This window comes from Oceanicella sp., assembly GCF_056449545.1.
This window is the reverse complement of record NZ_JBWOMN010000150.1, coordinates 1-54,885: the sequence shown is the minus strand read 5'-3', so window position 1 is coordinate 54,885 and position 54,885 is coordinate 1. Positions and strand designations below refer to the sequence as shown.

At 69.0% G+C, this 54,885-nt stretch carries 50 protein-coding genes, 2 pseudogenes and 1 other annotated feature (1 of these 53 only partly in view); of the genes and pseudogenes, 28 read left to right on the top strand and 24 right to left on the bottom strand.

What is annotated here, in order from left to right; translation table 11 throughout:
- The 5 genes from AC1HC7_RS19260 to AC1HC7_RS19240 all read left to right on the top strand — a co-directional run.
- On the top strand, positions 1-505 hold the final stretch of the coding sequence (locus AC1HC7_RS19260; RefSeq protein ID WP_479499326.1) for a FliI/YscN family ATPase. The gene continues 869 nt to the left of window position 1, outside the view; only the last 505 of its 1,374 coding nucleotides appear in the window; its start codon lies beyond the left edge, outside the window; its stop codon occupies positions 503-505.
- Positions 506-781: 276 nt separating this feature from the next.
- Entirely contained in the window at positions 782-2,071 is a 1,290-nt protein-coding gene (locus AC1HC7_RS19255; RefSeq protein WP_479497362.1) for a flagellin N-terminal helical domain-containing protein, read from the top strand.
- A 155-nt stretch (positions 2,072-2,226) separates the two neighbouring features.
- The gene (gene flaF / locus AC1HC7_RS19250) at positions 2,227-2,604 is read left to right on the top strand and encodes a flagellar biosynthesis regulator FlaF (RefSeq protein WP_479497361.1); all 378 of its coding nucleotides are present in this window, start codon (positions 2,227-2,229) and stop codon (positions 2,602-2,604) included.
- Entirely contained in the window at positions 2,604-3,008 is a 405-nt protein-coding gene (gene flbT, locus AC1HC7_RS19245) for a flagellar biosynthesis repressor FlbT (protein WP_479497360.1), read from the top strand. The genes flaF and flbT overlap by 1 nt, the downstream gene beginning before the upstream one ends.
- Positions 3,005-3,871 carry a DUF1217 domain-containing protein gene (locus AC1HC7_RS19240; protein ID WP_479497359.1) on the top strand — a complete coding sequence of 289 codons (867 nt, stop codon included), beginning with the start codon at positions 3,005-3,007 and terminating at the stop codon, positions 3,869-3,871. Before flbT ends, AC1HC7_RS19240 begins: the two co-directional genes overlap by 4 nt.
- A 67-nt stretch (positions 3,872-3,938) precedes the next feature.
- On the opposite strand, the pseudogene AC1HC7_RS19235 reads toward AC1HC7_RS19240, so the two are convergent.
- Positions 3,939-4,220 (bottom strand): annotated as a pseudogene (locus tag AC1HC7_RS19235) (integrase core domain-containing protein); the annotation flags it as partial.
- Positions 4,221-4,302: 82 nt separating this feature from the next.
- Between AC1HC7_RS19235 and AC1HC7_RS19230 the strand changes: the two are divergent.
- A pseudogene (locus tag AC1HC7_RS19230) lies at positions 4,303-5,573 on the top strand (IS3 family transposase).
- Positions 4,551-4,667 (top strand) — a sequence feature (AL1L pseudoknot). It overlaps the preceding pseudogene by 117 nt.
- Positions 5,574-5,655: 82 nt before the next feature.
- On the opposite strand, the gene AC1HC7_RS19225 reads toward AC1HC7_RS19230, so the two are convergent.
- From AC1HC7_RS19225 to AC1HC7_RS19215, 3 genes are all read right to left on the bottom strand, one after another.
- On the bottom strand, positions 5,656-7,209 hold the full coding sequence (locus AC1HC7_RS19225) for a malonate--CoA ligase (RefSeq protein ID WP_479497358.1): 1,554 nt from the start codon (positions 7,207-7,209) through the stop codon (positions 5,656-5,658).
- 63 nt (positions 7,210-7,272) lie between these two features.
- Positions 7,273-8,088, bottom strand: a complete 816-nt coding sequence (locus AC1HC7_RS19220) for an FkbM family methyltransferase (RefSeq protein WP_479497357.1) — start codon at positions 8,086-8,088, stop codon at positions 7,273-7,275.
- Positions 8,085-8,477 carry a 5-carboxymethyl-2-hydroxymuconate Delta-isomerase gene (locus AC1HC7_RS19215; protein ID WP_479497356.1) on the bottom strand — a complete coding sequence of 131 codons (393 nt, stop codon included), beginning with the start codon at positions 8,475-8,477 and terminating at the stop codon, positions 8,085-8,087. Before AC1HC7_RS19215 ends, AC1HC7_RS19220 begins: the two co-directional genes overlap by 4 nt.
- Before the next feature lie 174 nt (positions 8,478-8,651).
- On the opposite strand from AC1HC7_RS19215, the gene AC1HC7_RS19210 reads away from it, so the two are divergent.
- The 3 genes from AC1HC7_RS19210 to AC1HC7_RS19200 all read left to right on the top strand — a co-directional run bounded on the left by AC1HC7_RS19210 (position 8,652) and on the right by AC1HC7_RS19200 (position 12,335).
- The gene (locus AC1HC7_RS19210) at positions 8,652-10,571 is read left to right on the top strand and encodes an OmpA family protein (RefSeq protein WP_479497355.1); all 1,920 of its coding nucleotides are present in this window, start codon (positions 8,652-8,654) and stop codon (positions 10,569-10,571) included.
- The gene (locus AC1HC7_RS19205; RefSeq protein WP_479497354.1) at positions 10,568-10,936 is read left to right on the top strand and encodes a hypothetical protein; all 369 of its coding nucleotides are present in this window, start codon (positions 10,568-10,570) and stop codon (positions 10,934-10,936) included. The genes AC1HC7_RS19210 and AC1HC7_RS19205 overlap by 4 nt, the downstream gene beginning before the upstream one ends.
- An 88-nt stretch (positions 10,937-11,024) precedes the next feature.
- Positions 11,025-12,335, top strand: a complete 1,311-nt coding sequence (locus AC1HC7_RS19200) for a glutamine synthetase family protein (protein ID WP_479497353.1) — start codon at positions 11,025-11,027, stop codon at positions 12,333-12,335.
- Positions 12,336-12,360: 25 nt separating this feature from the next.
- On the opposite strand, the gene mmsB is transcribed toward AC1HC7_RS19200, so the two are convergent.
- The 4 genes from mmsB to AC1HC7_RS19180 form a co-directional block, all read right to left on the bottom strand.
- Positions 12,361-13,236, bottom strand: coding sequence for a 3-hydroxyisobutyrate dehydrogenase (mmsB, locus tag AC1HC7_RS19195; RefSeq protein ID WP_479497352.1), 876 nt, complete (start codon positions 13,234-13,236; stop codon positions 12,361-12,363).
- A gap of 52 nt (positions 13,237-13,288) precedes the next feature.
- The gene (locus AC1HC7_RS19190) at positions 13,289-14,344 is read right to left on the bottom strand and encodes an enoyl-CoA hydratase/isomerase family protein (protein ID WP_479497351.1); all 1,056 of its coding nucleotides are present in this window, start codon (positions 14,342-14,344) and stop codon (positions 13,289-13,291) included.
- Positions 14,344-15,489 carry an acyl-CoA dehydrogenase family protein gene (locus AC1HC7_RS19185; RefSeq protein WP_479497350.1) on the bottom strand — a complete coding sequence of 382 codons (1,146 nt, stop codon included), beginning with the start codon at positions 15,487-15,489 and terminating at the stop codon, positions 14,344-14,346. The genes AC1HC7_RS19190 and AC1HC7_RS19185 overlap by 1 nt, the downstream gene beginning before the upstream one ends.
- 146 nt (positions 15,490-15,635) lie before the next feature.
- Positions 15,636-17,138 (bottom strand): CoA-acylating methylmalonate-semialdehyde dehydrogenase, encoded by a 1,503-nt coding sequence (locus tag AC1HC7_RS19180; protein ID WP_479497349.1) that lies wholly within the window; start codon positions 17,136-17,138, stop codon positions 15,636-15,638.
- 137 nt (positions 17,139-17,275) lie between these two features.
- Between AC1HC7_RS19180 and AC1HC7_RS19175 the strand changes: the two genes are divergently transcribed.
- Entirely contained in the window at positions 17,276-18,154 is an 879-nt protein-coding gene (locus tag AC1HC7_RS19175) for a LysR family transcriptional regulator (RefSeq protein WP_479497348.1), read from the top strand.
- A 272-nt stretch (positions 18,155-18,426) separates the two neighbouring features.
- Here the strand turns inward: AC1HC7_RS19175 and AC1HC7_RS19170 are convergent, their stop codons facing one another.
- The 10 genes from AC1HC7_RS19170 to AC1HC7_RS19125 form a co-directional block, all read right to left on the bottom strand.
- On the bottom strand, positions 18,427-19,035 hold the full coding sequence (locus AC1HC7_RS19170) for a cobalamin biosynthesis protein CobQ (protein WP_479497347.1): 609 nt from the start codon (positions 19,033-19,035) through the stop codon (positions 18,427-18,429).
- Positions 19,036-19,225: 190 nt separating this feature from the next.
- Positions 19,226-20,200: a glutathione S-transferase family protein gene (locus AC1HC7_RS19165; RefSeq protein WP_479497346.1), complete on the bottom strand. Its 975-nt coding sequence runs from the start codon at positions 20,198-20,200 to the stop codon at positions 19,226-19,228.
- A 122-nt stretch (positions 20,201-20,322) separates the two neighbouring features.
- Positions 20,323-21,111, bottom strand: coding sequence for a phosphate/phosphite/phosphonate ABC transporter substrate-binding protein (locus AC1HC7_RS19160; RefSeq protein WP_479497345.1), 789 nt, complete (start codon positions 21,109-21,111; stop codon positions 20,323-20,325).
- Positions 21,108-22,040 carry a fatty acid desaturase gene (locus tag AC1HC7_RS19155; RefSeq protein ID WP_479497344.1) on the bottom strand — a complete coding sequence of 311 codons (933 nt, stop codon included), beginning with the start codon at positions 22,038-22,040 and terminating at the stop codon, positions 21,108-21,110. Before AC1HC7_RS19155 ends, AC1HC7_RS19160 begins: the two co-directional genes overlap by 4 nt.
- Positions 22,041-22,129: 89 nt before the next feature.
- Entirely contained in the window at positions 22,130-23,146 is a 1,017-nt protein-coding gene (locus tag AC1HC7_RS19150) for a ligase-associated DNA damage response exonuclease (RefSeq protein ID WP_479497343.1), read from the bottom strand.
- A 52-nt stretch (positions 23,147-23,198) separates the two neighbouring features.
- Positions 23,199-23,735, bottom strand: coding sequence for a peroxiredoxin-like family protein (locus AC1HC7_RS19145; RefSeq protein WP_479497342.1), 537 nt, complete (start codon positions 23,733-23,735; stop codon positions 23,199-23,201).
- A 567-nt stretch (positions 23,736-24,302) separates the two neighbouring features.
- A complete protein-coding gene (gene folD / locus AC1HC7_RS19140) occupies positions 24,303-25,202 on the bottom strand; it encodes a bifunctional methylenetetrahydrofolate dehydrogenase/methenyltetrahydrofolate cyclohydrolase FolD (protein ID WP_479497341.1) in 900 nt (299 codons plus the stop codon).
- A gap of 53 nt (positions 25,203-25,255) precedes the next feature.
- Positions 25,256-26,191, bottom strand: coding sequence for a bifunctional 5,10-methylenetetrahydrofolate dehydrogenase/5,10-methenyltetrahydrofolate cyclohydrolase (locus AC1HC7_RS19135; RefSeq protein WP_479497370.1), 936 nt, complete (start codon positions 26,189-26,191; stop codon positions 25,256-25,258).
- 53 nt (positions 26,192-26,244) lie between these two features.
- Positions 26,245-26,766: a hypothetical protein gene (locus AC1HC7_RS19130; RefSeq protein ID WP_479497340.1), complete on the bottom strand. Its 522-nt coding sequence runs from the start codon at positions 26,764-26,766 to the stop codon at positions 26,245-26,247.
- A gap of 213 nt (positions 26,767-26,979) precedes the next feature.
- Entirely contained in the window at positions 26,980-28,656 is a 1,677-nt protein-coding gene (locus AC1HC7_RS19125; RefSeq protein ID WP_479497339.1) for a formate--tetrahydrofolate ligase, read from the bottom strand.
- 492 nt (positions 28,657-29,148) lie between these two features.
- Between AC1HC7_RS19125 and AC1HC7_RS19120 the strand changes: the two genes are divergently transcribed.
- A complete protein-coding gene (locus AC1HC7_RS19120; RefSeq protein ID WP_479497338.1) occupies positions 29,149-29,490 on the top strand; it encodes a DUF2853 family protein in 342 nt (113 codons plus the stop codon).
- 364 nt (positions 29,491-29,854) lie between these two features.
- Positions 29,855-30,664 carry a hypothetical protein gene (locus AC1HC7_RS19115; RefSeq protein ID WP_479497337.1) on the top strand — a complete coding sequence of 270 codons (810 nt, stop codon included), beginning with the start codon at positions 29,855-29,857 and terminating at the stop codon, positions 30,662-30,664.
- An 89-nt stretch (positions 30,665-30,753) separates the two neighbouring features.
- Here the strand turns inward: AC1HC7_RS19115 and AC1HC7_RS19110 are convergent, their stop codons facing one another.
- Positions 30,754-31,335, bottom strand: a complete 582-nt coding sequence (locus AC1HC7_RS19110) for an MOSC domain-containing protein (protein WP_479497336.1) — start codon at positions 31,333-31,335, stop codon at positions 30,754-30,756.
- Positions 31,336-31,452: 117 nt separating this feature from the next.
- On the opposite strand from AC1HC7_RS19110, the gene AC1HC7_RS19105 reads away from it, so the two are divergent.
- The 4 genes from AC1HC7_RS19105 (at position 31,453) to AC1HC7_RS19090 (ending at position 36,215) form a co-directional block, all read left to right on the top strand.
- Positions 31,453-32,094 carry a uracil-DNA glycosylase family protein gene (locus AC1HC7_RS19105; protein ID WP_479497335.1) on the top strand — a complete coding sequence of 214 codons (642 nt, stop codon included), beginning with the start codon at positions 31,453-31,455 and terminating at the stop codon, positions 32,092-32,094.
- A complete protein-coding gene (locus AC1HC7_RS19100) occupies positions 32,058-33,116 on the top strand; it encodes an alpha/beta fold hydrolase (RefSeq protein WP_479499325.1) in 1,059 nt (352 codons plus the stop codon). The genes AC1HC7_RS19105 and AC1HC7_RS19100 overlap by 37 nt, the downstream gene beginning before the upstream one ends.
- A complete protein-coding gene (locus AC1HC7_RS19095) occupies positions 33,113-33,991 on the top strand; it encodes a hypothetical protein (protein WP_479499324.1) in 879 nt (292 codons plus the stop codon). The genes AC1HC7_RS19100 and AC1HC7_RS19095 overlap by 4 nt, the downstream gene beginning before the upstream one ends.
- A gap of 259 nt (positions 33,992-34,250) precedes the next feature.
- Positions 34,251-36,215: a bifunctional 2',3'-cyclic-nucleotide 2'-phosphodiesterase/3'-nucleotidase gene (locus AC1HC7_RS19090; protein WP_479497332.1), complete on the top strand. Its 1,965-nt coding sequence runs from the start codon at positions 34,251-34,253 to the stop codon at positions 36,213-36,215.
- Between the two features lie 79 nt (positions 36,216-36,294).
- Here AC1HC7_RS19090 and AC1HC7_RS19085 read toward each other — a convergent pair whose 3' ends face one another.
- Complete coding sequence (locus tag AC1HC7_RS19085; RefSeq protein ID WP_479497331.1) at positions 36,295-36,747, bottom strand: hypothetical protein; 453 nt, start codon at positions 36,745-36,747, stop codon at positions 36,295-36,297.
- Positions 36,666-37,097 (bottom strand): hypothetical protein, encoded by a 432-nt coding sequence (locus tag AC1HC7_RS19080; RefSeq protein ID WP_479499323.1) that lies wholly within the window; start codon positions 37,095-37,097, stop codon positions 36,666-36,668. The genes AC1HC7_RS19085 and AC1HC7_RS19080 overlap by 82 nt, the downstream gene beginning before the upstream one ends.
- A gap of 555 nt (positions 37,098-37,652) precedes the next feature.
- On the opposite strand from AC1HC7_RS19080, the gene AC1HC7_RS19075 reads away from it, so the two are divergent.
- Together AC1HC7_RS19075 and AC1HC7_RS19070 are read left to right on the top strand one after the other, a co-directional pair.
- Positions 37,653-39,962 carry a xanthine dehydrogenase family protein molybdopterin-binding subunit gene (locus AC1HC7_RS19075; RefSeq protein ID WP_479497329.1) on the top strand — a complete coding sequence of 770 codons (2,310 nt, stop codon included), beginning with the start codon at positions 37,653-37,655 and terminating at the stop codon, positions 39,960-39,962.
- Positions 39,963-39,999: 37 nt separating this feature from the next.
- Positions 40,000-40,776 (top strand): metallophosphoesterase, encoded by a 777-nt coding sequence (locus AC1HC7_RS19070; protein ID WP_479497328.1) that lies wholly within the window; start codon positions 40,000-40,002, stop codon positions 40,774-40,776.
- Positions 40,777-40,788: 12 nt separating this feature from the next.
- On the opposite strand, the gene AC1HC7_RS19065 is transcribed toward AC1HC7_RS19070, so the two are convergent.
- Positions 40,789-41,718 carry a substrate-binding domain-containing protein gene (locus AC1HC7_RS19065; RefSeq protein WP_479499322.1) on the bottom strand — a complete coding sequence of 310 codons (930 nt, stop codon included), beginning with the start codon at positions 41,716-41,718 and terminating at the stop codon, positions 40,789-40,791.
- A gap of 39 nt (positions 41,719-41,757) precedes the next feature.
- Complete coding sequence (locus AC1HC7_RS19060; RefSeq protein ID WP_479499321.1) at positions 41,758-42,711, bottom strand: MurR/RpiR family transcriptional regulator; 954 nt, start codon at positions 42,709-42,711, stop codon at positions 41,758-41,760.
- 224 nt (positions 42,712-42,935) lie between these two features.
- On the opposite strand from AC1HC7_RS19060, the gene AC1HC7_RS19055 reads away from it, so the two are divergent.
- From AC1HC7_RS19055 to AC1HC7_RS19015, 9 genes are all read left to right on the top strand, one after another.
- The gene (locus AC1HC7_RS19055; protein WP_479497325.1) at positions 42,936-43,727 is read left to right on the top strand and encodes an N-formylglutamate amidohydrolase; all 792 of its coding nucleotides are present in this window, start codon (positions 42,936-42,938) and stop codon (positions 43,725-43,727) included.
- Between the two features lie 50 nt (positions 43,728-43,777).
- A complete protein-coding gene (locus tag AC1HC7_RS19050) occupies positions 43,778-44,374 on the top strand; it encodes a TRAP transporter small permease subunit (protein ID WP_479497324.1) in 597 nt (198 codons plus the stop codon).
- Complete coding sequence (locus tag AC1HC7_RS19045; protein ID WP_479497323.1) at positions 44,374-45,696, top strand: TRAP transporter large permease; 1,323 nt, start codon at positions 44,374-44,376, stop codon at positions 45,694-45,696. Before AC1HC7_RS19050 ends, AC1HC7_RS19045 begins: the two co-directional genes overlap by 1 nt.
- Before the next feature lie 195 nt (positions 45,697-45,891).
- A complete protein-coding gene (locus AC1HC7_RS19040) occupies positions 45,892-46,941 on the top strand; it encodes a TRAP transporter substrate-binding protein (RefSeq protein WP_479497322.1) in 1,050 nt (349 codons plus the stop codon).
- Between the two features lie 146 nt (positions 46,942-47,087).
- Positions 47,088-48,455 (top strand): glutamine synthetase family protein, encoded by a 1,368-nt coding sequence (locus tag AC1HC7_RS19035; RefSeq protein WP_479499320.1) that lies wholly within the window; start codon positions 47,088-47,090, stop codon positions 48,453-48,455.
- 3 nt (positions 48,456-48,458) lie between these two features.
- The gene (locus AC1HC7_RS19030) at positions 48,459-49,868 is read left to right on the top strand and encodes an aldehyde dehydrogenase family protein (RefSeq protein ID WP_479497320.1); all 1,410 of its coding nucleotides are present in this window, start codon (positions 48,459-48,461) and stop codon (positions 49,866-49,868) included.
- Between the two features lie 18 nt (positions 49,869-49,886).
- Positions 49,887-51,032, top strand: coding sequence for an iron-containing alcohol dehydrogenase (locus AC1HC7_RS19025; protein ID WP_479497369.1), 1,146 nt, complete (start codon positions 49,887-49,889; stop codon positions 51,030-51,032).
- A gap of 112 nt (positions 51,033-51,144) precedes the next feature.
- The gene (locus AC1HC7_RS19020) at positions 51,145-52,233 is read left to right on the top strand and encodes an isocitrate/isopropylmalate dehydrogenase family protein (RefSeq protein ID WP_479499319.1); all 1,089 of its coding nucleotides are present in this window, start codon (positions 51,145-51,147) and stop codon (positions 52,231-52,233) included.
- Entirely contained in the window at positions 52,230-53,255 is a 1,026-nt protein-coding gene (locus AC1HC7_RS19015; protein WP_479497318.1) for a Gfo/Idh/MocA family protein, read from the top strand. The genes AC1HC7_RS19020 and AC1HC7_RS19015 overlap by 4 nt, the downstream gene beginning before the upstream one ends.
- A 6-nt stretch (positions 53,256-53,261) precedes the next feature.
- On the opposite strand, the gene AC1HC7_RS19010 is transcribed toward AC1HC7_RS19015, so the two are convergent.
- Positions 53,262-53,720: an Rrf2 family transcriptional regulator gene (locus AC1HC7_RS19010; protein ID WP_479497317.1), complete on the bottom strand. Its 459-nt coding sequence runs from the start codon at positions 53,718-53,720 to the stop codon at positions 53,262-53,264.
- A 410-nt stretch (positions 53,721-54,130) separates the two neighbouring features.
- Here AC1HC7_RS19010 and AC1HC7_RS19005 point away from each other — a divergent pair, with 410 nt between their 5' ends.
- Positions 54,131-54,787, top strand: a complete 657-nt coding sequence (locus AC1HC7_RS19005; protein ID WP_479497316.1) for a peroxiredoxin — start codon at positions 54,131-54,133, stop codon at positions 54,785-54,787.
- Positions 54,788-54,885 lie beyond the last annotated feature (98 nt).

Genomic DNA, 54,885 nt, shown 5'->3' with positions numbered 1-54,885 from the left:
CACCGCGAACCTGATCGCCGGGTTGGCCGAACGCGCCGGCCCCGGACCCGAGCGCGGCGATCGCGCCGGCGGCGACATCACCGCGGTGTTCAGCGTGCTGGTGGCCGGCGCCGACATGGAGGAACCCGTCGCCGACATCACCCGCGGCATCCTCGACGGGCATGTGATTCTCGACCGCAGCATCGCCGAGCGCGGTCGATTCCCCGCCATCGACATCCGTCGCAGCGTGTCGCGCTGCCTGCCGGGCGCGGCGAACGAATCGGAAAACGCCCTGATCGCGCGCGCGCGTCGGGTTCTGGGCGCCTATGAATCCGCGGCGCCGATGATCCAGGCCGGGCTGTATCGCGCCGGCGCCGACCCGGCGCTCGACGCCGCGATCCGCATTCATCCGGCGCTGGACGAGTTTCTCGCCACGCGCGCGCGCGCGGGCGCCGAAGACAGCTTCAGACGACTCGCGGCCTGCCTCGACGGCGGCGAGCCCCCGGCCGGCCGGCGGGAGGCCTGACGTCGCGGAAAAGCCGGAATGCGGAAAACATTTCTTAAAAAACGCCGATAATTCAATATTTTATATTCATGCAGCGGCGCAAATTATTCTCGGGCCGAGTAACCGTCTCTTATGGTTTTGCCGCAAGTATCGTCATCGCGGCCTTGGAAGGGTCGGCGCGGAGAACCTCGAAGGTCCACTCCGCAACCGTCAGAACGGCGACGAGCGGGTCGGTGAATTCCGGTCCTAAACTGAAACGCGGCGTCAAAGCGCCGCTCGCCTGAGAAAGACAGAAAAATGGGAAGCATTCTGACAAACAACGGCGCGATGGTCGCGCTCCAGACCCTCAAGTCCATCAACAAGGGCCTTGAGCAGGTCCAGAACCAGATTTCCACCGGCAAGAAAGTCGGCAACGCCAAAGACAATTCCGCGATCTACGCGATCTCCAAGGTCATGCAGTCCGACGTGAAGGGATTCAAGGGCATCAGCGAATCGCTGTCGCTGGGCAATTCGACCGTCTCCGTGGCGCGTCAGGCCGCTGAAACCGTCACCGACCTGCTGACCGACATCAAGGGCAAGATCGTCGCCGCCCAGGAAGACAATGTCGATCGCGCCAAGATCCAGACCGACATCTCCGCGCTGCGCTCCCAGATCACCTCGGTGGTCGGCGCCGCTCAGTTCAACGGCCTGAATCTGATCAACGGCTCGGTCACCTCCACCAACGCCAACGGCAACACCGGCGTCGACGTGCTGTCCTCGCTCGACCGCGACTCCTCGGGCGCCGTCACGTCCAGCAGCATCGGCGTGGATCAGCAGAACCTGTCTCTGGGCGCGGGCACCACGCTCAACTCCGCGGCGGTCAGCGTCGGCACCGATGGCGGCACGGCCAACGTGATCGACAAGAACGACGGCGGGACCAACGACTCGATCACCATCGACACCTTCCAGTTCCTTGACAACTCCGGCGGCGACACCGCGACGGAGGCGCTTTCCAACGCCGCCGCAGGCGTGGACAACGCGGTCGGTACGGGCCTGGTCGAAGGCGATCAGATCAGCCTGCAGATCGGCTCCGTGGAAGGCGTCTACACGATCAAGGAAGGCGACACCGCCGAATCCGCGGTGTCCGGCCTGAAAAACGCGCTGCTGGCGGCTGGTCTCGACACCAACAACTTCACCTTCGACCTGTCGACCCCCGATGAGCTGACGATCACCAACAACACCAATGCCGACGCCGCCTTCACCTTCGGTGCGTCGCGCGGTTCGGGCGGCCTTTCGGCTCTGGCGAGCGTGGACGTGTCCACGGCCGCCGGCGCCACCTCCGCCTTGGCGGAGATCGAAGGCCTGATCCAGACTTCGGTCGATGCGGCGTCCGAATTCGGTTCCGTTCAGGGCCGGATCGACATCCAGGCCGACTTCATCTCGAAGCTGACCGACTCGCTGAAATCGGGCATCGGCGCGCTGGTGGACGCGGATCTGGAGGAGGCCTCGGCCCGCCTTCAGTCCCTGCAGGTGCAGCAGCAGCTGGGCGTTCAGGCTCTGTCGATCGCCAACCAGGCGCCGCAGAGCGTGCTGTCGCTCTTCCGCTGACGGAAATAGCCCGGGGCCGGCTTCGGCCGGCCCCGGGTCTTCGTCACCGCGAGCATTTCAGGCGCGCTTGATCCCGTTGAGACAGGGTCTGCCGCGACCGGCGACGCTCCGCGCCCCGCTTGGGTCCGGCTGCGCGCCCGTACCGAGGAACACCGATGAACACCGCCGCACTCGCTTCCACGGCCTACGGCGACTCCCAATCCGCCGTGCGTACGCCCCGGCAGGACGAATACCGCGCCTTCGCGCTGGTAACGCACCGGCTCACGACGGCTTCCGCGGAGGGCCGCGCCGGCTTCCCGCGCCTCGCGGCCGCCATTCACGACAATCTGCGGCTATGGACTGCATTGGCCGCGGATGTGGCGCTCGGCGACAACGCACTTCCTGCGCAACTGCGCGCCCAGATATTCTATCTCTCGGAGTTCACCAGAGCTCACAGCCGGAAAGTGCTGTCCGGCGACGCCGAGGCCGACGCCCTGATCGACATCAACACGGCGATGATGAAGGGGCTGCGAAACGCTCCGGAGCTCGTCTGATGCCTGGCCTGATCCTGAAACTCGGGCCCGGCGAACGCGTCATGGTCAACGGCGTGGTTATGGAAAACGGATCGCGGCGATCTCGCCTCAACATCCTGACGCCTGACGCCAACGTGCTGCGCCTGCGCGACGCGATCCACCCCGAGGAGGCGAACACGCCGGTGCGCAGAGTGTGCTACATCGCGCAACTCGTTCTCGCCGGAGAGGCGGCGGTTGAAAACGCCGGCCCGCAGCTCCTGACCGGCATCGAACAACTGAGCCGCGTGTTCACGGACGCCGACAGCAATCTCCGCTTGACCGAGGCGACCCGCCATGTCCTCGGCGGCAGATACTATCCGGCGCTGAAAGCCTTGCGATCGCTGCTGCCGCGCGAATCTCGCCTGATGGAAACCGCTGGGCAATGAGCTTTCAGCCAGTTGTTCCCCTTTCCGGCCTTGGCGGCTGGCGCTTTCTTGAGCGCACTGAAGCAAGCCAACGCGCCGCATTCGGCGGCGGACCGGCTCTGGCGCGCGACATAGCCTATTTCAAAGAGAACATATCCTCGGCCACGACCGCCGCAGATCTTGTTGCCAATCCACGGTTGCTGAGGGTCGCTCTCGGCGCGTTCGGCCTTGACGACGACGCAAACAAGCAGGCCCTTGTTCGCAGAGTCCTGGAGGAAGGCTCTCAGGATTCGGCAAGCTTTGCAAATCGACTGGTGGACCCGCGGTATAAAAGACTTGCTGAGGCGTTCGGGTATGGCGACGCGGGCGGCGCACGCGTGGGCCTTCCCGGCTTCGCCGACAATCTTTCAGCCGCCTACCAGGACCGGCAGTTCGAGATCGCGGTGGGCGAATCCAATCCCACGCTTCGGCTGGCCCTGAATTTTCGGCGCGAGATCTCCACTTTCGCCAACGCCAGGTACCCGGACGGCGCGGCCTGGTTCTCGGTGATGGGCGACCCGCCCGTGCGCAGCGTCCTGGAAGCGGCATTCAATCTTACGCCTGAACTGGGAAAGCTCGACATTGATTTGCAGAGAGACATTTTCCGCGACAAGATGTCTGCGGAATTCTCTGACAGCTCGCTGGCGGTGTTCAAGGATCCCGGCGCAGTGGACGTGATATTGCGAAAATTCATCGCACGGAGATCTGCCGAAGAAGGCCCAAGCGCATCAACGCCGGGCTCGGCGGCGCTTTCGCTGCTGCAATCGACTGGGGGCATCGGGGGCATCAGCATCGAAAATCTGCTGGCGTCCAATGCGCTGCGAACGCTCGCCCCGATTACTTGAATCCAAGTCGTGCAAAATACAGACCCATTTTAAGATCATAGTAGTTTAAATTTTCTTGTTCGTTCAATCAAAATGTGAAATTCAGGCGCAGATATTCACAGGCAAGAATTTCATGGCTTACTGGCGACACATAGCCCAACGCTGAATGGCGTCGGCCGGGATTGCGCCGGCCCTGGAATGGCTGCAAGGCGGCCATGCGGGTTTCTTCAGCCTTGGTCCGGAACATCCGCCTGTCGGGCAGTTCGCATTCGAGGGTGGCGAAGAAGCTCTCGCACATCGCATTGTCGCAGGAGTCGCCGACCGACCTCTTCGAGGGCCGCAGGCCGACCTCCTTGCAGCGCAGACTGAACCGCGCCGGGTTTGCCGGAGGCTCCAACACCTGATCGGGATGGAGCATCATGAGCAAAACAACGAACAAGTAATCCTCGGAAATGCGCGAACGTGCCGTGCGGATGGTATTCGACAATCAAGGGCGGCATGAGAGCCGCCGGTCTGCGATCCTGTCGATCTATGCGAAGATCGGCTGAGCGCCGCAAACGCTGAATGAGTGGGGCAAGAAAGCCGAGGTCGACAGCGGCCGACGCGGCGGCATCCCGACCGAAACGGTCGAGAAGATGAAGGCCCCTGAGCGCGACAACCGGGAACTGAAACAGGCCAACGAGATCCTTCGCAAGGCATCGGCATATTTTGCGCAGGCGGAGCTCGACCGCCCATTCAAACGATGATCCAGTTCATAGAAGATCACCGCGCTGACCACGGGGTCGAACCAATCTGCCGCGTGCTGCCGATTGCCCCTGCGACGTTCTATGAAAACCTGGTCAAGCGCGCCGATCCATCGCGTCTATCGGATCGGGCGCAGCGCAACGCGGAACTCAAGCCCGAGATCAAGCGGGTCTTTGAGGACAAGGACCAGCGTCTATGGCGTCCGGAATATCTGGCATCAGATGCGGCGGGAAGGATTAGATATTGCGCGCGGCACAATCGCCAGGTTGATGAAAAACATCGGGATTGAAGGCGTCATTCGCGGCAAGAAACCCAAGACGACGATTCCCGACAAGGCGCCGCCTTCCCGCTGGATCGGGTGAACCGCCAGGTCCACGCTCCTGCGCCAAACGTGCTTTGGGTCAGCGACTTCACCTATGTCGCCACGTGGCGGGGCTTTGTCTATGTCGCCTTTGTCATCGACGTATTTGCCCGCCGGATGGTCGCTTGGCGGGCCAGCCGCACGGCCAGTGCGGACTTCGTTCTGGATGCTTTGGAACAAGCCAGTCATCAACGCAGGCCAGCACAGGACAAGCTCGTCCATCATTCGGATCGCGGATCGCAATATCTGTCCATCAAATACACGGAACGGCTGGCCGAAACCAAGATCGCGCCGTCCGTCGGCAGTGTCGGAGAGTCCCATGACAACGGCCCGTTCAAAGCCGAGGTCATTCATCGACGGGGACCCTGGCGCAATTTTGAAGCCGTCGAATGCGCCACACTCGAATGGGTCGACTGGTTCAACAACCGCCGCCTTCTGGAACCCATCAGGAACATCCCGCCGGCAGAAGCCGAGGCAAACTTCTACGCGGCTCTGGAAAGAAAGGACATGGCCGCGCAACTTAGACAAATCAGCATCCGGCAAACCCGGCGCGGTTCACTGCTGCGGCAACGCGGCCGTCGAGACCTTCTTCAAGACAATCAAGGCCGAGCCGCATGAATGAGAAGCCGGAGCGACATCAAGCCGTGGCAGGTCCATCACGGCAACCGTCATGTTGCCGGGTTCTGATCCAGAGCCCAAATCAACCGACCCCGTCGTTTCGATTCCACCCGTCGCGCTTCACGAACGCATCCGCGTATGCGCGACGCAACTCGGCCTTTTGCACCTTGCCCATCGCGTTTCTCGGCAGCGCGTCCAGGAACTCGATCAGCTTGGGTTGCTTGAACTTCGCCAGGCGATCCGCAAGCGCCGAACGGATGTCCGCAGCGGTCAGCGCTGCGCCCCGCGCGCCCGGCGCGCGCACCACCGCCGCGGCGACGCCTTCGCCGAAATCCGGATGCGGCAGGCCGAACACCGCGCTTTCCAGCACGCCGTCGATGGCGTCGATTTCGGATTCGACCTCCCTGGGATAGACGTTGAACCCGCCGGAGATGATCAGATCCTTGCCTCGTCCGACGATCTGCACGTAGCCGCGTTCGTCGATCAGGCCGAGATCGCCGGTGATGAACCAGCCATCGGGGCGCAGTTCCTCGGCGGTCTTTTCCGGCATGCGCCAATAGCCGGAGAAAACATTGGGGCCGCGCACCTCCAGCGTGCCGATCTCGCCGCGCGCAACCGCCGCGCCGCCATCCATGATCCGCACCTCCACGCCCGGCAGCGGAAACCCCACCGTGCCGGCGCGACGATCGCCGTCATAGGGGTTGGAGGTGTTCATGTTGGTTTCGGTCATGCCGTAGCGTTCGAGGATCGCGTGGCCGGTGCGGGCGCGCCACTGATCGTGGGTTTCGGCCAGAAGCGGCGCCGAACCCGACACGAACAGGCGCATGTTGGCGCACAGATCCGGCGTCAGTTCCGGGCGCGCCAGCAGCCGCGTGTAGAAAGTGGGCACGCCCATCATCGCCGTGGCGCGTGGCAGGGCGTCCAGCACCGCCTCTGCGTCGAAACCGGGCTGGAATATCACCGCCCCCCCGGCCATCAACGTCACGTTGGTGGCGACGAACAGCCCGTGCGTATGAAAGATCGGCAAGGCGTGGATCAACACGTCATTGGCGGAAAATCGCCAATAGTCGCGCAAAGTCAGTGAGTTGGATGTCAGCGCCCGGTGACTGAGCATCGCGCCCTTGGATCGTCCCGTTGTGCCCGAGGTATAGAGGATCGCGGCCAGATCCTCGGCGCCCCGCGCCACCGGTTCGATCGGCGCCGCCGCGTCGAGGGCCTCGGAAAGCGCGCCCTCCCCGGCCCCGTCCAGCGTCAGCAGCGGCACGCCTGGCGCGACGATCTCCTGCAGCGCCGCGCGCTTGCCCGGGTCGCAGATGAAAACCGCCGGTTCAGCATCGCCGAGGAAATAGCCAAGCTCGGCGGCGGTGTAGGCGGGGTTGAGCGGCAGGAACGCCGCCCCCGCCATCACGGCGCCCAGATACAGTTCGATCGCGCGCAAAGACTTGTCGACCTGGGCCGCCACCCGATCGCCCGGCGCCACCCCAAGCGCGACCAGCGCCCCGGCGCAGCGCGCGGCGTTGTCGAACAGCGCGCCGTAGCTGCGGGTTCCGCCATCGGGCAAATGCGCGAACACCGCGTCCTCGCGCCCGACCGAGGCCGCGCGCAGGGCGGCGACAAGATGATTCCGATCGTGCATGCGGGGCTCCTGCGGGGGCGGGTTTCAAAGGCCCGATCTGGTTAGGCGGCGCCGCGCGACGGGTCAAGCGCGCGCGATATCCGCGGGGTCGGCGCCCCGCATCGCGCCGGGCAGGGCGTAAAGCTCGTCCTGCCCGCAATACTCGATCAGGTCGTAGCCCGCGGCGCGCATGATCCGGCCGATCTCCGGGCCGCCCGCATTGTTCTCGATGCTCCAGGCGGCGATGTCGTAGCGATCGAAGGGGAATGATTCAAGAATCGCCAGCTCGCCCCCCTCCACGTCCAGCGACACGTAGTCGACGGCGCGCAGCCCGGCCTCGTCGAGAATGTCGGGCAGGGTGCGGGTCTGCACGGCGAAGCGGCGCTCCTCATGCGCCGGGTTGCCGCGCACCGCATCGAGCAGCCCCGGGTCGTAGCTGGCCACCAACCCGCTCATCTGCCGGTAGCCGGAGGTGATCTCCATGAACTCCGCCTCGCCGCGCGCGCCCGCCACCGCCGCACGCAGGCAGGGGCAGCGGCGCAGGGCGCGGGCCTCGGCGATGCGCGCCGGCGAGGGTTCGACCAGCACGCCGCTCCAGTCCCGAAAAAGTTCGAAAAACAGCGTGTTAGACCCCTCCGCCCCGTCGAACCCCCCGAGATCGACGAAAGTCCCGCGCCGCTTGCCGCGAAACACCAGCGCATCCAGCCGCATGTCCTGCCCGGCTTGCGAGAACCCCAGCCGGGCGCGCTCGGGGCGCTGCATCTTCGCGGCGTCCCAGCGGATCTGGTTGAGGGCGCCCCGGGCGCGGCCGCGTTCGCGCCCGAGACCGGCAAGCGCGGCGGATTCAGCCTCGGCCAGCAGGGCGCGGGCCTGTTCGATGAGCGCGCGCGGGTCGCTCATGACGCGCCCCGCGACAGGCGTTCATGGGTCGGGTTGCGCTTGAAGGCGGCGACCGGGTCGATCTCCACCATCTCCAGCGACAGCGCCAGTTCGAAAGCGTCGCTCGCCTCGGCCAGCCCCGCGACCAGCGCCGCGAACACCAGTTCGCCGGCGCGTTGGCGGGTCTCGGGCGCGCGCCCGGCGCCGATGCGCGCCACTGCATGCACGAAGGCGCAGCGCGGATCGCCGTCCGCCATGACGAAATGCGCGCAGCGATGGGCGCGCACGCGAATGCCCGCCAGCGGGAACGCGCCGGTCTCGGCCATGGCGTCGCGCAACCGCGCGCAAAGCCGGTCGACATCGGCGACGGCGTCGAGATTGGGCGAGTATTCGAGGATCAAATGCGGCATGGCGTGACGATCTGCTGGCGCGGCGACGGCGCCCCGATGCAACGAAGGGGTTGCGGCAAGGGCCGCCGGCGCAATATTTCTGTCTGCGCGCGCAGTGTAGCAGCGGCGCGCGGCGGCGCAGCCAAAAACCGCGGCGACGCGGGCCGCGCGATCGGAATCGGGAGGCAGGCGGACATGAACGGCATCCGGGCGCGCATCGGTCTGGGCATGATGGCGCTGATCGCGCTGGCCGGGCCGGGCGCGTGGGCGCTTTCGGGCTGGATCGAGGCGCGGGTCGCCGCCGAGGCGCGGGCGGCGGTCGCGCCTTTCGCCTGGCTGCGACTGGACGTGGACGGCGCGCATCTGACCGCGCGCGGCGCGGCCCCGGACGCGGCGGCGCGGCTGGCGGCGCTCGACGCGCTGGCCGCGCTCGGCGGCGTCACGCGGCTGACCGACCGGCTGGTGATCGCCCTGGCGCCGCCGCCGCCGCAGCCCCCCGATCAGCCGCCGCTGGTGGTGGCGATCCGGGACGCCGACGGCGTCACGCTCGCCGGGCGCAGCCCTGGCGAGGCCGGGGCGATCGAGGCCTGGCGCGCCGCCCTGCCGGCGGATCTGGCGCTGACCGACGCCACCCTGCCCGCCGCCGATGCCGCCGATCCCGCGGCCTGGCGCCTGGCCCGCGACTATGCCGCCGCGCTGCTGACCCGGCTGCCCCAGGGGCGCGTCGAGATCGCCCCGGGCCGCTTGCGGCTGAAAACCCGCGCCGACACTCCGCTGGCCAAGGCGGCGATGGCGCGGCGCATCCGCGACGAAGCCCCCGACGGGCTGGCGCTTGAGATCGAGATCTTCGCGCCACGCCCGGCGCTCAGCCCATTTCGCTTCGCCGCCGCGCGCACCGGCAACGGCGCGACGCTGCTAGCCTGTCATGCGAGCTCCGAGGCCGAGGCCGCGTCCCTGCTCGCCGCCTTCGCCGCCCTGCCCTCGCCCGACGATGCGGCGCAAGGCCAGCGCGCGGCGCTGCCGGCGCCGCGCTGCGAGGTGGGTCTCGGCGCGCCCTCGGGCGCCTGGAACGAGGCGGTGCTGGCCGGGCTGGCGGCGCTGGCCGCCCTGCCCGCCGCGCGTTTCGAACTGATGGACAGCGAGGCGCGGCTGACCGGGCTCGCCCCGACGCCGCTGGAGCGGTTCGAAACCGCGGCGCGCAGGCTGGATCTGGCGCTGGGCGCCGCCTATTCCATGACCGCCATCGCCCCGCCGCCGCCCCCCGCGCCGCCCCCCGCGCCAGCCGGCGCCGATCAGGCGCCGCGCTGGTTCGCCGCCAGCCGCGGCGTGCGGGGCGTGTCGCTCAGCGGCGCCGCGCCCGACGAGACCACGCGGGTGGCGGTGGCGAGCTATGCGCGGGCGCTGTTCGGCGCCGCCTCGGTGCGCGACCGGCTGACGGTGTCGCCGACCCCGCCGCCCATGGGCTGGCGGCGCGCGGCGCTCGCCGGGCTGGAGGCGCTGGCGCGTCTGCAATCGGGCACGGCGGCCTATGACGGCGCGCGGCTGGAACTGGTGGGCGTGGTCGCCGCCCCCGAGGACGTGCCCGCCGCGCGCGCGGCGCTGGCCGAGGCGCCGGGCGGGCTCGACGCCACCGGCAGCCGGCTGCGCGTTGACCTGCCCGCGCTGGCCGCAAGGCTGCCGGTCGGGCCGCGCGACTGCATCGCGCGGCTCGGGGCCGTTGAATCCGCGGCCCCGATCGCCTTCGCCCCGTCCTCGGCGGAAATCCAGCGCAGCAGCGCGCTGACCCTGAACCGGCTGGCGGCGCTGCTGCGCCGTTGCCGGGGCGTCACCGTCGAGATCGGCGGGCACACCGACAGCCAGGGACGCGAAAGCACCAATCTGCGCCTGTCGCGCGCCCGCGCCGACGCGGTGCTTGAAGCGCTGTTCGCGCGCGGCGTGTCGCTGGAGAAAATGCGCGCCGCGGGGTATGGAGAAAGCCGGCCCATCGCCGACAACGCCACCGAGACCGGTCGCGCCCGCAACCGCCGCATCGCCTTCACCGCGCTCGCCCCCGCGCCGGCGGCCCTTGCCGCCGCCGATCCCGCCGCGCCGACCAGCACGGACCCCGCCCAATGACCCGCATCGAACTCACCGCCGCCATCGCCGTCATCCTGCTGCTCGCCGCGGCGATCGGCTGGGCGCTGCACGCGCTCTGGGCGCGGCTGATCCGCGGCGGGGCGCCGGCGCTGGCCGAACATTCGCAGATGGCCGACCTGCTGCTCGCCGCCAATGCGGAGCGCGATGCGGCGCTGACCCGGGAGCGCGAGACCGAGGCCCGGCTCACCGCCGCCCACGCGGCCGAGCGGGCCGAGCTGAGCGCGCGCCTCGCCGAGCGCGAGGCCGAGATCGCCGCCACCATGGAGTCGCTGGGCGATCTGCGCCGCGAGATCGCCGACTGGCGCGCCGCCTACGAGGCCATGAAGCGCCAGCACGACGACTGACCAGCGCCGCGCGCGGGCGTCTTGCTCTCGCCCCGCGCCGGGTCTATTCCTGTTGTGATCACAAATCTCCGAACACCGCAGGACCAGAATGACTCAGGATTTCAACGCGCCGCCGCCGGCGGATCCGCCCGAGGGCGCGCACACCATCATCGTCGGGGTCGGCGACATCAACGGCATCATGCGCGGCAAGCGGGTGGCGGCGGCGCATTGGCCCTCGGTGCGCGCGCGCGGCGTGGCGCTCGACAACACGTTCTTCTCCATGGACGTGACCAGCCGGTTGATGCCGTCGAGCTATTCGGGCAAGGAAACCGGCTATCCCGACCTCCATATCCTGCCGCGCGGCCCGTTTCGCCCGGCGCCCGGCGAAGACGGCGTATGGCTGACGCTGGGCGCGGCGCGGGACCATCACGGCGCCCCGGTCCCGGTCGACCCCCGCCTGCCGCTGCTTGACGCCGTCGCGCGCGCCGCGGCGATGGATTTCGACGTGCAGATCGGCGCGGAGCTGGAATTCTACCTGCTCGACCCCGAAACCGGCCTGCCGCTTGACGACGACATGGAATGCTACGGGCTCGGCCGCGCCGCCGATCTGGAACCGATCCTCGGCCCGATCCGCCGCCATCTGACCGAAATGGGCGTGCCGATCGAGCAATCCAACCCGGAATTCGCCCCCGGTCAGGTGGAGATCAACATCCGCTACGGCCCGGCGCTGGAGGCCGCCGACCACGCCCTGCTGCTGCGCGCCACGGTCAAGCAGATGGCCAGGCGCCACGGGCTGCTGGCGAGCTTCATGGCCAAGCCTTTCATCGACCAGTCGGGATCCGGGTTTCACCTGCACCATTCGCTGTGGCGCGACGGGCGCAACGCCTTCGCCGCGGATGGCCGCATCAACGCGCTGGGGCGCAGCTATCTGGCCGGGATGCAGCGGCGCATGGCCGAGATGTCGCTGCTGGGCTCGACCACGCCCAACGCCTATCGCCGCCGGCGCCCCTACGCCTATTGCCCGACCAATGATTCATGGGCGGTGGACAACCGGTCGGTGGGGCTGCGGGTGATCGAGGGCCATGACAGCGCGGTGCGCATCGAAAAGCGCGACGGGGCGGCGGACGCCAACCCCTATCTGCTGATCGCCGCGGAAATCCACGCCGGGCTCGACGGCATCGAGGACGGGCGCGAGCCCGCCGCGCCCTCGCAGGGCGACGCCTATGACGAGGACTGGCACGCGCCGCTGCCCGCCAGCATGGCCGCCGCGCTGGAGGCGGCGCGGGGCTCCGCGTTTCTCGGACGCATCCTGCACCCGCAGATGCTGGAGCTGGCGCTGACCCAGGGCGCGCGGGAACTGGCGCTGCTGGAGGATCAGGTCACCCCGGTGGAGACCCGGCGCTATCTGCGCGCCATGTGATCGCAGGTTCTGGCGGCGGGCGGGCTCAGTCCTCGCGGGCGGCTTTCATCAGACGCGGCAGCATGGCCGAGAAATCCATGCCCGCGCCGCCGTCGCCGACGAAATCCTCGTAGAGCGCGGCGGCGCGGGCGCCCATGGGGGTGGCGGCGCCCACCGCCTCGGCGGCCTGCTGGCTGAGGCGCAGATCCTTGAGCATCAGCTCGGCCGCGAAACCCGGCTTGTAATCGTTGTCGGCGGGGCTTTGCGGACCGACGCCCGGCGCCGGGCAATAGGCGTTGAGCGACCAGCAATACCCCGAGGACGTGGAGGCCACGTCGAACATCGCCTGCCGGTCCAGCCCCAGCCGATCGGCGAGGTTGAAGGCCTCGCAGACCCCGATCATCGACACGCCGAGGATCATGTTGTTGCAGATCTTGGCCGCCTGCCCGGCCCCCGCCTCGCCGCAATGCACCGCCTTCTGGCCCATGACCTCGAACAGCGGTTCGGCGGCGGCGAAGGCGTCCTTCGCGCCCCCGGCCATGAAGGTGAGCGTGCCCGCCGAGGCCCCGCCGACCCCGCCCGACACCGGCGCGTCCACCGACAGCAGCCCGGCCTTCGCGGCCATTTCATGCGCCGCGCGGGCGCTGTCCACGTCCACCGTCGAACAATCTATGAAACAGGCGCCCGGCTTGCCGTGGGGCGTGATCTGCGCGTAGACGGCTTTCAGGATCGCGCCGTTGGGCAGCATGGCGATCACCGCGTCCTTGTCCGCGGCGGCGGCCTCGGCGCTGTCGGCCTTCTCGACCCCGGCGATTTCGAAAGGCGCAAGGTCGAACCCGGTCACCTCGTAGCCCGCGGCGGCGAGATTGGCGGCCATGGGCGCGCCCATGTTGCCAAGTCCGATGAACCCGATTGTTTTCATTCCCGTTCTCCCGATCAAGCCGGCGATGCGTGCGTTCGGCGTTTCGCGGCGTTCAGAGCGCCAGTTCATTGGCCCCCAGCGGCCCGATCATGGCGTCGATCTTGGCCTGGGGCAGGTCTTCGAGTCGGGCCACCGCCCAATCCGGGCTGCGGTCCTTGTCGATCACCGCGGCGCGGATGCCTTCCAGGAACTCGCCCTGTTCCATGCAGCGCCATGAAAAGCGGTATTCGTGGATCAGCGCGGTTTTCAGGTCCGGCAGGTCGCGGGCGGTGCGGATGGTTTCCAGCGCGCAGGCCACCGACAGCGGGCAGTTGCGGCGCATGGCCTTCGCCGCCCTGGCGGCCCAGTCGCCCGCCGGCAGCGCGGCCAGCGCCTGCAGGGCGGCGATGATCTCCAGCGCGGTCTCGCCGTCGAACCCGGCGTCGATGGCGGGGCGGCGCGCCGCCAGTTCGCCCGCGGGCGGCGCGCAGGCGGCGGCGGCGATCGCCTGATCGACCGCGCCCGCGTCGCCGCAATCTTCAAGCGCGGCGATCAGCCCCGGCAGCGCCCCGGCGCTGACGAAGCTGTCGGCGAAGCCGGTCAGGATGGCGTCGGCGGCGCCGATGCGCGCGCCGGTCAGCCCCAGGTATTCGCCCAGCCGCCCCGGCGCGCGCGCCAGCAGCAGCGAACCGCCCACGTCCGGGATCAGCCCGATGCCGCATTCCGGCATCGCCAGCAGGGCGCGTTCGCTGACCACGCGATGCGAGCCATGGGCCGAGATCCCGACCCCGCCGCCCATGACGATGCCGTCCATCAGCGCCACATAGGGTTTTGGATACCCGCCGATCAGCGCGTTCAGCCGGTATTCGTCGGCCCAGAACCGGCGCCCGTAGTCGAAATCCCCGGCGCGTCCCGAAGCATACAGTTTCTGGATGTCGCCCCCGGCGCAGAACGCCTTGTCGCCCGCGGCGTCGATGACCACCAGCGCCACCGCCGGGTCGTCGCGCCAGGCCAGCAGCGCGCGTTCGATGCGCAGCGCCATGTCGTGGGTGAGCGCGTTCAGCGCCTCGGGGCGGTTCAGCGTGATGCGCCCGGCCTTGCCGGCGATGCGGATGTCGAGATCGGGCATCAGCCGCGCTCCGCCAGCAGGGCGCGCGCCGTGATCAGGCGCATGATTTCATTGGTGCCCTCAAGGATCTGATGCACGCGCAGGTCGCGGACGATCTTTTCTATGCCGTAATCCTCCAGATAGCCGTAACCGCCATGCAGTTGCAGCGCCTCGTTGGCGACCTTGAACGCCGTGTCGGTGACGAAACGCTTGGCCATGGCGCAATGCCTGGCGGCGTCGGGCGCGCCGGCGTCAAGCTTCCACGCCGCCTGGCGCAGGAACACGCGGGCGGCCTGCAATTCGATCTCCATGTCGGCGAGCCGGAATTGCAGCGCCTGGAACTGGTCGAGGGTTTTGCCGAAGGCCTTGCGCTCGCCCATATAGGTCAGCGTCGCGTCCAGCGCCGCCTGCGCGCCGCCCAGCGCCGAGGCGGAGATGTTGAGCCGCCCGCCGTCGAGCCCGGCCATGGCGTAGCTGAAGCCGCGCCCCGCCTCGCCGACGAGGTTTTCGCCCGGGACGCGGCAATCGTCCATCTGCACCTGCGCCGTTGGCTGGGCCTTCCAGCCCATCTTGCGTTCGCGCGCGCCGAAGCTGAGCCCCGGCGCGCCGTCCTCGACCAGCAGGCAGGAAATGCCCTTCGCCCCGGGGCCGCCGGTGCGGCACATCACCAGATAGAGATCGGAATAGCCGCCCCCGGAAATGAAGGCTTTCGCGCCGTTCAGCAGCCAGTCGCCGCCGCTGCGCTCGGCCTTCGTCGCCAGCGCCGCCGCGTCCGACCCGGCGCCCGGCTCGGTGAGGCAGTAGGAGGCGACGGTCTCCATGCTGCACAGCCCGGGCAGGTATTTGCGGCGCATGTCGGAGCAGCCATAGGCGTCGATCATCCGCGCGCACATGTTGTGGATCGAGATGAAGGAGGCCACCGAGGGGCAGGCCATGGACAGCGCCTCGAAGATCAGCGTGGCGTCGAGCCGCGACAGGCCCGAGCCGCCCACATCCTCGGCCACATAGACGCCGCCGAGCCCCAGCGCCCCGGCCTCGCGCAGGATTTCGCGGGGGATGGTTCCATCCGCCTCCCAGCGGGCGGCGAAGGGGGCGATGCGTTCGGCGGCGAAATCGCGGGCCATGTCGAAGATGGCCTGCTGTTCCTCGCTAAGGGCGAAATCCATGGGGCGGCTCCCGTTCAGCGCGCAATTGCGGCGCCGCGCGACGGCGGCGCCGCGCCAATGGCGGATCGGGATCCGCCCTGCGCAAGCGTCGACGCCGGCGCATGCAGGTCGCGGGGCGGCGTCGCCGTCGCCCCGCGAAAAACGCGTCAGTCCATCGTCGGGATGGAGAATTCCGCGCCCTGGCGCATGCCCGAGGGCCAGCGCGAGGTCACGGTCTTGGTGCGCGTGTAGAAGCGGAACGCGTCCGGGCCGTGCTGGTTGAGATCGCCGAACACCGATTTCTTCCAGCCGCCGAAGGTGTGGTAGGCCAGCGGCACCGGGATCGGCACGTTGACGCCGACCATGCCCACATTGATGCGGTTGCAGAAATCGCGCGCGGTGTCGCCGTCGCGGGTGAAGATCGCCGTGCCGTTGCCGTATTCGTTGTCCATGGCCAGCTTCAGGGCCTGTTCGTAGCTGTCGGCGCGGACGGTGGTGAGCACCGGGCCGAAGATCTCCTGCTTGTAGATCTCCATGTCCGGGGTGACGTCGTCGAACAGGCAGCCGCCGACGAAAAAGCCGTTCTCGTAGCCCTGCATCTTGAAGTCGCGCCCGTCGACCACCAGTTTCGCGCCTTCCTTCACGCCCTGACCGATCAGCCCGAGAATGCGCTGCTGGGATTCACGGGTGATGACGGGGCCGAAATCGGCGTCGTCGCCGTCGGTGTAGGGGGCGATCTTCAGGGCCTCGACGCGGGGCGTCAGCGCCTCGATCAGCCGGTCGCCGGTCTCCTTGCCCACGGGCACCGCCACCGAGATCGCCATGCAGCGTTCGCCGGCCGCGCCGAAGCTGGCGCCGATCAGCGCGTCCACCACCTGGTCGAGATCCGCGTCGGGCATGACGATCATGTGGTTCTTGGCGCCGCCGAAGCACTGCACCCGCTTGCCCGCCGCCGTGCCGCGCGCATAGACATAGGCCGCGATCGGGGTCGAGCCGACGAAGCCGACGCCGCCGATGTCCTCGTGATCGAGGATCGCGTCGACCGCGCCCTTGTCGCCGTTGACCACCTGCAGGATGCCGTCGGGCAGGCCCGCCTCCTGCATCAGCTCGGCCAGCATCAGCGGCACCGAGGGATCGCGCTCCGACGGCTTCAGGATGAAGGCGTTGCCGCAGACGATCGCCGGGCAGAATTTCCACATCGGGATCATCGCCGGAAAGTTGAACGGGGTGATCCCGGCGGCGACGCCCAGCGGCTGGCGCAGGGAATGCATGTCGATGCCCGGGCCGGCGCCGTCGGTGAACTCGCCCTTCAGCAGATGCGGCGCGCCGATGCAGAATTCGGCGACCTCGAGCCCGCGCACCACGTCGCCGCGCGCGTCGGGCAGGGTCTTGCCGTGCTCGCGCGACAGCGCCTCGGCCAGCTTGTCCATGTCGCGATGCAGCAGGCCGACGAATTTCATCATCACCCGGGCGCGCTTCTGCGGGTTGGTGGCGGCCCAGGCCGGCTGCGCCGCCTTCGCCCCGGCGACGGCGGCGTTCATTTCCTCGACCGTCGCCAGCGGGGTCTGTTTTTCGACTTCGCCGGTGGCGGGGTTGCAGACGTCGGCGAAGCGGCCCGACGTCCCCTTCACATGCTTGCCATTGATCCAGTGGGTGAGTTCGATGGTCATGCATTATCCTCCCGGGATGTCGTGTTGCGGTCCGGCTGGAACCCTGCTGCGGTTTAGCGGCGCCTCACGTGCAACATCAATCAAAATCCCGTGCGGGCAAGACGAATCTTTCTCATTCCATTGTGCAGATATGCACAATGACACTGATGAACTGGGATGACCTTCGTTTTTTTCTGCACGTCGCGCGCAGCGGGCGACTGACCGCGGCGGCGCGGGCGCTGGGCGTGGACCACGCCACCGTGTCGCGCCGGGTGGGCGCGCTGGAAAACGCCTTGCAGGCCAAGCTGTTCGACCGCTCGCCCAAGGGGTACGCGCTGACTGGCGCCGGGCAGCGGCTGCTGCCCACGGCCGAGGCGCTGGAAAGCGCCGCCATGGCCGCGTCCGAGGCGGTGGGCGGGCGGCTGCACGCGCTGTCGGGCGCGGTGCGGGTGGGCATGCCGGAAGGCGCCGCCTCGCATCTGGTCACCGAGGCGGCGGTGGCGCTGTGCGAGTCGCATCCCGAGCTCGACCTGCAGATCGTCGCCCTGCCCCGCAGCTTTTCCCTGAGCCAGCGCGAGGCGGATTTCGCCGTGGTGGTGACGCCGCCGGAAACCGGCCGGCTGCGGATCCGCAAGATCGCCGATTACCACCTGCGGCTCTACGCCACCGAAGGTTACATGACCGGGCGCGCGCCGCGAACGCTGGAGGATCTGCGCGGATTGCGCGGGATCGGCTACGTGCAGGACCTGATCTACGACAAGGGGCTGGACTACATGGCCGAAACCGGGCCGGGGCTGGCGGCGCGCCTGACCTCCACCAGCCTGCTGGTGCAGCTTGAGCTGACGCTGGCGGGCGGCGGGCTGTGCATCCTGCCCGATTTCATCGCGCGGCGGCACGCGTCGCTGCGCCCGGTGCTGCCGGACCTGACCCGCATCACCCGCGCCTATTGGCTGGTGCTGCACGAAAACACCGCCCAGATCGCGCGCATCCGCCGCGCCGCGCTCGCCTTCGCCGACGCGATGCGCGCGCGGCTTTGACTCCATCGCGATCGATCCCGATGCGGCGCAGCCGCGAGGGCCCGGCCCAACGGGAGGCGGCCCCGCAGGGGCGGTCCGACGGGCGGGAGCCGCCCCCGGCGGTTCAGCCAGGCCGTGGACTCGTGATGTGGGGCGCTGGCGTCTGCCGCACAGGCGTGCATTCGGCCTTTGGCCGGGTCCGCGGCGGAGCCCTCCCGCCCGTCGTTCGCCCCCTGAAGGGGGCTCCTCCCGTTGGGCCCGGCCCTCGCGGCTGCGCCGCATCGGGAGGCGCGTCAATGCAGGATCAGCGGGATGATCATGGTCGGCAGGATCTCGGCGATCAGCAGGGCGGCGATCGCCGCGCGCGCGGCGGGGGCGGTGAAGCGCCGCCACAGGATCCAGCTCAGGACCGCGCACATGGCGATCTCGGCCGGCAGCACCAGCCAGGCGTAATGCGCGTTGTCCCAATAGGAGAGCGGGCTCTGATACACCCAATCGGTGAGCGGCCAGAAATGCGCCCGCGCGTCGTTGTTGTGCAGCGGAAAATCGAAGGCGACATGCAGCAGCGACGCCGCCGCCAGCACCGCCAGCCAGCGCGGGCCCAGGCGCAGCGCGACGCCCATGAGCAGCAGATACAGCGGCGCCGAATTATCCACCGAGAACACGCCTTGCCAGAAATCGCTGCGGTAATCCTCCTCGAACACCTGCTGGAAGCTGCGCCCCTCCGCATAGCGCTGCCAGGGCACCATCACGAACAGCGAGATGTCGGGGAGCAGCCCGCCGAACGCCGCCGCCAGGGCGCGGGCGCGAATGCGGCGCGAGGTCTCGTCCGGCGCGCCGGACCGCCGCGCCGGGCGCGCGAAGGCGGCGAGCGCGAAGATCACATGGGCGGGAGTGTTCAAAGCCGCGTCTTTCCTGTCCTGCGCGTCCGGGCGACGGCGCCCAATGCCGAACGAATGGTTAACGCGGCTCGGTTAACGCAGTGTTACCGCGGCATCCGCATTTGCCCCGCCCCGCCCTGCCAGTCCAGTCCAGTCTCGTTTCGTCCCGTCAGCCTCGCCCCGTCAGCCTCGCCCCGCCAGCCTCGTCCCGTCAGCCCCTTTCGTGAGGCGCGTCGTAGTCGATCTGCGGCCCCGCCGGCACGATCCGGTGCGGATTGATGGTATCGTGGCTGAAATGGTAGTGCCGGGTGATGTGATCCAGCCGGCAGGTCGCGGCCACGCCGGGCCGCTGATACAGCGCCCGCGTATAGGCCCACAGGTTCGGATAATCCACCAGCCGGCGGATGTTGCATTTGAAATGCCCCACATAGACCGGATCGAAACGAAACAGCGTGGTGAACAGCCGCCAGTCGGCCTCGGTGAGCCGGTCGCCCATCAGCCAGCGATTGCGCGACAGGCGCTCCTCCAGCCAGTCGAGGGTGTCGAACAGCGGCAGCACCGCCTCCTCATAGGCGCGTTGGGTGGCGGCGAAGCCGGATTTGTAGACGCCGTTGTTGAGCGTGTCGTAGATGCGCTCGTTCACCGCCTCGATCTCGGCGCGCAGGTCCTCGGGCCAGAAATCCGCGTCATTGCCGGTGACGTCGTCGAAGGCCGAGTTGAACATGCGGATGATCTCGGCGCTTTCGTTGCTGACGATCTCGCCGCGCCGCGAATCCCACAGCACCGGCACCGTCACCCGGCATGACAGGTTCGGCGCGCTGGCCTGGTAGATTTCGCGCAAGAACCGCTTGCCCATGAGTCGATCGCCGGTGGCGCCGTCGAAATCGGCGTCAAACGTCCAGCCGTCGTCAAGCATGTCGGGATGCACCGCGTCCACCGCGACATGCGGCGCCAGCCCCTTCAGCGTTCTGAAAATCAGCGTGCGATGCGCCCAGGGGCAGGCGTAGGACACATAAAGCCGGTAGCGCCCGCTTTCGGCCGCGAACCCGCCCTTGCCCGAGGGGCCCGGCGCGCCGTCCGGCGTCACCCAGTTGCGAAACCCCGCGGCGTCGCGCTTGAATCGGCCGCCGGAGCTTTTGGTGTCATACCACGCGGTGCTCCATTCGCCGTCGACCAGTTGACCCATCGTCCCGCTCCAGTTGCCCGGCGCCAGACGCGCCGTCTCTGTCATCTGGCCGAGGGCGCGGGAAAAGTCACCCCGCGCGGCCCGCGCCATGCTGTTGCCCGTTGGGCGACAATGCCCGCGGATCAGCGGGGCGCGGCGCGCGCGGTCGCCGCGATGCGGCGCACCGGGTCATAATCCGCGTCGCTCACGGGGACCGCGTCGACCAGTTTCAGCGCCGCGCGGATCTTGGCCAGCGCCGGATCGGCCAGCGTGGCCGCCAGCGCGGCGCGCAGGGCGGCGCGCTGATCGAAATCATGCCGCGACGAGGTGACGAAAGGCGTGCTCGGCGCCGCGTCGGTCCAGCCGATGACCTCCAGATCGGCGGCCGCGGGTTCAAAGCGCCGCGCCAGATCCCAGCACATGGCGTCGATGGCGGCGAAATCGGCCTTTTGCGCGGCCACCGCCCGGATCGAGGCGCGATGCCCGCCGGACCAGGTCACGGGGCCGATGAAATCCGCGCCCAGATGCGCCACCGGCGCCGCCCAGCCTGACAGGCTGTCCGGCCCGTTCGCCGCGAAACGCGCGCCGCGAAACGCCGCCAGCGGGCCAGCGCCCCGTCGCGCCACCAGCGCCGAGCGGTAGGTCGCGCGGGCCGGCGGCGAACGGCACGTCGCGCCGCCGCCCTCGACTGCGTAGACCGGCGCCGCGACCAGCCGCGCGGCGCGCGCGGCGCCGGTCGCGTAGGGCATGCCGCAGGTCTGGGCGAGCAGCAGGTCCGGGGCGCTCCAGATCTCGGCCTCGGGCGCGGCGCGCTCCAGCGCCGCGGGCGCATCGAACCCGGCCGCGATCAGCCGCGCGCGCAGCGCCGACCACAGCCCGTCGGTCGCCCCGCGCAGCTCCGGCCAGTCATACATGGGCAGCGCGGCGATCATTCCTGGCCCGGCGGGGCGGTTTCGCGCCGCATGAAAGGGTGGGCGACGGGTTCGCGCGGGCGCAGCGCATGGCGCAGAAACACCGGCCCGTAGCCGCGCGAGTGATAGCCGCCGTTGCGCGCCAGCACGCCGTCGCGCTCCGCCCTGAAGCGCGCCGGCAGGCGGAACCAGGCCAGGCCCGGATGTTCGTGATGCACCACATGCAGGTTGTTGTTGAGAAACAGCAGCCGCCAGAACGGCCCGGCCTCGACAATGGCGGTGCGCCGGGCGGCGATCTCGTCGGCGCGGTGCTCGAAATAGGTGCGCACGGAAATCAACCCGGCGCTCGGCAGCGCCACCGCCAGGACATAGACCAGCGGATTGATCCCGGCGACGCCCCAGACCCAGCCCAGCACCAGCGCCGAACCCAGCCCGTGGCGCAGCCAGGCGTCGCGAAGGCGCGCGGCCCCGGGCCCGCCGGCGCGCAGCGCCCGCAAATCCGCCCGCCACAGCCCGAACACGCCCAGCGACGGCCCGATGACGATTCGCCCGATCAGCGTGCGGTTGGCCTCCAGCAGCCAGCGCATGGGGCGCGACAGCGCGTTGGCATCGCGCTCGGCCAGATACCAGCTTTCCGGGTCGTCATAGGGATCGGTGAGGCGGCTGTCGTCGTGATGCTTCAGATGCAGGTCGCGAAACCGCCGATAGGGATAGATCAGCCCCAGCGTCGCGAACACCAGCGCCTCGTTGACCGCGGCGCTGCGGGTGGGGTGGCCGTGCAGGGCCTCGTGCTGCAGCGAGGCGTGAAAGGCCGTGGCCACCGCCGCCAGCGGAATCCAGGCCAGCCCCAGCGCGCCATGGGCGGCGGTTGCGCCAAGCCAGAGAGCATAGCAGCCGCCGAGCGCAAGCCAGGTTGGCCATTCGCCGGCGCGAAACAGGGTGCGGGTCATGGGGTCTCCGAAAAATCAGGGACCCCGACAGGTAACGCGCGAATCGTGGATTCGGCAAGCGGCGTCATCGGGCGCCTGGATCAGATTGCCTAGATCAGACGGGGCGCCCCCGCCGATCGCCGCGGGTTGAGCGGCGCCGCGACGATGCCCCTCGCCCCGGCCCAGTGGCGCAACGGTTCGGCCTCGCCATGGGTGATGCGGATTTCGCCGGCGCCGGTGTCGAGGATGGTGGCTGTCAGCTCCGGCCAGTCGGCGTGGTCCGAGATCGCCAGCGCCAGTTCGGCGCTCGATCGCCGCGCGCCGCTGGCGCTGAACCAGCCCGAGGCGGCGCAGCGCACCGGGCGCGGCAGGCGCGCCACCCAGCCCGGGACCTCTTGCCAGTTCAGCGCGCCGGGCGGCGCGACGAGGATTTCGCCCGCCATGTGATCGCCGGTCCTGCCGATCGGCGTCAGCGGCCCGAGATCGACGCCGCGCCGCGCATAGACCCGGCAGAGCGGGATCAGCGACGCATGCACATGGATCGGGCGGGCCCAGCCCGCCGCGCGCAGCTGCGCGATCATGCGCTGGGCCTTGCCGAAAGCGTAGGCGCCGATCAGGTGGCAGCGTTCGGGATTGCCGGCGATCGAGGCCATGAGCCGCGCCATCTGCCCGGCGACCGGCGGGTGGACATGGCGCGGATTGCCGAAGGTGGCCTCGGTGACGAACAGGTCGCAGGTCACTGGTTCGAACGGCGCGCAGCTGGGGTCCGCGCCGCGCTTGTAGTCGCCCGAGACCACCGCCCGCGCGCCGCCCGCCTCGATGACAACCTGCGCCGAGCCGAGCACATGCCCGGCGGGAACCAGCGTCACCGTCACGCCGCCGATGCGCGTCGGTTCGCCATAGGGCAGCGCCTGGCTGCGCGCGAAGGCGCCGCGCCCGTAACGGGCGGCGGCCAGCGCCAGGGTCGCGGGCGTCGCCAGCGCCGCGCGGTGGCCGGGGCGGCAGTGATCGCCATGGGCGTGGGTGATCACCGCCCGATCCACCACCCGGGACGGGTCGACATGGAACCGGCCCGGCGGGCACCAGAGCCCTTCGGGCCGGCATTGCAGAAGATCGGCGGCGCGCATGGGGCCACGATAGGCCCCTGGCGCGCCGCGGCAAGCGATTCAACGCCCGGCGCTACACCGGTCCGGTGTAGGCGCCGCGCGCCGGATAGTCGGTCTTGATGACGAAATCCAGCGCCCCGAGGATGTCCTTGAAATGCGGGCGCGCGAAAGGCATGGTCTGCACCGAGGCGAAATACAGCGTGCCGTCGGCGCGCACCAGGAACAGGCCCGGCTCGGCGAACAGCGCCGGTTCCTCTAGCCCGGTCGAGGTCTTGCCCCGGCCCGTGGACATCGAAAGCCCCCAGTCCCGCGCCTGCGAGAGCGGCAGGGAATGCGCGAAGCGCAGCGTTTTGGCGCCGGTCTTCGATTTCATCCCGGCGGCGCGTTCGGCGTCATCCGCGCTGATGGCGACCGTGGTCACGCCTCGCGCGTTGAAATCGGCGGTGAGGCGGTCCAGTTCCCTGAGATAGGGCACGCAGATCGGGCAATGCAGGCCGCGATAGAAGGTCAGAAGCGTGAAGCGCTCGCCCGGCTCGGCGGCAAGGTCGAACGCGCCGCCGCCGACCAGCGGCAGGTTCAGGGCGGGGGTCTGGGATCGGGGGGTCAGCATGGGCGAGTCTCCTGTTGCGCGCCTCGGCGGGCGCGGGGAGAAACATAAGCATTCCTTATTAAAATGCAGGCGCCCTGACGCAACCGTGAACGCCGCGTGACGTCGGCGGTCACCACGCGCTGCGCGCGAATGGAGGGAGCCTCGCTTCGCTCGGCTTTCGCTGCGCGGGCGCGGAGCGGCCCGGCAGGCGCCCGCAGACGGCGGGTCGGCGGCGGCGGCGGATGGCGGCGGCGGATGGCGGCGTCGGATGGCGGCCCTGCACCCGAAAAACCACGCGCGGCCCTGCGACCACGCCGCCAATCGCCCCTGGATCGACAACCTTCGTGCAAAACCCCGATGCGGCGAAGCCGCGAGGGCCCGGCCCAACGGGAGGGCGCCCCGCAGGGGCGGCCGACGGGCGGGAGCCGTCCCCGGCGGTTCCGCCAGGCCGAGGCGTAGGCCATGCGCAAGGCGGCGGCCCGGTCCGCGCCGATAGGCGCCAGCACGATTTCGACAGGAAAACGAAACGCTGACGAGGAAAGCCCTCGCGGCTTCGCCGCATCGGGGGCGCCGCGCGGCGCGGCGGCGTCAGACGGTCAGGTCATCGGGTTCGTCCAGGCCGTGGGCGCGGCAGGCGGCGGTCACCGTGTTGGCCAGCAGGCAGGCGATGGTCATGGGGCCGACGCCGCCGGGGACCGGGGTGATCGCGCCCGCCACTTGCGCGGCGCTGGCGAAATCCACGTCGCCGACCAGACGGGTCTTGCCCTCGCCCCTTTCGGGCGCCGGGATGCGGTTGATGCCCACGTCGATCACCGTCGCCCCCGGCTTCACCCAGTCGCCGGTGATCATCTGCGCGCGCCCCACGGCGGCGACCAGGATGTCGGCGCCCCGGCACAGCGCCTCGATGTCGCGGGTGCGGCTGTGGGCGATGGTCACCGTGCAGCTGTCGCGCAGCAGCAGCTGCGCCATGGGCTTGCCGACGATGTTGGAGCGCCCCACCACCACCGCGTTCAGCCCGCTCAGCGACCCGAGCCGGTCGCGCAGCAGCATCAGGCAGCCCAGCGGCGTGCAGGGGACCATGGATTTCTGCCCGGTGGCCAGCAGGCCGACATTGGAGATGTGGAACCCGTCCACGTCCTTGGCCGGGTCGATGGCGTTGATCGCCAGATCCTCGTTCATGTGCGCGGGCAGCGGCAGCTGCACCAGGATCCCGTGCACGGCCGGATCGTTGTTGAGCCGATCGATCAGGGCCATCAGGTCCGCTTCCGGGGCGTCCGCCGCCAGCTTGTGCTCGAACGAGGCCATGCCGACCTCGACCGTCATCTTGCCCTTGGAGCGCACATAGACCTGGCTGGCGGGATCCTCGCCGACCAGCACGACGGCGAGACCGGGGGTGACGCCGCTCGCCTTGATGCGGGCCACGTGCCTGGCCACGCGGGCGCGCACATCCGCCGCGAAGGCCTTGCCGTCGATGATGTCAGCCGTCATTGATCTTCTCTCCCAAAAAGTCCGTTGGTCCTGTCGTGCCGGCGCGCCGCGGCTCACGCCTCCGCCGGGCCGTAGGCCTCGCGGTATCGGTCCAGTTGCAGCCGCGTGGCGGTGACGGCGTTGCGCAGCAGGATCGCCACGGTCACCGGGCCGACGCCGCCGGGCGCCGGGGTGATCCAGCCGGCCACCTCGGCGCAGCTGTCGTAATCCGCGTCGCCGACGGTGCGCGGGCCGTCGGCGGTCTCCACCCGGTTGATGCCGATGTCGATCAGCGCCGCCCCCGGCTTGATCATCTCGCCGGTCACCAGTCCCGGCTTGCCCACCGCCACGAACACCGCATCCGCCGCGCGGCTGTGCATGGCCACGGAGCGGGTCATGTGGTGGCACACCGTCACCGTCGCCCCAAGCCCCATGAGCAGGAACGCGATGGGTTTGCCGACGATCTCGGAATGACCGATCACCGTGACCACCAGCCCCTCGATGTCCAGCGGCAGGGTCTTGAGGATCTCCACCGCCGCCACCGCGGTGCACGGGCCGAGCGCCAGGTCGTTGTAGACGATGTTGCCGATGGAGGCGGGGTGCATGCCCTCCACGTCCTTGAAGGGATGCACAGCCTTTTGCAGCGCCTTCACCGGGATGTGGCGCGGCAGCGGACGCTGGATGATGATGCCGTTGACCCGCGGATCGGCGTTCAGCCCGTGCAGCACGCCGACCAGTTCCTCCAGCGAGGTGGTTTCCGGGTAGTTGCGGGCCTCGAATTCGACGCCCACCGAGTCGGCCCCGCGCTGCTGGTTGCGCACGTAGATCTCCGCCGCCGCGGCGTCGCCGACGCTGATGGACACCAGGCGCGGCTTCCAGCCGGCCTCGGTCAGCGCCTCGGCCTGCATGGCGGTTTCCGCGCGGATCCGCGCGGCGATGCGCTTGCCGTCCACGCGGGCGGCGGTGGCGGGGCGGCAGGCTTGCCTTGCCCCTGCGGGGCGGTTCGCCATTTCAGCGCTGGTCATGGGCGCTCCATCCTTTGCGGGGCCGTCCGGCCCGGTCCCTATTCGAATTTCACCCGATGCGCCCAGGAGACGCCGTCAGTGATGGTCAGGCTCTTGAACCCCAGCAACTGGAGCATGTCGTAGAAAGTGCCGGTCGCGGCCAGCCCCTGATCCTTGAAGAACGGCGCGCCGCGCATCGAGGCCGACAGCTGCGCCATCACCGCGCGGGCGCGAAACAGCGTGCGGAACATCTGGTCGTCGAGCCCGGTCAGGATCAGTCGCTGCGCCCGCGATCCCTTGGCGAAGATCGCGTAGGGGGGCTTTTCCGGCGCGTCCAGCATCGCCTTGGTGATCAGCGTCACGAAGGCGGCGCGGGTGTTGCGGTCGGCCACCGGGCCGGAGATCAGCTTGCGCGTGAACACCTCCTCGGACCCGACCTTGGGGTAATAGTAGCCCTCGCCCCGATCGACGTCGTTCCCGGCGAAGACGGCCGGCGCGGCGACCAGCAGCGCGAGCGCCGCGGCGAAGGCGCCGGCAAGCGGCATGGGCGAGAATCCGGCGGCGAAGAACTGGCGAGTCATGATCGTGTCTCCCGGTTGCATGGTCGCCGACTATGTAGAGCCCGGCCCCGGCGCAGGAAAACCCCGCGCCGGAAAACTGTTCGCAACGGCCCGGGCCGCTTCATTCGCAAATTGGTTCAAAATGGGATCATCACCTTCTGGAATAGGCCCGGTTTCGGTTCGGATACACTGCCGAATCCGAACCCGGGCCCCATGCGCGCCCGCGGGCCGGGCTCAGAACAGCCCTTCGATTTCGCCCGCGTCGTTGAGCATGATCGATTCCGCCGCCGGCTTGCGCGGCAGGCCGGGCATGGTCATGATCTCGCCGCAGATCACCACCACGAAGCCCGCCCCCGCCGACAGCCGCACCTCGCGCACCGGCAGGGAATGACCCACCGGCGCGCCGCGCAGGTTGGGATCGGTGGAGAACGAATACTGGGTCTTGGCCATGCAGACCGGCAGGGCGCCGTAGCCGGCCTCCTCCCAGGTGCGCAGCTGGTCGCGGATCTTCTTGTCGGCCAGCACCTCGTCGGCGCGGTAGATGCGCTTGGCCACGGTCTCGATCTTCTCGAACAGGCTCATCTCGTCGGGGTAGAGCGGGGCGAACTGCGCGGCGCCGCTCTCGACGATCTCCACCACCTTGCGGGCGAGATCCTCGGCCCCTTTCGATCCCAGCTCCCAATGGCGGCTCAGCACCGCCTCGGCGCCCTGGGTCGCCACATAGGCCTTCACCGCCTCGATCTCGGCCTCGGTGTCGGTGACGAAATGGTTGATGGCGACCACCGCGGGCACGCCGAACTGCTTGATGTTCTCGATATGGCGGCCGAGATTGGCGCAGCCGCGCTCCACCGCCGCCACGTCCTCGGCCCCGAGATCGGCGCGCGCGACGCCGCCATTCATCTTCATCGCCCGCACGGTTGCGACGATCACCACCGCGTCCGGCGCCAATCCGGCCTTGCGGCACTTGATGTTGAGAAATTTCTCGGCCCCGAGATCGGCGCCGAACCCGGCCTCGGTGACCACGTAATCCGCCAGCTTCAGCGCCGTGGTGGTGGCGACCACCGAATTGCAGCCATGGGCGATGTTGGCGAAGGGCCCTCCATGCACGAAGGCGGGGTTGTTTTCCAGCGTCTGCACGATGTTGGGCTGCATGGCCTGCTGCAGCAGCACGGTCATGGCGCCGTCGGCCTTGATGTCGCGCGCGTAGATCGGCGTGCGGTCGCGGCGATAGGCGACGATGATGTCGCCAAGGCGGCCTTGCAGGTCCTTCAGGTCGTTGGACAGGCAGAGGATCGCCATGACCTCGGAGGCCACGGTGATGTCGAACCCGGTCTGGCGCGGAAAGCCGTTGGCGACGCCGCCCAGGCTGGTGACCACGTCGCGCAGGGCGCGGTCGTTCATGTCGAGCACCCGGCGCCAGACCACCCGGCGCTCGTCGATCTCCAGTTCGTTGCCCCAGTAGATGTGGTTGTCGATCATGGCGCTCAGCAGGTTGTGCGCCGAGGTGATGGCGTGGAAATCGCCGGTGAAGTGGAGGTTCATCTCCTCCATGGGCACCACCTGCGCATAGCCGCCGCCCGCGGCCCCGCCCTTCATGCCGAAGCAAGGGCCGAGCGAGGCCTCGCGGATGCAGATCGCCGCCTTCTTGCCGATGGCGTTGAGCCCGTCGCCGAGCCCGACCGTGGTGGTGGTCTTGCCCTCGCCCGCCGGCGTCGGGTTGATCGCGGTGACCAGGATCAGCTTGCCGTCGGGGCGGTCGCGCACCGACTTGATGAAGGAATCGGAGACCTTCGCCTTGTCATGCCCGAAGGGCAGCAGGTCATTGCTCGGAATGCCCAATATTGCACCAATCTCCTGAATCGGCAGCTTTGAGGCTTCGCGGGCGATCTCGATATCGGTTTTAAAGGCCATTTTGGGGTCTCTTGCAGGGGCTACAGGTCGGGCGATAGGCTTGGCGCGGGCTTGAGGGCGCGCGCGACAGCAGTCAGGCGGGCCAATTTAGGACCATTACCGGAATACAAAACAAGAGAATTCCGACAGGATCGACGGCGCAAGCGACGCGAGGCCCCTCAGAGCCCGGTTTCGGCGCGATTTCCCATGGCGGGCGATTTTGCCGCACCCCCGCTTCAAGGGCCCGCCCGGGCGCGGAACCGGCGCGGAACCGACGCGACGGCGGCCCGGCGCCCCGGATCCCGCCGCCGAATCACCGGGCGCCCCCGACGGGCGCCCCGACGGCGGACGGGCCGCGCGGCTGGGTTTTGCGCCCGGATCGCGCCCCCCGCCTCATTGGCGACGTTTTCAGGGGCGAAACAACGCCGACCCCCGATCGCCGCTTGATTGCGGGGCGCTGGCGCGCATGATCGAAGGCGCGGAACCGAACAATCGGAACGAAAGGACATTGAAATGGGCAAGCGCGACGATCTGATCCAGAAATACGCGGCCGACCTGAAAGACAAATGCGGCGTGACCGCAGACATGGATCTGCTGACCAAGGTCACCATCGGCTGCGGTCCGGCGATCTACAATGACGACGCCTCCACGGTCTCCGGGTCGGATCCCAAGGAACTGGAGACGGTGAAGAACAATTTCCTGATCGGCAAGCTGGGCCTGAGCGACGGGCCGGCGCTTGACGCCGGCATCGCCAAGGCCATCGAAACCTACGGCAAATCCAACCGCAACAAATACCGGGCGGTGGTCTACTACCTGCTGACCACGCATTTCGGCAAGGAGTCCGTCTACGGTTGACGCAGCTCCGCCGGGCCCGGCCGCCGGTCGGGCCGCGCGGGTTGTGGCGGGGCGTCGCGAACCGTGGCGCCGGGGCGCGCCGCTGTCTGCGGCGCGGGCGGTCACGCCCTGCCATTGCCGGAAGCCATTAACGAACAGTTGGTTAATTTAACTCCCCCTTAGGGCGAGTTAACAAGTATTAAAACCAGTATACAGCGCATTCACCGCCAATTTCGGCCGATTGAAGGCGAGCTTCATGGATAAACGTCATTAACTCGCGATTAACACTAGACAGACGCTTTCCCGTTTTACAGTATGCCGCTCGGTGAAGGGGTGAACCAAACCTTAACCACAGGATCGATTTTGAATGCTGGGGGAATAGAGAATGACAAGAAATTTTGCCATCGCGGCCGCCATGGTCGCCGCAGCGCTGACCGCCGGGGCGCAGCAGGCGCAGGCCTACACGCTCTACGTGAATTCGTCGAGCGGGCTTGAGGCCTTTGACACCAACGCCGGGGTCTCGACCCTGATCGGCGCGACCGGCCTCCACAACATGGCGCTCAGCTTCGACGCGGCCGGCAACCTGTTCGGCGCCACGACCACGAAACTGTACTCGGTGGACACCGCCACCGGCGCGGCCTCGCTGATCGGCAGTCACGGCGTCGCCGGGCTGGAGGGCCTGACCTTCAACGCCGCCGGCGAACTGCTCGGCAGCGGCGGCAGCTCGATCTACAAGATCAACACCGCCACGGCGGCCAGCACCCTGGCCGGGGCGACCGGGCTGAACGACATCGACGGCCTGACCCGGGCGCCGGTCGCGGTGGCGCTCGCGGGCGGCGGCACGGCGGCGGCGGGCACGCTGTTCGCCACCGATTCCACCAATCTCTACATGTTGGATTCCGTGACCTACGCGGCCACATCGGTTGGCAGCTACAACGCCGACGAGACCCTGGCCTTCGCGCCGGACGGTTCGCTCTACGGCATCTTCAACAGCGTCTACGCGCTGGATCTCGGCGTGGCGGGGTCCTCGACGCTGGCCGGCTCGCTGCTCGGCAGTCAGGCTTTCGGCTCCGCCTTCTTCCTCGGCGGCGGCGGCGGCCCCGGCCCGGCGGCGGTGCCGCTGCCCGCGGCCCTGCCCATGCTGGCCTTCGCGGTCGGCGCGCTGGGCTTCGCGGCGCGGCGCAAGACCGTCTGATCCGGGTCCGCCCCGATCAATCTCCGCCTGTTGGCTGACACCGGCCCTTCCCTGCGGGGGAGGGCCTTTGTCACGGCCGCAGGGGGCCGTCAGACATGGGCGTGGATGCGCTGGGGCGGCACATGCAGGCGCATCCGGTCGCCAAGCCGCAGCACGCCCGGGCGTTCCACCCAGAGCGTCACGCCGCGCCGCCCCCGCGCCGCCGGCATGAACGCCTTGCCGAATCCGGGGCGCTCGGTTTCGATCTCGCGCGCGGGGAACTGGCAGGGGGCGTTCTCCATGTCCACCACCAGACTGACGCCGCTGTCCGAGATCAGCCGCGACGACGGCGCCAGCCGGGTGAAATCGGGGATCCCCGCCAGCGTCATGGAGGCGCCGAGCCACGCGGGCGGCAGATCCGCCATGCCCATTTCGGCGGCGATGACGGCCAGTTCCTCCACTGACAGCGCCGAGATCTGGCGGGTGTTGCGAATCTCCGTCCCCGGTTCGAACTGGGCGCGCACCCGCACGCAGGACGCGCGGGTGAGCCCGCTGTGGCAGTCGCCGACAAAGCCCGCCCAGTCGACCTCGACCGATTGCGCGGGCGCGGCGCGCAACGATTGCGCCCGGTTGGTGACGAGGCCGAGCCAGTCGATGCGCCCGAAATGGTCGGTGGGGGTGAGGATCGGCATTTTGCGACTCCGTGGCTGCTGCGCCGGGATCATCGACGGACGCCGCCCCGGGGACAACCGCAAATTCGCGTGCGGGCGGCTTGCCATCCATCGGGCGCTCCGGTCTATGATCCGGGCATGAGCCCCGCACCCGCCCCGCCGCCTTCGCCAGCCTGCGCCGATCCCGCATCGGCGGCGATCGCGGCGCTTGAGGCCGAGATCGCGCTTTGCGACGCCTGCGCCGCGCAATTCGCCGCCACGAAAACCGCCCATGCGCCGCGCCCGGCGCCCTGGCTGTCGGCGACGGCGCGGATCCTGATCGCCGGGCAGGCGCCGGGGGCGCGGGTGCATGCCTCGGGCCTGCCATTCGATGACCGGTCCGGCGACCGGCTGCGCGACTGGATGGGCGTGGATCGCGCCACGTTCTACGACCGCGACCGGATCGCCATCCTGCCCATGGCGTTCTGCTTTCCCGGCTACGACGCCAGGGGATCGGACCTGCCGCCGCCCCGACGCTGCGCCGCGCTGTGGCGCGACCGGGCGCTGGCGGCGATGCCGCGGGCGGCGCTGACGCTGCTGGTGGGCGGCCACGCGCAGGCCTGGGCGCTGGGACAGGGCGGCGTGACCGCGACCGTGCGCGACTGGCGCGCCCATGTCCCCGCGCGCATGCCGCTGCCGCATCCGTCCTGGCGCAACGCCGGCTGGCTGAAGAAAAACCCCTGGTTCGAGGAGGAGGCGCTGCCATGGCTTCGCAATCGCGTGTCGCAGCTGCTGCGCTGAGCCTGCTGGCCGCGGCGCTGATCGCCGGCTGCGCCGGCGGGCCGCGCGGCGCGGCGGCGATCGCGCCTCCGGCGCAGGGCGACGCGCCGGTCATTCAGGGCGCCGCCGGGCCGCTGGCGCTGTCGCATTGGCCCGCCGGGGAGGCGAAAGCCGTGCTGCTGGCGCTGCATGGCTACGGCGACTACGCGCCTTCGACCTTCGGGCGGGCGGCGGATTTCTGGACTGCGCGGGGCATCGAGGTGTTCGCCTATGATCAGCGTGGCTTCGGGCGCAACCCCTCGCGCATGCAATGGCCGGGCGCCGATGCGCTGATCGCCGATCTGGCGGCGGCGGCGCGCGCGGTGAAAACCCTGCGCCCCGACCTGCCGCTGTTCGTCATGGGCCATTCCATGGGCGGCGGCGTGGCGCTGGCCGCCGCTGGCGAGGGACGGCTTGGCGCGAATGGGGATGGGGATCAGAAAGGAAACGGCGAAGGGAACCTGAACGGCGCCGCCGCGCCGGGCGCCCCCGCGGCCTTCACCGGCATCGACGGGCTGATCCTGCTCGCCCCCGCGGTCTGGGGCGGCGACCGGCTGGGGCTGCAATACCGCGCCTCGGCCTGGATGGCGGCGCAACTGGCGCCCGACGCGCGCTGGACCGGGCGCGGGCTGGTGACGATATACCCGACCGACAATCTCGACATGCTGCGCGCGCTGTCCCGCGACCCGCTGCATTTCGCCGCGCCCTCGGGGCGGGAATTCATGGGGCTGATCCGGATCATGGACCGGGCGGTGGCGGCGGCGGCGAACGCGGCGCTGCCGGTGCTGGTGGTGCAGGGCGCCCGGGACGAGGTGATTCCCGAAAGTTCCGTGCGCGCCATGTTCGCCGCCTTGCCCGGCCCTGCTGATTTCGCCTATGTGCAAAGCGGCTGGCACATGCTGCTGCGCGATTTGCAGGCAGAACGGGTCTGGCGCCTGACCGGCGACTGGATACTGGATCGCGCGGCGCCGGCCCCAACCGACAGGAAGGCGCCCACCGGATGACCATGACCCCGGACAACCACGAAACCGCGCTCGACCGCGCCGTGCGGCTGGCGGGCGATGACCCGACCGCCTCCGGGCGGGTGTTCGACGCGCTGTTCAACGCCGAGATGGTCCTGCGGCTGGAGGAAGAGCCCGCGGGCGACATCCTGAAGCCGGCGCTGCTGGCGCTGGAGGCGGGGCCCGCGGCGCTGGCCTTCGATCGCGTGGACCGGCTGGCGGCGTTCACCGACGCGCCCGCGCCCTATGCGGCGATGCCGGGGCGGGCGCTGGTGACGTTGCTGGCGGGCAAGGGGGTGAGCCTCGCGGTCAATCCCGGGGTCGCTCCGTCGGAGCTGTTCTACGACCCGGAGGCGCTGGCCTGGGCGGCGGATTTCCTGGGCGATCGCGCCGTCGCCGTCGAAAGCGCCCGGGTCGCCGCCTGCGCGGCGCCGGTTGGGGCGACGCCGGCCTTGCTGGCGGCGCTCGACGCCAAGCTGGCGGCGCTGGCGCCGGCGCTGGCCGAAGCCTGGCTGGTGCGCGCCGCCTTGGAGTCCGGGCCGGAACGCTTGCTGCTGACCCTTCGACTGCGCGCGACGGCGGCGGCGGGCCCCGACAACGCCGGCAAGATCGGGGCCGGCAAGATCGGGGCCGGCAAGATCGGGGTCGGCAGTGTCGAGGCGGGCGTGGCGCAGGCCGTCGCCGAAACCGGGCGACTCGCCGACCCGGACGCACCGGAGCTTGACGTGATTTTCGTCGCCCGCGACGACGCCCTGCTGGCGCAGGCGCGCGCCGTCGGGCTGGGCTTCGAGATGCCCGCGCCGCCGGCATCGCCCGCGCAGACCCGCCCGCCCGCGGCGCCGGGCATGGACCCTGACGCCCCGCCGATCCTGCGCTAGACCAACCGCCCCCCGGACCGACCGGGGTCGATCCGACGCGAAGCCCCGCCCATGCGCCCTCACGGCAACAGGGGGCGCCTGTTGCGTTGACATTCGCGGGAGTAGAGTTGCAAAGGCAACTTTCGCCTAATAACCATTGACTTGCGCCATTTTCGCCCGTCGCGAAAATATTACCGATCAGTCAAAATTTGGCTGTAGACTGCCCGATCTCATGGGTGTCCGGCCCCAACCGGGCCCCGCCAGCGGTCGAGGTTTCAAGATGTCCCTGCTCATGTCCCGTCGCCAGCTTCTTTCATCCGCAGCCGCCTCCGGCGCCCTGATCGCGCTGCACCCGTTTTCGGCGAACGCCGCCGCGGGGCAGGCGCATTTGCGGATCATGGAAACCACCGACCTGCATGTGCATGTGTTTCCCTATGACTATTACGGCGACCGGCCCAGGGATTCCATGGGCCTGAGCCGCACCGCCACGCGCATCCGCGAAATCCGCGCCGAGGCTTCCAACGCCATGCTGGTGGATAATGGCGATTTCCTTCAGGGCAACCCCATGGGCGACTACATCGCCTATGAGCGGGGCATGAAGGACGGCGACATGCACCCGATCATCCAGGCCATGAACGTGCTGGATTTCGACGCTTCGACGCTGGGCAACCACGAATTCAACTACGGGCTCGACTTCATGATGAAGGTGGTCGCCGGGGCGAATTTCCCGGTGGTCTCGGCCAATGTGATCAAGGGCGCGCCGGCGGCGAGCCCGCGCGGCGACAAGCTGTTCCTGAAGCCCTATGTGATCCTCGATCGCGACATCACCGACGGCGCCGGGCGGACGCACGCCATCAGGGTCGGGCTGATCGGGCTGTGTCCGCCCCAGATCGTCAACTGGGATCAGCGGCATCTGGAGGGCAAGGCCAGCACCCGGGGCATCGTCGAGACCGCCCGCGCCTATGTGCCGGAGATGAAGGAAGCCGGCGCCGACATCGTCATCGCGCTCAGCCATTCCGGGATCTCGGCCGACGCCGAGACCGAGGGCATGGAGAACGCCTCGCTCTACCTCGCCGCCGTGGACGGGATCGACGCGATCATGACCGGGCACCAGCATCTGGTGTTCCCGGGGTCGAAATTCGCCGGCGCCGGCATCGACGCCGAAAAGGGCGCGCTGATGGGCAAGCCGGCGGTGATGGGCGGGTTCTGGGGCAGCCATCTGGGGGTGATCGACCTGCTGCTGACCCGCGAAGGCGGCGAATGGCGCATCGACGCCTTCGCCTCGGAAACCCGCCCGATCTCCGAACGGGTCGAACGCAAGACGTTGCCGCTGGTGGACAGCCAGACCGATGTGGAGGATGCGGCGCGCGCCACCCACGAGGCGACGCTGGCCTATATCCGCCGCCCGGTGGGCGAGACCTCGGCGCCGCTGCATTCGTATTTCGCGCTGGTGGCCGACGACCCCTCGGTGCAGATCGTCAGCCAGTCGCAGATCTGGTACACCAGGCAGATGATGAAGGGCACCGAGTGGGAGGGTCTGCCGATCCTCTCGGCCGCGGCGCCGTTCAAGGCCGGCGGGCGCGGCGGGCCGGACTACTACACCGATGTCGCGCCCGGCCCGGTGGCGATCAAGAACGTCTCGGACCTGTATCTCTACCCCAACACCTCGCGCGCGGTGCTGATCGACGGCGCCACGGTGCGCGAATGGCTGGAGCGTTCCGCCGGGATCTTCAACCGGATCGAACCCGGCAAGGCCGACCAGCCGCTGATCAACGGCGATTTCCCGTCCTACAATTACGACGTGATCGACGGGGTGACCTATGAGATCGACCTGTCGCAGCCATCGAAATTCGACCCCAACGGGGCGCTGATCAACCCCGACGCGCGGCGCATCGTCAATCTGCGCCACAAGGGCGCGCCCATCGACGAGACGCAGAAATTCGTGGTGGCGACAAACAATTACCGCGCCTCAGGCGGCGGCGCCTTCCCCGGCGCCGACGGCTCCACCATCATCTTCGTCGGCCCGGACACCAACCGCGACGTGATCGTGCGCTATCTGGTGGAACGCGGCGCCATCAACCCCACGGCGGACGGCAACTGGAAATTCGCGCCGGTGGAAGGCGCCAGCGTGCTGTTCGAGACCGGCCCTCGCGGGGCCGAGCATCTGGACGAGGTGAAGGGCGTGACCATCGAGGCCGCCGGCGACGGCGCCGACGGATTCGCGCTGTATCGCATCCGGCTCTAGCCGACCAGCGCGCGGGCGACGGCGCCGGCGACGCTGTCGGCGATCGCGCGTTCCAGCCGCGCCGCCCCGTGGCGCAGCATCAGCGTCTGGTTGGCCCGCGCGACATCCTGCGCGGCGGCGACCGCGCCGCGCTCGCCGCCATGAGCGGCGAATCCACCGCCGCCGCCAAGGCCGAATCCAGCGTCCAGGGCGGCTTGCTGCGCCCCAGCGTCAGCAGCGGATCGCGCGCCCCGCCCGGGGCCATCAGCGCCGCCAGCGCGATCACCCGGTGCGGTCGCGGCGCGAAATTGCGGCACAGGACCTCATGCCGGGGCGCCGCCGCGGCCAGCGCCCGCAGCGCCGGGGCCGCAGCCTGCGCGCGCAGCAGCAGGGCAAGCCCGAAATTATGGTGAAACCCCAGCGTCAGATGCCGGGCGAATCGGGGCGGCAGGGTTTGCGCGACGTTCTGGCTCAGATGCACAATGCGATTGGCGACGCCGTGGCGTCGCCGGGCGGCGGCGATGTTGCGCAGCGCCGGGAGCGACGCGGCCAACCCTCGGCGCCGTGATCGAGCACCAGCACCGCATCGCCGCCTTGCAGGCGGCGCAGGTTGATCGGCGACAGTTCGGCGAGGATGTCGGCGCCGTCGCGCCGCCGCAAATCGCGATGCCGAAGCAGCGCCGCATTGGGCCCCACGGGCAGATGGATGATGGTGACCGGGCGGCCCCGCGCCGCGCCGCGACACAGGATCCAGGGCAGGGTCTCGTACAGGCGCAGGTCGCCGGGGGCCTTGAAGGGCATGCGCGCCAGCGGCGAGGGCGCGCCGGCTTCCAGCCCATGGCGCGGCCCCCGGACATAGCGATGCGTGACATGCGCGCGGGGCGCGGCGGCGATCGGCTCCATGGGGCACGCCTCGCGCGGCGCCCCCGGGCGCGCAACCGCCAAGGGCGTCGATGATCGCGCATCCACGCGCAGGGCTTTCGTTCGGAAGGTGAAGCAACGCGACGCCGGGGCCGTCTGACAAGCGACGCGGATCCAAGCCTCTGCCCTGGCAAAGGCTGTGCGCAGGGGCGCCCCGTGGAAGGGAGGCGAACAGGACCGGCGCCCGCCCTTCGGGTGCGATCTGGCGGGCGCCAGGGAGTTGGGGTAGGCCCGCTGGATCGGACGCGACGCCGATCTTGTCCGCATCTTCGCCGAAGACGGGCCAGTGACGGACCGATTTCGGGGAGGATTCGCCCAAACAGACCCCTGCAGCCACTATCGGTTGCAACGCGAGGTGTTACTACACCTTAACGTGTATCACAGCCACCCTGAACCCGCCTTGAACCGCCGAACCTATTGCGTCCCGGCGGCGGCGGCGCGCATCGCGGGTGTGGACATGCGACAATCCGTCGGTAGGTTAGGCGCGCCACCGCCATTCCGCGCGCGCAGCGTTCTCAGCAAGAAGGCGACACCGTCATGACCGCATTCGGCGTTTCCCAGCCCATCCGCCGCGTCGAGGACCGGCGTTTTCTCACCGGCCACGGCCATTTCATCGACGACATCGCGCCGGCCTCGGCCGCGCATGCGGTTTTCCTGCGCTCGCCGCACGCCCATGCGGAGATCGCCGCGCTTGACCTGTCGGCGGCGCAGGCCGCGCCCGGGGTGGTCGCGGTCATCACCGGCGCCGATCTCGACGCGGCGATGGATCACGGCATCGACAGCGCGGTGGTGACCAATCGCGACGGCAGCCAGGGCGCGCAGCCCCGGCGCACGGCGCTGGCGGTGGGGCGGGTGCGCTTCGTTGGCGACGCGGTGGCGATGGTGATGGCGGAGACGCTGGATCAGGCGCGCGACGCCGCCGAGCTGATCGACGTGGACTACCGGGAATTGCCGGTGGCCGTGGACACCGCGCGCGCCATGCAGCAGCCCGAGGTCTATCCCGACATCGCGCCCGGCAATCTCGCCTTCGACTGGGCCTTCGGCGACGAGGCCGCCGCCGATGCGGCCCTGGCCGACGCCGCCCATGTGGTCGAGCTGCCGCTGATCAACAACCGGGTGATCGCCAATTCCATCGAACCCCGCGGCGCCTACGCCGAATGGGACGCGAACGCGCAAAAACTGCATTTCGCCTTCAACGGGCAGGGGGTCTGGGGCCACAAGGAGCAGATGGCGCGGCGCATGGGGCTCGCCCCGGAAAAGATCCGCGTGACCATACCCGACGTGGGCGGCGGTTTCGGCATGAAGGCCTTCCCCTATCCCGAGCACATGGCGCTCGCCGCCGCGGCGCGCATCACCGGGCGCGCGGTGCGCTGGATCGCGGAGCGCGGCGAGACCATGTGCACCGACGTGATGGGCCGCGATCACGTCACCACCATGCGCGCCGCCTTCGACGCGGATCTGCGGCTCAAGGCGCTGCGCGTCGATTGCGTGGCCAACATGGGCGCATACCTGTCGCAATTCGCGCAGTTCATCCCCTCGGAGCTGGTGAAGTTCGTGATGCCCGGGGTCTATGATTTCCAGATCGCCTTCATCAACGTGAAGGGGGTCTTCACCAACACCACGCCCGTGGACGCCTATCGCGGCGCCGGGCGGCCCGAGGCGATCTACGCGCTGGAACGCCTGATGGACGCAGCCGCGCGCCAGTTCGGCGTCGACCCGCGCGATCTGCGGCGGCGCAATTTCATCCCGAAATCCGCCTTCCCCTACACCACCGTGGTCGGCGAAACCTATGACGTGGGCGATTTCGAACGGGTTCTGGCCCGGGCCGAAACGGAAAGCGACTGGGACGGGTATGAGGCCCGCAAGGCCGACAGCGCGGCGAACGGCCTGCTGCGCGGGCGCGGGCTGAGCTACTACATCGAATCGATCCTCGGCGATCAGAACGAAACCTCGAGAATCGAGTTCGCCGATGACGGCGGCGTGAATCTGTATGTGGGCACCCAGTCCAACGGCCAGGGGCACGAGACCGTCTACGCCCAGATCCTGCGCGAACGCACCGGGCTGCCCTTCGATCGCATCCGCATCGTGCAGGGCGACAGCGACCTGATCGCCAGGGGCGGGGGCACCGGCGGCTCGCGCTCGGTGACCATGCAGGGCAATTCGATCAACGCCGCCGCCGACGAGGTGATCGAGAAATTCCGCCCGCTGGCCGAGGAGGACCTGGAGGCCGCCGCCGCGGACATCCGCTTCGAGGACGGCGCTTTTCGCGTCGTCGGCACCGACCGCAGCGTCGGGCTGATGGAGCTGGCCGGCGTCGCCCGGCGCAAGGGCCGGACCGAATTGCTGGTCACCGAACGCGAAAACACCGTGCCGGCGCGCTCCTTCCCCAATGGCTGCCACATCGCCGAGGTCGAGGTCGACCCCGGCACCGGGCTGATGAAGGTGGTGAAATACACGGTGGTCGACGATCTGGGCGTGCTGATGAACCCGATGCTGGCCGCCGGGCAGGTGCATGGCGGCGTGGTGCAGGGCATCGGGCAGGCGATCACCGAACATGTGGTCTATGATTCCGACGGCCAGCTTCTGACCGCCTCGTTCATGGATTACGCCATGCCGCGCGCCGACGACGCGCCGATGATCCCGTTCCATTCCGAACCCACGCCCTCCACCGCCAACGCCATCGGCATGAAGGGCTGCGGCGAAGCGGGCACTGTCGGCTCGCTCGCGGCTGTGACAAATGCGGGGCTTGACGCGCTGTCGGCCGCAGGCGTGCGCCACGTGGACATGCCCATGACCCCGCACCGGGTCTGGACCTGGCTGCAGGCGGCGCGGATGGCGGCCGAGTGAACGGCGCCCGCCGCATGCGCCAACAAGGAGCCCCCGAATGATCGGCAAGCTGAAACGTCTGCTTGGGGGAGGCGCGCCGCAGCCGCCGCAATTCGACGCGCCGCTGGTCATCGACCGCCCGACCTACGCGATCGGCGACGTGCATGGCCGCTTCGACCTGCTGATCCTGCTGATGCGCCAGATCGTCGAGGACGCCGCCGAACGCGGCATCGACGCGCCGCGCATCGTGCTGATGGGCGATTACGTGGATCGAGGCGAACAATCGGCCGAGGTGCTGGCGTTCCTGCAGGACCTGCGCGACGACGAGGAGGAGGAGGTCATCGCCCTGCGCGGCAATCACGAGGAAATGCTGCTCGAATTCCTCGCCAGCCCCGGCGACGCGGGCGGGCGCTGGCTGCGCAATGGCGGGTTGCAGACGCTGCACAGCTACGGCGTCGGCGGCGTCACCCAATCCTCGGACGCCGGCGCGATGGCGGCGGCGGCGACGCAGCTGGAAACGGCGATGGCCCCGGTGCTGGAAATGGTGCGCGACCTGCCCTCGCACGCCCGTTTCGGCGACGTGCTGTTCGCCCATGCCGGGGCCGACCCGGAACTGCCCCTGGACATGCAGAACGATTTCGCGCTGGTCTGGGGCGCGTCGCGCTTCCTGAAAGCGCCGCGCGCGGACGGCATCTGGGTGGTGCACGGCCATTACGTGGTGGACGAGGCGGAGGCCCGATCCGGGCGCATCCCCGTCGACACCGGCGCGTATTTTTCCGGCCGCCTCACCGCCGCGCGGCTGATGGACGGCGAGGTTGCCTTTCTGTCGACCTGAGGACGCCGACGCTCAGGCGCCGTTCCAGCGCACCCGTCCGAAATCGCGCAGGTCGTAACCGCCCAGCGCCCGCGCGTGGCGGGCGAACGCCTCGCCGCGACAGAACCCGAACAGCGCTTGCAAAGGCGGTTCGAAATACGCCCGGCGGTCGATCAGCAGATCAAATCGTTCTTCAGCGGTGGGCAGGAAATCCAGCCCGTAGCGGCGCGCCATCGACGCCAGCCCCGGCGCCGCGTCGGCCTGACCGGCGGCCACGGCGGCGGCGGCGGCGCTTTCGGTGCGGGCCAGGTTTTCGGTGAAATCCAGATCGCCCGGGGTCAGCCCCGCCTCCCCCAGCATATGATCCAGCAGCAGCCCCGCCCCCGCCGCCGGCTGTCGGCGCACCACGCGCCGCCCGCGCAGATCGGCGACCCCGGCGATCTTCGCCGCCAGCCCGGGCGCGAGGATCAGCCCCTGGCCGCGTCGCGCCCATTCCACCATCACCGCCGGCGCGCCGGGCAGCGCGCGGGCCACGCGCCCGACGTTCCAGCCGCCGGATTCGGGTTCGAACACATGCAGCCCGGCGGCCAGCGCCTCGCCCGCCGCGAAGCGCTCCAGCCCGTCGAGACTGCCGTCAAAGCCGGTGGCGAGCCGCGAGCCGCTTTCCCGGATCGCCCAGTCGAGGAGCGGATCATGGCTGCCCGCGATCACCCTGGGCGGCGCCGGGCGGGTCTCGGCGGGCGTCGTCGCGGGGCGGGGGCGGTCCCCGGCCAGCCAGGCCTCGACCTGCGCGCGCGGGAACAGCAGCTTGCCGGTCACGCGGCGACAGGGGATCGCGTCGGCGGCGGCGAGTTCGTAGATCTTGCGTTCCTTCACCCGCAGCAGCGCCGCGACCTCGCGCGTGGTGAGGAATGCCGGGGCGGCGCCCGCTTGCGGGGCGGCATCGGGGGATCTGACGGCCATGGCGCGCTTATAGCAGTTTTCGGCTTTCAGGGGCGCCGATCAGGTGAATTTGCGAAAGGTCTTGGTGCGGTCGAACATCGCCTCCAACTCGCGCATGCGGTCCTTGGTGTGGTCCCAGGTCTCGGTCTCCACCGCCGCCATCAGCGATTCCACGATGAACATGGGCACCACGTTGGAATCCCAGGCCGAGGGCGCCTCGATGCGGGCGTGAAAGCTGTGGCGGCACAGCTTGGCGATGGGCGAGCCCCAGTGATCGGTCAGCAGCACCAGCGCCGCGCCCTTGTCGCGTGCGGTTTCCGCCAGCCGCTGCAGGTCGCGTTCGTAGCGGCGCATGTCGAAGATCACCACCACGTCGCCCTCCCGCATGTCCAGCGCCAGATGCGGCCAGGCGTTGGAGGTCGAGGGCGCCAGCGTCACCCGGTCGCGGATCACCTGCATATGGGTGACGAAATACGCCGCCAGCGACCCGGAAATGCGCCCGCCGGACGCATACACCGCGCGGTCCCGATCGGCGAGCAGGGCGACGACGGCGTTGAAGGTTTCGGGGCTGATCTGGCGCAGGGTCTGGCGCAGATTGTCCAGCGCGGCTTCGGCGAAGCGGTTGAGGATATGGGTTTCCGGCGCGCTTTCCGCCCAGCGATCATGGCGCGCGATCGGGTTGGAGATGGTGGCCTGCAATTCCTCGCGCAGCGTCGCCTGCATGTCGGGAAAGCCGCTGAAGCCCAGCTTCTTGGCCATGCGCACCACCGTGGGCGTGGACACGCCGGAGGCCTCGGCCACCGCGGTGATGCTGCCGAGCCCCAGCACCGGATAATCCTGAAGCATGGCGTTGGCGAGCTGGCGTTCGGCCCGCGTGAGGCTTTCAAAGCCGCTGCGGATGCGCTCCGCCACCGTCTGTTCGCGTTCGAACTGCATGGAAATCCGCCTCTGCCGCCTCGCCGCCTCGCCGCCTCGCCAGCGCTGGAAATCCACTATCTGAAAAAAATAAGCCATGCGCAACGACTCGGAAACTTTAGTTTCAGAAACTGGTTGACTGGCGTCCCATATCTGGAATGCTCTGAGCCGGACAAGGGAGGGGTTCGGCACTCATGGACAGAGCTGCGCCAATGCGAAACGCTGCGTCGGACGGCGTGCGGAACGGGGCTGAAGACCGGGCCGCCGACAAAACCGGTGACCGGACCGGTGACCGGGATTCGCGGCCGCTCGAAACGGTGTCCGTGCTCAATCCCGACGGCGCCGGGCCGTTGGTGCTGGTCTGCGAACACGCCTCCTGCTTCATCCCTCCGGCGCTGAACGGGCTCGGGCTCGACGATGCGGCGCGGCGCAGCCACGTGGCCTGGGATCCCGGCGCGCTGGCGGTGGCCGAGGAAATGTCGCGCCGGCTTGACGCGCCGCTGGTGGCGCAGCGGGTGTCGCGACTGGTCTATGACTGCAATCGCCCGCCCGAATCGCCGAGCGCGGCGCCGGCGCGGTCGGAACTCTACGACATACCGGGCAATGCCGGGCTCGACGCGGCGCAGATCGCGGCCCGGGCGCGGGACTATTACGCGCCGTTCCGCACGGCGCTGAAAACCCTGCTCGACGCCCGCGCCGGGCGCGAGACCGCGCTGGCGACGGTGCATTCCTTCACCCCGGTCTATCTGGGCGCGGCGCGGGACGTGGAGCTTGGCGTGCTGCATGACGCCGACGCGCGGCTGGCGGACGCGCTGCTGGGGCTTGGCGGCCCGGCGCGCTTCGCGGGCGGCGACCTGATTGTTGAACGCAACGCCCCCTACGGCCCGGCGGACGGCGTGACCCACACCCTGCGCGAACACGCCCTGCCCCGCGGCATGCTCAACGTGATGCTGGAAATCCGCAACGACCTGATCGCCGCGCCCGGCGCCCAGCGCGCCATGGGCGCGATGCTGGCCGAACGGCTGCGCGCGGCGCTGCAGGACGCCCGGGCCGCCGCGGCAAGCGCCCACCCCAACGAAGCGGCAAGCGCCCACCCCAACGAAAAGGCAAGCTGAACCGATGCAGCCATGCGCAAGGACTTTCCCCCGGCCCCGAGGCCGCGCCGATGCCTGAAGCGATCAAGCGATACGTGCGCGTGGTGGACGCGGTGAACCGCCGGATCGGGCGATTCGCCATGTATCTGATCTTCGCGATGATGGCGGTGCTGTTGTGGTCCTCGATTTCGAAGGCGTGGTTCACGCCCTCGGTCTGGACGCTGGAGACCGCGCAATTCGTGATGGTCGCCTTCTACCTGCTGGGCGGGGCCTATTCGCTGCAGATGGGCGACCATGTGCGCATGGATCTGGTCTACGGAGCGCTCAGCGACCGGCGCAAGGCCGAACTGGACGTGTTCACCATCCTGTTCCTGATCTTCTACCTGGCGGTCCTGCTCTATGGCGGGCTGTCCTCGACCAGCTACGCGATGGAATACGGCGAGCGCAGCTATTCGGCGTGGCGCCCCTACATGTGGCCGATCAAGGTGATCGCCGTCATCGGCATCGTGATGATGCTGCTGCAGGCCTTCGCGGCGCTGTTCCGCGACATCGCGAAGATCCGCGGCGTGGACATCGGCCGCGAACATCCCGAGGAGCACGACCACGGCGTCGGCCCCCTCCTCCCCGAAGAAAAAACCGACGACAAGTCCAACGGCGGGGCCGCCTGATGAGCTACGAAATGATCGCGCTGCTGATGTTCGCGTCGATGATGCTGATGCTGATGACCGGACAGCGGGTGTTCGCGGCGATCGGGTCGGTGGCGGTGATCACCGCGCTGTTCCTGTGGGGCGACGGCGGCGCCGAGATCGGCTTCACCGCCGCCATGAAGCTGATGAAATGGTATCCGCTGCTGACCCTGCCCCTGTTCATCTACATGGGCTACATGCTGTCGGAATCCGGCATCGCCAGCGATCTCTACAAGGCGTTCCATGTCTGGATGGGGCCGGTGTCGGGCGGGTTGGCCATCGGCACCATCCTGCTGATGGTGGTGATTTCCGCCATGAACGGGCTCAGCGTCGCGGGCATGGCCATCGGCGCCACCATCGCCATGCCCGAATTGCTGCGCCGGGGCTATGACAAGGTGATGGTCACCGGGGTGATTCAGGCCGGGTCCAGCCTCGGCATCCTGGTGCCGCCCTCGGTGGTGCTGGTGCTCTACGGCATGATCGCCCGCCAGCCGGTGGGGCAGCTTTGGCTGGCCGGGGTGATCCCGGGGCTGATGATGGCCGGGCTGTTCATCCTCTACATCGCGGTGCGCTGCTTTTTCCGCCCCGAACTCGGCCCGGTGCTGCCGCCCGAAGAACGCAACGTGCCGCTGCGCGAAAAACTGGCGCTGCTGAGCGCCGGGGTGATCCCGCTGCTGATCTTCTTCGCCATGACCGGGCTGTTCCTGATGGGCTACACCAGCCTTGTCGAAAGCTCTGCCGTGGGGGCGCTGGCGGCGACGCTGGCGGCGCTGGTCAAGGGCCGCCTGACGCGCGCGGTGATGGACACGGTGCTGCGCCGGACCATCGGCATTTCCTGCATGTTCATGTGGATCATTCTCGCGGCGCTGGCCTTCGGGTCGGTGTTCGACGGGGTGGGCGCGGTGAAGGCGATCAAGGGGTTCTTCCTCGACCAGCTCGGGCTCAGCCCGTGGGAGGTGCTGATCCTGATGCAGATATCGTTCCTGCTGATGGGCACGTTCCTGGACGACACGGCGATGCTGGTGATCGTGGCGCCGCTTTACGTGCCGCTGGTCAAGGCGCTGGGCTTCGATCTGATCTGGTACGGGGTGCTCTACACCATCACCTGCCAGATCGCCTACATGACCCCGCCATTCGGCTATAATCTGTTCCTGATGCGCGCCATGGCGCCGCCGGAGGTGACGCTGCGCGACATCTACGCGTCGATCATCCCCTTCGTCGGCATCATGCTGGTGGCGCTGGCGCTGGTCATGGCGTTTCCGCAACTGGCGCTGTGGATGCCCCACAGCTTCTATTCGCGCTGAGGCCGGGCGGGCAAAACGGGGGAGGCGAGACGCAGTGGGGTTAACGGGCCGCCCCCGCGCGCGACGAAGGATGCGCCCGCAACCAGACCCCGCCCGCGCCCATCGCCGCGGGGCTCGAGGGGCGCAAGACAGGCCGCGCGGCGCGGGCCGGCGCCTGAACGACGAAACCGACACGACCGAAAAGGGAGAAGAAAGATGACCAACAGACGCGATTTCCTGAAGACCACCACTCTGGGCGCCGCCGCGGCGGGCGCCGCGACGCTGGCCGCGCCGGCGGTGCACGGTCAGTCCAAGATCGTCTGGCGCCTGCAGACCTATGCCGGCCCGGCGCTGGGCGAGCACGTGATCAAGAATTCCATCGACGCCTTCAACAAGGCCGCCAACGGCGAGATGGAGATCGAACTGTATTACGCCGACCAGCTGGTGCCCACGGGCGAGCTGTTCCGCGCCATGCAGCGCGGCACCATCGACGCGGTGCAGTCGGACGACGATTCGATCGCCGCGCCGGTCGACATCTCGGTGTTCGGCGGCTATTTCCCCTTCGCCACGCGCTACTCGCTCGACGTGCCGGTGCTGTTCAACCAGTACGGGCTGAAGGAGATCTGGGAAGAGGCCTATGGCGAGGTCGACGGCGTGCAGTGGCTGTCCGCCGGCGCCTGGGATCCCTGCCACTTCAACACCGTGGACCCGATCCGCAGCCTCGCCGACCTGAAGGGCAAGCGGGTGTTCACCTTCCCGACCGCGGGCCGCTTCCTCAGCCGCTTCGGCGTGGTGCCGGTGACCCTGCCCTGGGAGGACATCGAGGTCGCGGTGCAGACCGGCGAGCTTGACGGCATCGCCTGGTCGGGCATCACCGAGGATTACACCGTCGGCTGGGCGGACGTGACCAACTACTTCCTCACCAACAACATCTCGGGCGCCTGGTGCGGGTCCTACTTCGCCAACCAGGACCGCTGGAACGACCTGCCCGAGCACCTCAAGACCCTGTTCCGCATGTCCATGGACAGCTCGCACTACTACCGCCAGCACTGGTACTGGGGCGGCGAGGCGGCGCTGCGCACCAACGGCACCAAGATGGAGCTGACCTCGATTCCCGACGAAGAATGGGCCACGGTCGAGGCCGAGGCGCTGAAATTCTGGGACGAGATCGCCGCCACCTCGGAGCGCGCCGCGCGGGTGGTGCAGATCTTCAAGGACTACAACGCGGTGATGGCCAAGGCCGGGCGCCCCTACCGCTACGGCTGATCCGGACGGCGACCCTGGCCGCGGGGGCCCGGCCCGATCCGGGCCCCCGCGGCGCATCGCGCCCAGGCGGCGCCTGTCGATTGACGGGCGTCGCTTTGGCGCGCAGAAATCGATTCGCAGGCAAAGACACGAGGACAACGCGACCCATGGCTGGCAAACTCTCGATCGAGGATCTCGCGGCGCTGGTGAAAAGCGGCGAGATCGACACCGTGATCGTCGCGCAGGTGGACATGCAGGGCCGGCTGATGGGCAAGCGCTTTCAGGCCGAATTCTTCATGGAAAGCGGCGTCGACGAGACCCATAGCTGCAACTACCTGCTGGCCACCGACATGGAGATGGAGACCGTCGAGGGCTACGCCGCCACCAGCTGGCAATCGGGCTATGGCGACTACGCCATGAAGCCGGACCTGAACACGCTGCGCCGCATCCCCTGGCTCGACGGCACGGCGCTGGTGCTGTGCGACGTGATCGACCACGCCAGCCACGCGCCCATCGCCCATTCGCCGCGCGCCATCCTGAAACGCCAGATCGCCCGGCTCGAAGCCATGGGCATGCGGGCGATGATGGCCACCGAGCTGGAATTTTTCCTGTTTCGCGAAAGCTACGAGGAGGCCCAGGCCAAGGGCCACGCCGACCTGACCCCGATCAGCGCCTATAACGAGGATTACCACATCTTCCAGACCACCAAGGAGGAAGACGTGATGCGCGCCCTGCGCAACGGGCTGAACGGCGCCGACATCCCGGTGGAATGCTCCAAGGGCGAGGCCGACGCCGGGCAGGAAGAGATCAACATCCGCTACGCCGACGCCCTGACCATGGCCGACCGCCACGCGATCATCAAGAACGGCGCCAAGGAGATCGCCTGGTCCAAGGGCCGTTCGATCAGCTTCATGGCGAAATGGAAATACGGCGCGGCGGGCAATTCATCGCATGTGCACCAGTCGCTCTGGGGGCTGGACGGGACGCCGCTGTTCTTCGATCCGAGCGCCGAACACGGCATGTCGGCGCTGATGCGCAAATACATGGCCGGACTGCTGGCGCACGCCTCGGAGATCACTTGCTTTCTCGCCCCCAACATCAATTCCTACAAGCGCTTCACCGACGGCCTGTTCGCGCCCACCAAGGCGGTCTGGTCCATGGACAACCGCACCGCCGGCTACCGGGTCTGCGGGGCGGACAGCAAGGCGGTGCGCGTGGAATGCCGGGTCGGGGGCGCCGATCTGAACCCGTATCTGGCCATGGCGGCGCTGATCGCCGCCGGCATCGACGGCATCGAGAACGACCTGACGCTGGAACCCGAGACCACCGGCGACGCCTACGGCGCCAGCGGCGTGCGCGCGGTGCCGGGCACGCTGCGCGAGGCCGCGGCGCTGATGGACGGCTCCGCCTTCCTGCGCGCCGCTTTCGGCGACGCCGTCATCGACCACTACGTCCATGCCGCGGCGTGGGAGCAAACCGAATACGACCGGCGCGTTACGGACTGGGAAGTCCGGCGCGGATTTGAGAGAGCCTGAGCCATGTCAAACCCCACCCAAGACGCCCAGTCCGCGAAGACGCTGAAATGCGTGTCGCCCATCGACGGATCGGTGTTCGCCGAACGCCCGGTGGCCGATTCGGTCACCGCCAGCCATGTCATCGAGGCGGCGCGCGCCGCCCAGGCCGATTGGGCGCGCCGCCCGCTCGCCGAACGCGCGGCGCTGGTGATGAAGGGCGTGGAGCGGCTCGGCGCCATGGGCGACGAGGTCACCGTCGAACTCGCCCACATGATGGGCCGCCCGATCCGCTACGGCGGCGAATTCGGCGGCGTCAACGAACGCGCCGCCCACATGGCGGCGATCGCGCAAGACGCGCTGGCGCCGCTGATGATCGAGGATTCGGACGATTTCAAGCGCTACATCGCCCGCGAACCCCATGGCGTGGTGTTCGTGGTGGCGCCCTGGAACTACCCCTACATGACGGCGATCAACACCGTCGCCCCGGCGCTGATCGCCGGCAACGCGGTGGTGCTGAAACACGCGACGCAGACCCTGCTGGCGGGCGAACGCATGGTCCGCGCCTTCGCCGAGGCCGGGATGCCCGAGGGCCTGTTCGCCAACCTGTTTCTCGATCACGAGACCACCGCGGCGCTGATCGCCGCGAAAAGCTTCGATTTCGTCAACTTCACCGGCTCGGTGAATGGCGGGCGGGCCATGGAGCGCGCCGCCGCCGGCACCTTCACCCCGCTGGGGCTGGAACTGGGCGGCAAGGATCCGGGCTATGTCATGGAGGACGCGGATCTCGACGCCGCCGCCGCCACCCTGATCGACGGCGCCATGTTCAATTCCGGCCAGTGCTGCTGCGGCATCGAACGCATCTACGTGGTCGAGCCGCTGTTCGACGCCTTCGTCGCCAAGGCGGTGGAGATCGTCAACGGCTACCGGCTGGGCAATCCCATGGACAAGGCGACCACGCTCGGCCCCATGGCGCATGTGCGCTTCGCCCGCCTGGTGCGCGAGCAGATCGCCGAGGCCCTGGCCGCCGGCGCCGCCGCCCATATCGACCCGGCGCATTTCCCCGAGGATGACGGCGGCGCCTATCTCGCGCCCCAGATCCTCACCGACGTCACCCATGACATGCGGGTGATGCGCGAGGAAAGCTTCGGCCCCGTGGTCGGCATCATGAAGGTGAGCGGCGACGAAGAGGCCATCGCGCTGATGAATGACAGCGATTTCGGGCTGACCGCCGCGCTCTGGACCAGGGATGTCGATCGCGCCGAACGCATCGGCGCGCGGATCGAAACCGGCACCGTGTTCATGAACCGCTGCGATTATCTCGACCCGGCGCTGTGCTGGACCGGCTGCAAGGACACCGGGCGCGGCGGCGGCCTGTCGGTGATCGGGTTCCACAACCTCACCCGCCCGAAATCCTACCATCTGAAGAAGGCCTGAGCCATGCGCATCCGTGAAATGTCACTCACCGCGAACTGGAGCTACCCCACGACCATGCGCTTCGGCGCCGGGCGGATTTCGGAACTGGCCGAGGCCTGCGCCGCCTCGGGCATCTCCCGTCCGCTGCTGGTCACCGACAAGGGGCTCGCCGATCTGCCGATCACGCGACACGCGCTCGACCTGCTCGACGCCGCCGGGCTGGGGCGGGCGATGTTCGCGGACGTGGACCCCAACCCCAACGAACGCAACCTCGCCGAGGGCATCGCCGCCTTTCGCGCCGGCGGCCATGACGGGGTGGTGGCCTTCGGCGGCGGTTCCGGCCTCGATCTGGGCAAGCTGGTCGCCTTCATGGCCGGGCAGACCCGTCCGGTCTGGGATTTCGAGGATGTCGACGACTGGTGGACCCGCGCCGATGCCGACGCCATCGCCCCCAACGTCGCCGTGCCGACCACGGCGGGCACCGGGTCCGAGGTCGGGCGCGCCGGGGTGCTGACCAATTCCGAGACCCATGTGAAGAAGATCGTCTTCCACCCCAGGATGCTGCCCTCGGTGGTGATCTGCGATCCGGAACTGACCGTGGGCATGCCGCCCGCGATCACCGCGGGCACCGGCATGGACGCCTTCGCCCATTGCCTCGAGGCCTATTGCTCGCCCTTCTACCATCCCATGAGCCAGGGCATCGCGCTCGAGGGCATGAAGCTGGTCAAGGACCACCTGCCCACAGCCTACGCCGCCCCCGGCGATCTGGTCGCGCGCGCCCATCTGATGAGCGCCGCGGCCATGGGCGCCACCGCCTTCCAGAAGGGGCTCGGCGCGATCCATTCGCTGTCGCACCCGGTGGGCGCGCTCTACAACACCCATCACGGCACCACCAACGCCGTGGTCATGCCCGCGGTGCTGCGCTTCAACCGCCCCGCCATCGAGACCCGCATCAACGACGTCGCCGCCTATCTGGGGATTTCCGGCGGCTTCGACGGGTTTTTCGATTACGTGCTGGAATTGCGCGCGGAACTGGGCATCCCCGACAAGCTTGGCGAAATGGGCGTCGGCACGGATCGCATCGACGAAATGGCGGCGATGGCGATCGTCGATCCCACGGCGGGCGCCAACCCGATCGAGCTGACGCTGGAGGACGCCAAGGCGCTGTTCGCCGAGACCATCTGACCCCCGGCGAGCGCCGATCGAAGGCGCGCCGGCGACGGCGCGCCTTTTCCTTTCGGATTCCTGTCATGCTCAGCTACCCTGAGCGCGGCGCCGGCGGCGCACAGGGGGTGTCATGGCGCAAGAATTCGACATCGCGGTCTTCGAGGGCGACGGCATCGGGCCGGAGATCATGGCCCCGACGCTCGACATCCTCGCCCGGCTCGCCCGCGACGGCGGTTTTGCGCTGAACTTCAACACCCTGCCTGCGGGCGCCGCCTGCTATCGCGACACCGGCGAGGCGCTGCCCCCCGCCTCGCTCGCCGCCGCCCGCGCCGCCGACGCCATCCTGCTCGCCGCCATGGGGCTGCCGGATGTGCGCTACCCCGACGGCACCGAGATCACGCCGCAAATCACCCTGCGCATGGAACTTGACCTGTTCGCCGGCCTGCGCCCGGTCACCGTGCCGCTCGGTCATCCGACGCCGCTGAACCTGCCGCCGGGCAGGACCATCGATTTCATGCTGATCCGCGAATCCACCGAGGGCCTGTTCCATTCGCTCGGCAAGGGCGAGGTGTCGCGGGACGAGGCGCGCGAGACCCTGCGCATCACGCGCAGGGTCTCGGAAAAGCTGTTCGCCTGCGCGTTTCGCCTCGCCGCCCGGCGCAAGGCGCAGGGTCGGGGCCCGGGCCGCGTGACCTGCGTCGACAAGGCCAACGTGTTTCGCGCCTTCGCCTTCTTTCGCGGGATATTCGAGGAGGAGGCGGCAAAGCATCCCGACCTCATGGCCGATTGCGCCTATGTGGACGCCATGGCGCTGTGGATGGTGCAAAAGCCCTGGGAATTCGACGTGCTGGTGACCGAGAACATGTTCGGCGACATACTCTCGGATCTCGGGGCCGGGTTGATGGGCGGGCTGGGCCTGGCGCCCTCGGCGGATGTGGGCGAACGCCACGCGGTGTTCCAGCCCTGCCACGGCACCGCGCCGGACATCGCCGGGCGGGGGATCGCCAACCCGACCGCCATGCTGCTGTCGGGGGCGATGATGCTGGACTGGCTGGGCGAGGAACGCGATTGCGAGGCCGTCGCCGGGGCCGGCGCGCGCCTGCGCGCCGCAGTGAACGCGGTGATCGCCTCGGGCGCGGCGGCCACCCGCGATCTGGGCGGCGCGGCCTCGACGCGCGACGCCGCCGATGCGGTGACGGCGGCGCTGGGCCGCGCGTGAACGCGCCGCTGACCGTCGCCTGCGTCGGCGCCGGGTATTTCGCGCGGTTCCACCACGCGGCGTGGCGGCGCATCGACGGCGCGGCGCTGGTCGCCGTCGCCGACCGGGATCCTGCCAGGGCGCAGGCCAGCGGCGCGGCGGCGTATTCCAATGCGGGCGCGATGCTGGCGGCGACCCGCCCGGACATCCTCGACATCGCCACGCCGCCCGACACCCATGCCGATCTGATCCGGCTGGGGCTGCGCGCGGATCTGCGCGCGATCATCTGCCAAAAGCCGTTCTGCGGCGCGCTGCAACCGGCGCGCGAGATGACCGAACTGGCCGAGGCCGCCGGCATTCCGCTGATCGTCCACGAAAACTTCCGATTTCAGCCGTGGCATCGCGCCATGAAGGCGCAGATCGCGGCGGGCGCGATCGGCGAGGCGCTGCAGATCGCCTTCCGCCTGCGCCCCGGCGATGGCCAGGGCGCGACCGCCTATCTCGACCGCCAGCCGTATTTTCGCGCCATGCCCCGGTTTCTGATCCACGAAACCGGCGTGCACTGGATCGACCTGTTTCGGTTTCTTCTGGGCGAGCCGCAAACCGTCTACGCCGATCTGCGCCGCCTCAACCCGGCGCTGGCGGGCGAGGATGCCGGGTTTTTCATCCTTGGCTACGGCGACGGCCGCCGGGCGCTGTTCGACGGCAACCGGCTGCTCGATCACGCCGCGCGAGACCCCCGCCGCACCATGGGCGAGGCGCTGGCGGAAGGGACCCGGGGCGCGCTGGCCCTGGACGGCGGGGGCGCGCTGCATCTGCGCCGCTTTGGCGAATCCGACTGGATCCAGGTCTTCACGCCGCCCGACCCCGTCGATGCGCCGGGCTTTGGCGGCGGCTGCGTGGAGGCGCTGCAGGCCCATGTGGTCGCCCATCTGCGCGGCGGCGCGCCGCTGCAAAACCCCGCCCGCGCCTATCTGCGCACTCTCGAGATCGAACGCGCGGTCTACCGGTCGGCCGAGACCGGACGGCGGATCGACCTCTGAACCCGGCTACGACGCGGTTTCCAACCCCGCCGCGCCCAACCCCATCAGGTCGCGCATGGCTGCGGGTTCGGCCACCAGATCGGCGAGCGTATAGCCGTCGAGCACCTGCATGAACGCCTCCAGCGCCCGCCCGATGATGGTGCGGAACCGGCAGGCGTCGATCAGCGGGCATTCATTGGTTTCGGGGTCGAGGCATTCGACCATGCAGGCGCCGATCTCCATGCTGCGCACGATCTCGCCGACATTCAGCGACGCCGCCGGGCGCGCCAGCCGCACCCCGCCGCGCCGCCCGCGCAGGGTCTCGACGAAGCCGCGCGCCGCCAGGGCGTTGGCGATCTTGGCCAGATGCGCCTCGGACATGTTGCAGGCGCTGGCGATTCGGGACACCGGCGCAACCCGCCCGTCATTCAGCGCGCAGAACATCATCAGGCGCATGGCGTGATTCGATCGGATGGTGAGTTGCATGCGGCCGCGCGCCCCTTGAATCGGATTCTTCCGCACTTGTAGTAGCCTCGGCGCGGCGCGGCGGCGTTGACCCAGATCATGTTGCGCCGCCGAGGGGCGCTGATCACCGATGCCGGATCCGCCTCGCGTGGATTGCGAAGCGCGTCGCGAATCAAATGCGGCCCGAACTTTCGTCGGGATTGCATTGCGTGATCGAATTGTAAGCTATGCTGCCCTGAAAGCGGATGACGCCGCGATGCGCCGGCTGGGCGCTCGCGTGCGACCTTCCCGGGAAACGCTGGCGCAAGGGAAACCCGGCCCGGAGCGCGGCGGCGCACGCATTTCTTTACGCATTGCTCGGTAGGCTTCAACGGCGTATCCCTGAGCCTGGTTTCGCCCAGTCTCAGGACGATCTGACAGGAGATCCTCAAATGACCGACTCACCCATCGTCAACGCACCCTTCAGCCTGCCCCGGCTGAACGAGCCGGCGCCGTATTTCGACGCGCCGACCACGTCCGGGCAACGGTCGCTTGACGACTACAAGGGCAAGTGGTTGATTCTGTTCTCGCATCCGGCGGACTTCACCCCGGTCTGCACAACGGAATTCATGGCCTTCGCCCGGCGAGCCGCGGATTTCAAGGCGCTGAACTGCGAACTTCTCGGCCTGTCCATCGACAGCCATTACGCGCATATCGCCTGGCTGCGCTCGATCAAGGAGAATTTCGACGTCGACGTGCCGTTCCCGATCATCGCCGACCTGTCCATGGAGGTCGCGACCACCTACGGCATGATCCAGCCCGGCGCCTCGGACACCTCGGCGGTGCGCGCCACCTTCCTGATCGACCCCGAGGGCGTGCTGCGCGCCATGGTCTACTACCCCATGAGCAACGGGCGCTCGATCGACGAATTCATGCGCCTGCTGATCGCGCTGCAGACCTCTGACGCCAACGCCTGCGCCACGCCCGAGAACTGGCAGCCCGGCGACCCGGTGATCGTGCCCCCGCCCGCCACCGCCGAGGCCGCCGAAAAGCGCGCCTCCGAGGGCTACAACACCGTGGACTGGTATTTTTCGACCCGCAAGCTCTAGGCGCGCGAAGCGAAGCCGGCCGCGGGGGTGGGGGCCGGGGCACGGGCGGGGGGCCCGCGGCGAAACGTGGATAAACCAAAAAAAACACCCCCCGCCCC

Excerpts from the sequence above, each read along its gene's own strand:
- AC1HC7_RS19220 (WP_479497357.1), bottom strand. The coding sequence starts at position 8,088 with ATGAGCGACCCGCGCGCGCTCATCGAACAGGCCCGCGCCCTGCTGGCC.
- AC1HC7_RS19010 (WP_479497317.1), bottom strand. The coding sequence starts at position 53,720 with ATGCAACTCACCATCCGATCGAATCACGCCATGCGCCTGATGATGTTC.
- AC1HC7_RS19100 (WP_479499325.1), top strand. The coding sequence starts at position 32,058 with ATGGCTTCGCAATCGCGTGTCGCAGCTGCTGCGCTGAGCCTGCTGGCC.
- AC1HC7_RS19145 (WP_479497342.1), bottom strand. The coding sequence starts at position 23,735 with ATGCTGACCCCCCGATCCCAGACCCCCGCCCTGAACCTGCCGCTGGTC.
- AC1HC7_RS19005 (WP_479497316.1), top strand. The coding sequence starts at position 54,131 with ATGACCGACTCACCCATCGTCAACGCACCCTTCAGCCTGCCCCGGCTG.
- flaF (WP_479497361.1), top strand. The coding sequence starts at position 2,227 with ATGAACACCGCCGCACTCGCTTCCACGGCCTACGGCGACTCCCAATCC.
- AC1HC7_RS19070 (WP_479497328.1), top strand. The coding sequence starts at position 40,000 with ATGATCGGCAAGCTGAAACGTCTGCTTGGGGGAGGCGCGCCGCAGCCG.
- flbT (WP_479497360.1), top strand. The coding sequence starts at position 2,604 with ATGCCTGGCCTGATCCTGAAACTCGGGCCCGGCGAACGCGTCATGGTC.
- AC1HC7_RS19150 (WP_479497343.1), bottom strand. The coding sequence starts at position 23,146 with ATGCGCGCCGCCGATCTTCTGCAATGCCGGCCCGAAGGGCTCTGGTGC.
- AC1HC7_RS19020 (WP_479499319.1), top strand. The coding sequence starts at position 51,145 with ATGGCGCAAGAATTCGACATCGCGGTCTTCGAGGGCGACGGCATCGGG.
- AC1HC7_RS19060 (WP_479499321.1), bottom strand. The coding sequence starts at position 42,711 with ATGGCTTATTTTTTTCAGATAGTGGATTTCCAGCGCTGGCGAGGCGGC.
- AC1HC7_RS19110 (WP_479497336.1), bottom strand. The coding sequence starts at position 31,335 with ATGCCGATCCTCACCCCCACCGACCATTTCGGGCGCATCGACTGGCTC.
- AC1HC7_RS19180 (WP_479497349.1), bottom strand. The coding sequence starts at position 17,138 with ATGACCATCGAACTCACCCACTGGATCAATGGCAAGCATGTGAAGGGG.
- AC1HC7_RS19155 (WP_479497344.1), bottom strand. The coding sequence starts at position 22,040 with ATGACCCGCACCCTGTTTCGCGCCGGCGAATGGCCAACCTGGCTTGCG.
- AC1HC7_RS19175 (WP_479497348.1), top strand. The coding sequence starts at position 17,276 with ATGACACTGATGAACTGGGATGACCTTCGTTTTTTTCTGCACGTCGCG.
- AC1HC7_RS19090 (WP_479497332.1), top strand. The coding sequence starts at position 34,251 with ATGTCCCTGCTCATGTCCCGTCGCCAGCTTCTTTCATCCGCAGCCGCC.
- AC1HC7_RS19050 (WP_479497324.1), top strand. The coding sequence starts at position 43,778 with ATGCCTGAAGCGATCAAGCGATACGTGCGCGTGGTGGACGCGGTGAAC.
- AC1HC7_RS19135 (WP_479497370.1), bottom strand. The coding sequence starts at position 26,191 with ATGGCGAACCGCCCCGCAGGGGCAAGGCAAGCCTGCCGCCCCGCCACC.
- AC1HC7_RS19025 (WP_479497369.1), top strand. The coding sequence starts at position 49,887 with ATGTCACTCACCGCGAACTGGAGCTACCCCACGACCATGCGCTTCGGC.
- AC1HC7_RS19125 (WP_479497339.1), bottom strand. The coding sequence starts at position 28,656 with ATGGCCTTTAAAACCGATATCGAGATCGCCCGCGAAGCCTCAAAGCTG.
- AC1HC7_RS19115 (WP_479497337.1), top strand. The coding sequence starts at position 29,855 with ATGACAAGAAATTTTGCCATCGCGGCCGCCATGGTCGCCGCAGCGCTG.
- mmsB (WP_479497352.1), bottom strand. The coding sequence starts at position 13,236 with ATGAAAACAATCGGGTTCATCGGACTTGGCAACATGGGCGCGCCCATG.
- AC1HC7_RS19205 (WP_479497354.1), top strand. The coding sequence starts at position 10,568 with ATGACCCGCATCGAACTCACCGCCGCCATCGCCGTCATCCTGCTGCTC.
- AC1HC7_RS19255 (WP_479497362.1), top strand. The coding sequence starts at position 782 with ATGGGAAGCATTCTGACAAACAACGGCGCGATGGTCGCGCTCCAGACC.
- AC1HC7_RS19030 (WP_479497320.1), top strand. The coding sequence starts at position 48,459 with ATGTCAAACCCCACCCAAGACGCCCAGTCCGCGAAGACGCTGAAATGC.
- AC1HC7_RS19240 (WP_479497359.1), top strand. The coding sequence starts at position 3,005 with ATGAGCTTTCAGCCAGTTGTTCCCCTTTCCGGCCTTGGCGGCTGGCGC.
- folD (WP_479497341.1), bottom strand. The coding sequence starts at position 25,202 with ATGACGGCTGACATCATCGACGGCAAGGCCTTCGCGGCGGATGTGCGC.
- AC1HC7_RS19210 (WP_479497355.1), top strand. The coding sequence starts at position 8,652 with ATGAACGGCATCCGGGCGCGCATCGGTCTGGGCATGATGGCGCTGATC.
- AC1HC7_RS19185 (WP_479497350.1), bottom strand. The coding sequence starts at position 15,489 with ATGGATTTCGCCCTTAGCGAGGAACAGCAGGCCATCTTCGACATGGCC.
- AC1HC7_RS19225 (WP_479497358.1), bottom strand. The coding sequence starts at position 7,209 with ATGCACGATCGGAATCATCTTGTCGCCGCCCTGCGCGCGGCCTCGGTC.
- AC1HC7_RS19200 (WP_479497353.1), top strand. The coding sequence starts at position 11,025 with ATGACTCAGGATTTCAACGCGCCGCCGCCGGCGGATCCGCCCGAGGGC.
- AC1HC7_RS19120 (WP_479497338.1), top strand. The coding sequence starts at position 29,149 with ATGGGCAAGCGCGACGATCTGATCCAGAAATACGCGGCCGACCTGAAA.
- AC1HC7_RS19215 (WP_479497356.1), bottom strand. The coding sequence starts at position 8,477 with ATGCCGCATTTGATCCTCGAATACTCGCCCAATCTCGACGCCGTCGCC.
- AC1HC7_RS19065 (WP_479499322.1), bottom strand. The coding sequence starts at position 41,718 with ATGGCCGTCAGATCCCCCGATGCCGCCCCGCAAGCGGGCGCCGCCCCG.
- AC1HC7_RS19040 (WP_479497322.1), top strand. The coding sequence starts at position 45,892 with ATGACCAACAGACGCGATTTCCTGAAGACCACCACTCTGGGCGCCGCC.
- AC1HC7_RS19165 (WP_479497346.1), bottom strand. The coding sequence starts at position 20,200 with ATGGGTCAACTGGTCGACGGCGAATGGAGCACCGCGTGGTATGACACC.
- AC1HC7_RS19045 (WP_479497323.1), top strand. The coding sequence starts at position 44,374 with ATGAGCTACGAAATGATCGCGCTGCTGATGTTCGCGTCGATGATGCTG.
- AC1HC7_RS19130 (WP_479497340.1), bottom strand. The coding sequence starts at position 26,766 with ATGACTCGCCAGTTCTTCGCCGCCGGATTCTCGCCCATGCCGCTTGCC.
- AC1HC7_RS19105 (WP_479497335.1), top strand. The coding sequence starts at position 31,453 with ATGAGCCCCGCACCCGCCCCGCCGCCTTCGCCAGCCTGCGCCGATCCC.
- AC1HC7_RS19035 (WP_479499320.1), top strand. The coding sequence starts at position 47,088 with ATGGCTGGCAAACTCTCGATCGAGGATCTCGCGGCGCTGGTGAAAAGC.
- AC1HC7_RS19190 (WP_479497351.1), bottom strand. The coding sequence starts at position 14,344 with ATGCCCGATCTCGACATCCGCATCGCCGGCAAGGCCGGGCGCATCACG.
- AC1HC7_RS19075 (WP_479497329.1), top strand. The coding sequence starts at position 37,653 with ATGACCGCATTCGGCGTTTCCCAGCCCATCCGCCGCGTCGAGGACCGG.
- AC1HC7_RS19080 (WP_479499323.1), bottom strand. The coding sequence starts at position 37,097 with ATGGAGCCGATCGCCGCCGCGCCCCGCGCGCATGTCACGCATCGCTAT.
- AC1HC7_RS19095 (WP_479499324.1), top strand. The coding sequence starts at position 33,113 with ATGACCATGACCCCGGACAACCACGAAACCGCGCTCGACCGCGCCGTG.
- AC1HC7_RS19160 (WP_479497345.1), bottom strand. The coding sequence starts at position 21,111 with ATGATCGCCGCGCTGCCCATGTATGACTGGCCGGAGCTGCGCGGGGCG.